Origin of the sequence: Chryseobacterium formosum (assembly GCF_026460885.1) — a bacterium.
In the GTDB taxonomy this organism is placed as follows: domain Bacteria; phylum Bacteroidota; class Bacteroidia; order Flavobacteriales; family Weeksellaceae; genus Chryseobacterium; species Chryseobacterium formosus.
The window spans coordinates 230,686-288,356 of the sequence record NZ_JAOVZW010000004.1 but is presented as its reverse complement, the minus strand read 5'-3'; the positions used below and the strand labels follow the sequence as shown (position 1 = coordinate 288,356).

The 57,671-nt window shown below is 33.2% G+C and carries 55 protein-coding genes (2 of these 55 only partly in view); 18 read left to right on the top strand and 37 right to left on the bottom strand.

The window, feature by feature from the left end; translation table 11 throughout:
* The 21 genes from OF897_RS05760 to OF897_RS05660 form a co-directional block, all read right to left on the bottom strand.
* Window positions 1-1,096: the beginning of a T9SS type A sorting domain-containing protein gene (locus tag OF897_RS05760; protein ID WP_267264733.1), read on the bottom strand. It extends 1,919 nt beyond the left edge of the window; only the first 1,096 of its 3,015 coding nucleotides appear in the window; its start codon is at window positions 1,094-1,096; the stop codon falls past the left edge of the window.
* Between the two features lie 7 nt (window positions 1,097-1,103).
* Window positions 1,104-1,886 (bottom strand): hypothetical protein, encoded by a 783-nt coding sequence (locus tag OF897_RS05755; protein ID WP_267264732.1) that lies wholly within the window; start codon window positions 1,884-1,886, stop codon window positions 1,104-1,106.
* A gap of 211 nt (window positions 1,887-2,097) precedes the next feature.
* Window positions 2,098-2,895: a hypothetical protein gene (locus OF897_RS05750; protein ID WP_267264731.1), complete on the bottom strand. Its 798-nt coding sequence runs from the start codon at window positions 2,893-2,895 to the stop codon at window positions 2,098-2,100.
* Between the two features lie 119 nt (window positions 2,896-3,014).
* On the bottom strand, window positions 3,015-3,968 hold the full coding sequence (locus tag OF897_RS05745) for a T9SS type A sorting domain-containing protein (RefSeq protein WP_267264730.1): 954 nt from the start codon (window positions 3,966-3,968) through the stop codon (window positions 3,015-3,017).
* Between the two features lie 213 nt (window positions 3,969-4,181).
* The gene (locus OF897_RS05740) at window positions 4,182-5,180 is read right to left on the bottom strand and encodes a T9SS type A sorting domain-containing protein (protein ID WP_267264729.1); all 999 of its coding nucleotides are present in this window, start codon (window positions 5,178-5,180) and stop codon (window positions 4,182-4,184) included.
* Between the two features lie 133 nt (window positions 5,181-5,313).
* The gene (locus OF897_RS05735; RefSeq protein ID WP_267264728.1) at window positions 5,314-6,693 is read right to left on the bottom strand and encodes a dipeptidase; all 1,380 of its coding nucleotides are present in this window, start codon (window positions 6,691-6,693) and stop codon (window positions 5,314-5,316) included.
* 139 nt (window positions 6,694-6,832) lie between these two features.
* Window positions 6,833-7,108 carry a hypothetical protein gene (locus OF897_RS05730; protein WP_267264727.1) on the bottom strand — a complete coding sequence of 92 codons (276 nt, stop codon included), beginning with the start codon at window positions 7,106-7,108 and terminating at the stop codon, window positions 6,833-6,835.
* 106 nt (window positions 7,109-7,214) lie between these two features.
* Window positions 7,215-8,363: a class I SAM-dependent methyltransferase gene (locus OF897_RS05725; RefSeq protein WP_267264726.1), complete on the bottom strand. Its 1,149-nt coding sequence runs from the start codon at window positions 8,361-8,363 to the stop codon at window positions 7,215-7,217.
* A 51-nt stretch (window positions 8,364-8,414) separates the two neighbouring features.
* A complete protein-coding gene (locus tag OF897_RS05720; protein ID WP_323809022.1) occupies window positions 8,415-8,750 on the bottom strand; it encodes a GxxExxY protein in 336 nt (111 codons plus the stop codon).
* A 128-nt stretch (window positions 8,751-8,878) separates the two neighbouring features.
* Window positions 8,879-10,042 carry a methylmalonyl-CoA mutase family protein gene (locus OF897_RS05715; protein WP_267264725.1) on the bottom strand — a complete coding sequence of 388 codons (1,164 nt, stop codon included), beginning with the start codon at window positions 10,040-10,042 and terminating at the stop codon, window positions 8,879-8,881.
* A gap of 143 nt (window positions 10,043-10,185) precedes the next feature.
* Window positions 10,186-10,542: an FtsB family cell division protein gene (locus OF897_RS05710; protein WP_267264724.1), complete on the bottom strand. Its 357-nt coding sequence runs from the start codon at window positions 10,540-10,542 to the stop codon at window positions 10,186-10,188.
* Window positions 10,543-10,545: 3 nt separating this feature from the next.
* Window positions 10,546-11,214 (bottom strand): uridine kinase, encoded by a 669-nt coding sequence (gene udk / locus OF897_RS05705; protein ID WP_323809023.1) that lies wholly within the window; start codon window positions 11,212-11,214, stop codon window positions 10,546-10,548.
* 66 nt (window positions 11,215-11,280) lie between these two features.
* Window positions 11,281-11,586 (bottom strand): ATP-dependent Clp protease adaptor ClpS, encoded by a 306-nt coding sequence (locus tag OF897_RS05700; RefSeq protein WP_267264722.1) that lies wholly within the window; start codon window positions 11,584-11,586, stop codon window positions 11,281-11,283.
* Window positions 11,587-11,598: 12 nt separating this feature from the next.
* Complete coding sequence (locus OF897_RS05695; protein WP_267264721.1) at window positions 11,599-12,960, bottom strand: hemolysin family protein; 1,362 nt, start codon at window positions 12,958-12,960, stop codon at window positions 11,599-11,601.
* A gap of 97 nt (window positions 12,961-13,057) precedes the next feature.
* Window positions 13,058-13,927 carry an ATP synthase F1 subunit gamma gene (gene atpG, locus OF897_RS05690; protein ID WP_267264720.1) on the bottom strand — a complete coding sequence of 290 codons (870 nt, stop codon included), beginning with the start codon at window positions 13,925-13,927 and terminating at the stop codon, window positions 13,058-13,060.
* An 85-nt stretch (window positions 13,928-14,012) separates the two neighbouring features.
* Complete coding sequence (atpA, locus tag OF897_RS05685) at window positions 14,013-15,590, bottom strand: F0F1 ATP synthase subunit alpha (RefSeq protein ID WP_267264719.1); 1,578 nt, start codon at window positions 15,588-15,590, stop codon at window positions 14,013-14,015.
* Window positions 15,591-15,608: 18 nt separating this feature from the next.
* On the bottom strand, window positions 15,609-16,148 hold the full coding sequence (atpH, locus tag OF897_RS05680; RefSeq protein ID WP_267264718.1) for an ATP synthase F1 subunit delta: 540 nt from the start codon (window positions 16,146-16,148) through the stop codon (window positions 15,609-15,611).
* 2 nt (window positions 16,149-16,150) lie between these two features.
* Window positions 16,151-16,645, bottom strand: a complete 495-nt coding sequence (locus tag OF897_RS05675) for a F0F1 ATP synthase subunit B (protein ID WP_267264717.1) — start codon at window positions 16,643-16,645, stop codon at window positions 16,151-16,153.
* A gap of 90 nt (window positions 16,646-16,735) precedes the next feature.
* Window positions 16,736-16,942, bottom strand: a complete 207-nt coding sequence (gene atpE, locus OF897_RS05670) for an ATP synthase F0 subunit C (protein ID WP_066676872.1) — start codon at window positions 16,940-16,942, stop codon at window positions 16,736-16,738.
* A 40-nt stretch (window positions 16,943-16,982) separates the two neighbouring features.
* Window positions 16,983-18,059: a F0F1 ATP synthase subunit A gene (gene atpB / locus OF897_RS05665; RefSeq protein ID WP_267264716.1), complete on the bottom strand. Its 1,077-nt coding sequence runs from the start codon at window positions 18,057-18,059 to the stop codon at window positions 16,983-16,985.
* An 86-nt stretch (window positions 18,060-18,145) separates the two neighbouring features.
* Window positions 18,146-18,514, bottom strand: a complete 369-nt coding sequence (locus tag OF897_RS05660) for a hypothetical protein (RefSeq protein WP_267264715.1) — start codon at window positions 18,512-18,514, stop codon at window positions 18,146-18,148.
* A gap of 211 nt (window positions 18,515-18,725) precedes the next feature.
* Here OF897_RS05660 and OF897_RS05655 point away from each other — a divergent pair, with 211 nt between their 5' ends.
* A complete protein-coding gene (locus tag OF897_RS05655; RefSeq protein ID WP_267264714.1) occupies window positions 18,726-19,559 on the top strand; it encodes a hypothetical protein in 834 nt (277 codons plus the stop codon).
* A gap of 122 nt (window positions 19,560-19,681) precedes the next feature.
* Window positions 19,682-21,043: a signal recognition particle protein gene (gene ffh, locus OF897_RS05650; protein ID WP_267264713.1), complete on the top strand. Its 1,362-nt coding sequence runs from the start codon at window positions 19,682-19,684 to the stop codon at window positions 21,041-21,043.
* A gap of 194 nt (window positions 21,044-21,237) precedes the next feature.
* Here the strand turns inward: ffh and OF897_RS05645 are convergent, their stop codons facing one another.
* Window positions 21,238-23,181 carry a KUP/HAK/KT family potassium transporter gene (locus OF897_RS05645; protein WP_267264712.1) on the bottom strand — a complete coding sequence of 648 codons (1,944 nt, stop codon included), beginning with the start codon at window positions 23,179-23,181 and terminating at the stop codon, window positions 21,238-21,240.
* A 190-nt stretch (window positions 23,182-23,371) separates the two neighbouring features.
* Between OF897_RS05645 and OF897_RS05640 the strand changes: the two genes are divergently transcribed.
* Complete coding sequence (locus OF897_RS05640) at window positions 23,372-24,811, top strand: caspase family protein (RefSeq protein WP_267264711.1); 1,440 nt, start codon at window positions 23,372-23,374, stop codon at window positions 24,809-24,811.
* A 15-nt stretch (window positions 24,812-24,826) separates the two neighbouring features.
* Here OF897_RS05640 and OF897_RS05635 read toward each other — a convergent pair whose 3' ends face one another.
* The 7 genes from OF897_RS05635 to OF897_RS05605 all read right to left on the bottom strand — a co-directional run bounded on the left by OF897_RS05635 (window position 24,827) and on the right by OF897_RS05605 (window position 30,621).
* The gene (locus tag OF897_RS05635; RefSeq protein ID WP_267264710.1) at window positions 24,827-25,507 is read right to left on the bottom strand and encodes a response regulator; all 681 of its coding nucleotides are present in this window, start codon (window positions 25,505-25,507) and stop codon (window positions 24,827-24,829) included.
* Window positions 25,500-26,570 carry a sensor histidine kinase gene (locus OF897_RS05630; RefSeq protein WP_267264709.1) on the bottom strand — a complete coding sequence of 357 codons (1,071 nt, stop codon included), beginning with the start codon at window positions 26,568-26,570 and terminating at the stop codon, window positions 25,500-25,502. The genes OF897_RS05635 and OF897_RS05630 overlap by 8 nt, the downstream gene beginning before the upstream one ends.
* A gap of 118 nt (window positions 26,571-26,688) precedes the next feature.
* The gene (locus OF897_RS05625; RefSeq protein WP_267264708.1) at window positions 26,689-27,324 is read right to left on the bottom strand and encodes an OmpW family outer membrane protein; all 636 of its coding nucleotides are present in this window, start codon (window positions 27,322-27,324) and stop codon (window positions 26,689-26,691) included.
* A gap of 83 nt (window positions 27,325-27,407) precedes the next feature.
* The gene (locus tag OF897_RS05620) at window positions 27,408-28,064 is read right to left on the bottom strand and encodes an outer membrane beta-barrel protein (RefSeq protein WP_267264707.1); all 657 of its coding nucleotides are present in this window, start codon (window positions 28,062-28,064) and stop codon (window positions 27,408-27,410) included.
* A gap of 207 nt (window positions 28,065-28,271) precedes the next feature.
* Complete coding sequence (locus tag OF897_RS05615) at window positions 28,272-28,778, bottom strand: hypothetical protein (RefSeq protein WP_267264706.1); 507 nt, start codon at window positions 28,776-28,778, stop codon at window positions 28,272-28,274.
* Between the two features lie 134 nt (window positions 28,779-28,912).
* Entirely contained in the window at window positions 28,913-29,569 is a 657-nt protein-coding gene (locus OF897_RS05610; protein ID WP_267264705.1) for a porin family protein, read from the bottom strand.
* 95 nt (window positions 29,570-29,664) lie between these two features.
* Window positions 29,665-30,621, bottom strand: coding sequence for a PhoH family protein (locus OF897_RS05605; protein ID WP_267264704.1), 957 nt, complete (start codon window positions 30,619-30,621; stop codon window positions 29,665-29,667).
* 126 nt (window positions 30,622-30,747) lie between these two features.
* On the opposite strand from OF897_RS05605, the gene OF897_RS05600 reads away from it, so the two are divergent.
* The 8 genes from OF897_RS05600 (at window position 30,748) to OF897_RS05565 (ending at window position 38,891) form a co-directional block, all read left to right on the top strand.
* Entirely contained in the window at window positions 30,748-31,575 is an 828-nt protein-coding gene (locus OF897_RS05600; RefSeq protein WP_267264703.1) for an SAM hydrolase/SAM-dependent halogenase family protein, read from the top strand.
* 63 nt (window positions 31,576-31,638) lie between these two features.
* Window positions 31,639-32,958, top strand: coding sequence for a dihydrolipoamide acetyltransferase family protein (locus OF897_RS05595; protein ID WP_267264702.1), 1,320 nt, complete (start codon window positions 31,639-31,641; stop codon window positions 32,956-32,958).
* A gap of 199 nt (window positions 32,959-33,157) precedes the next feature.
* Window positions 33,158-34,507 carry a chloride channel protein gene (locus tag OF897_RS05590; protein ID WP_267264701.1) on the top strand — a complete coding sequence of 450 codons (1,350 nt, stop codon included), beginning with the start codon at window positions 33,158-33,160 and terminating at the stop codon, window positions 34,505-34,507.
* A gap of 92 nt (window positions 34,508-34,599) precedes the next feature.
* Window positions 34,600-35,916 (top strand): T9SS-dependent choice-of-anchor J family protein, encoded by a 1,317-nt coding sequence (locus OF897_RS05585; RefSeq protein WP_267264700.1) that lies wholly within the window; start codon window positions 34,600-34,602, stop codon window positions 35,914-35,916.
* Between the two features lie 140 nt (window positions 35,917-36,056).
* Window positions 36,057-36,398, top strand: a complete 342-nt coding sequence (gene rpsF, locus OF897_RS05580; protein WP_267264699.1) for a 30S ribosomal protein S6 — start codon at window positions 36,057-36,059, stop codon at window positions 36,396-36,398.
* Window positions 36,399-36,432: 34 nt separating this feature from the next.
* Window positions 36,433-36,735, top strand: coding sequence for a 30S ribosomal protein S18 (rpsR, locus tag OF897_RS05575; protein ID WP_074229140.1), 303 nt, complete (start codon window positions 36,433-36,435; stop codon window positions 36,733-36,735).
* Window positions 36,736-36,899: 164 nt separating this feature from the next.
* Window positions 36,900-37,418 carry a 50S ribosomal protein L9 gene (rplI, locus tag OF897_RS05570; protein ID WP_267264698.1) on the top strand — a complete coding sequence of 173 codons (519 nt, stop codon included), beginning with the start codon at window positions 36,900-36,902 and terminating at the stop codon, window positions 37,416-37,418.
* A gap of 111 nt (window positions 37,419-37,529) precedes the next feature.
* Window positions 37,530-38,891, top strand: a complete 1,362-nt coding sequence (locus OF897_RS05565; RefSeq protein WP_267264697.1) for an aldehyde dehydrogenase — start codon at window positions 37,530-37,532, stop codon at window positions 38,889-38,891.
* A 37-nt stretch (window positions 38,892-38,928) separates the two neighbouring features.
* Here OF897_RS05565 and OF897_RS05560 read toward each other — a convergent pair whose 3' ends face one another.
* Window positions 38,929-39,501 carry a thioredoxin family protein gene (locus tag OF897_RS05560; protein ID WP_267264696.1) on the bottom strand — a complete coding sequence of 191 codons (573 nt, stop codon included), beginning with the start codon at window positions 39,499-39,501 and terminating at the stop codon, window positions 38,929-38,931.
* Window positions 39,502-39,580: 79 nt separating this feature from the next.
* Between OF897_RS05560 and OF897_RS05555 the strand changes: the two genes are divergently transcribed.
* The 3 genes from OF897_RS05555 to OF897_RS05545 are packed head-to-tail and all read left to right on the top strand — an operon-like array spanning window position 39,581 to window position 42,027.
* Window positions 39,581-40,459: a lysophospholipid acyltransferase family protein gene (locus OF897_RS05555; protein ID WP_267264695.1), complete on the top strand. Its 879-nt coding sequence runs from the start codon at window positions 39,581-39,583 to the stop codon at window positions 40,457-40,459.
* Window positions 40,460-41,446 (top strand): glycosyltransferase family 2 protein, encoded by a 987-nt coding sequence (locus OF897_RS05550; RefSeq protein ID WP_267264694.1) that lies wholly within the window; start codon window positions 40,460-40,462, stop codon window positions 41,444-41,446. It abuts the gene before it with no gap.
* 26 nt (window positions 41,447-41,472) lie between these two features.
* Window positions 41,473-42,027 carry a 3'-5' exonuclease gene (locus OF897_RS05545; RefSeq protein ID WP_267264693.1) on the top strand — a complete coding sequence of 185 codons (555 nt, stop codon included), beginning with the start codon at window positions 41,473-41,475 and terminating at the stop codon, window positions 42,025-42,027.
* 57 nt (window positions 42,028-42,084) lie between these two features.
* Here the strand turns inward: OF897_RS05545 and apaG are convergent, their stop codons facing one another.
* The 7 genes from apaG to glgB all read right to left on the bottom strand — a co-directional run bounded on the left by apaG (window position 42,085) and on the right by glgB (window position 52,654).
* Window positions 42,085-42,471: a Co2+/Mg2+ efflux protein ApaG gene (gene apaG, locus OF897_RS05540; RefSeq protein ID WP_267264692.1), complete on the bottom strand. Its 387-nt coding sequence runs from the start codon at window positions 42,469-42,471 to the stop codon at window positions 42,085-42,087.
* 83 nt (window positions 42,472-42,554) lie between these two features.
* Window positions 42,555-43,805, bottom strand: a complete 1,251-nt coding sequence (odhB, locus tag OF897_RS05535; protein ID WP_267264691.1) for a 2-oxoglutarate dehydrogenase complex dihydrolipoyllysine-residue succinyltransferase — start codon at window positions 43,803-43,805, stop codon at window positions 42,555-42,557.
* Window positions 43,806-43,926: 121 nt separating this feature from the next.
* The gene (locus OF897_RS05530) at window positions 43,927-46,740 is read right to left on the bottom strand and encodes a 2-oxoglutarate dehydrogenase E1 component (protein WP_267264690.1); all 2,814 of its coding nucleotides are present in this window, start codon (window positions 46,738-46,740) and stop codon (window positions 43,927-43,929) included.
* 123 nt (window positions 46,741-46,863) lie between these two features.
* A complete protein-coding gene (locus OF897_RS05525; RefSeq protein WP_267264689.1) occupies window positions 46,864-47,904 on the bottom strand; it encodes an SRPBCC family protein in 1,041 nt (346 codons plus the stop codon).
* A gap of 71 nt (window positions 47,905-47,975) precedes the next feature.
* Window positions 47,976-49,244, bottom strand: a complete 1,269-nt coding sequence (locus tag OF897_RS05520; protein WP_267264688.1) for a glucose-1-phosphate adenylyltransferase — start codon at window positions 49,242-49,244, stop codon at window positions 47,976-47,978.
* A gap of 57 nt (window positions 49,245-49,301) precedes the next feature.
* Entirely contained in the window at window positions 49,302-50,708 is a 1,407-nt protein-coding gene (locus tag OF897_RS05515; protein ID WP_267264687.1) for a glycogen synthase, read from the bottom strand.
* Window positions 50,705-52,654, bottom strand: coding sequence for a 1,4-alpha-glucan branching protein GlgB (gene glgB, locus OF897_RS05510; protein ID WP_267264754.1), 1,950 nt, complete (start codon window positions 52,652-52,654; stop codon window positions 50,705-50,707). The genes OF897_RS05515 and glgB overlap by 4 nt, the downstream gene beginning before the upstream one ends.
* Before the next feature lie 175 nt (window positions 52,655-52,829).
* Between glgB and OF897_RS05505 the strand changes: the two genes are divergently transcribed.
* From OF897_RS05505 to OF897_RS05490, 4 genes are all read left to right on the top strand, one after another.
* Window positions 52,830-53,951, top strand: coding sequence for an alpha/beta hydrolase (locus OF897_RS05505; protein WP_267264686.1), 1,122 nt, complete (start codon window positions 52,830-52,832; stop codon window positions 53,949-53,951).
* Window positions 53,952-53,963: 12 nt separating this feature from the next.
* Window positions 53,964-55,379, top strand: coding sequence for a M17 family metallopeptidase (locus tag OF897_RS05500; RefSeq protein WP_267264685.1), 1,416 nt, complete (start codon window positions 53,964-53,966; stop codon window positions 55,377-55,379).
* 140 nt (window positions 55,380-55,519) lie between these two features.
* Window positions 55,520-56,731 carry an ATP-grasp domain-containing protein gene (locus OF897_RS05495; RefSeq protein ID WP_267264684.1) on the top strand — a complete coding sequence of 404 codons (1,212 nt, stop codon included), beginning with the start codon at window positions 55,520-55,522 and terminating at the stop codon, window positions 56,729-56,731.
* A gap of 314 nt (window positions 56,732-57,045) precedes the next feature.
* Window positions 57,046-57,671 carry the 5' portion of an alpha/beta hydrolase-fold protein gene (locus OF897_RS05490; protein ID WP_267264683.1) on the top strand. 85 nt of this gene lie beyond the right edge of the window, so the window shows 626 of its 711 coding nt (coding positions 1-626); its start codon is at window positions 57,046-57,048; its stop codon lies beyond the right edge, outside the window.

The window sequence follows — 57,671 nt, the reverse complement described above, 5'->3', positions numbered from 1 at the left end:
CATAAGCACTTTCCGTAACAAAATTTGGATTAGGGGACACACAACTGCCATCAAAATGACTCAAACTGCTTGATTCTGTAAATCCTGGAGGAGTAAATACGGGAACATTTGAGAGTCCAACATATCTTATTTTACTACTGCATAGATTATTTGGAGGGCTTAATATACTATTGCTTAAAACATTATTAAACGAATAATTATACATTTCTCCGCAAGCTGAAGCAGCCTTCTTCAACAGAAACTCTGTAGAAGTACTATTCTTTAAAAACGCATCATATCGGGTAAAGTAATTAAATCCTGTTCCAAATTTAGAATTACCCGAAACATTGATTAAACTTGAAAATCCTACCGCATGGGTTATTTCATGCAAGACTACAGAATACAAGTCGTATAAACCAGGAAAAGATGCGACTGAAAGATCAGTATTCCAGTTTATTGAAGAATCTGAAAAATTGAAGGCCATCATCCCATGGTAAAACAAGCCGGAAACTCCTGAACTCGATCCGTTTGAGTTTACCGGTGAAAAAACACCGTCATATGAATCGGTACCCAAATGAATTGTTTTCCATATTTCATTATCTGAAATACCACCAAATCCTGCTGTAGCATTATAAGGCATACTGTAGAAAGAGCTTGCAAGACCTAAAACTCCACTTGGAGTATTTGGAGCAGGTATTGCATTATTGATGTTTCTTACCCATATATTTACCTTATTATTAAATCCGTTTGTTTTTAACGGAGAATTGATAAAGTCTGAAAGATCATTAAAAACACGGCATACTACATTTCTTCTTGCCATATGTACCGGATTTGATGCGTCTTCCATTCCTGATCCCGTTTCAAAGTATAAATTGAAAAAGCCACAAGACATGGGTGCCGGATTTGTAGATTTGTTTGCCGTTCCGCTCAAACTCTTTCTCTCGTTACCAATGAGAATATCAGAAGGATCATATTTGTTGCCATAATGATCGAATATGTTATCTAATGTACCACCCGGGCTCATATAGATTTTATCATTTTTAGCTTGTCCTTTTGTTTGACATAAAATATTCGTCAGACAAACCATAAAAATGAAAAATATTGTATGTTTTCTCATATTTTCATTATTTATTATTAGACAAATTATTTTGATTGTTAAGCAAAGAATTAAGCTTTTTTTTCATATCGTCGATTTCTCTTCGATTTGATTCTAATTCTGTTTTTTGATTTTGATTGATTTTGTTCTGATCGATCAAATACAACGTTAATTCCTCTACTTTTTTAAGCAAAAGAATATTCATTTCTTTAAGCTCAATACCATTAGCAATCGCTTCTTCTGTGGTAGGAACTTCTGGTAAATGTCCTTTATCAGAAATATAAGCTTGCAAATCATTTAATGGCATAAGCTTATAGTCTTTATTGAAAACATAATCTGCCCAACCGTTATTGGCAGCGATTTCTACTTTTATTCTTTCGGTTTTAATGCCATCTTTTACGAAAAGATGATATTCTTGGCAGCTTGAACAGTCTACCTCATATGTTCCCATACCAATTTTTGAGGAATTTGAAATATAAAATGTTGGTGGTGCAATATTGTTATCTAATTGCAAATAAAGAGGATAAATATGCAGACCTTTTGCAAGCTTCGTAATATAAAAATCGATTTCTTCTTGTCGACCATTTCCAAAGATTAAGCTATTTCTTACATTAGGAGCTATCCTGCTATCATACAATATCCTAATATTTCCTGCACCAACATTTAGTTTATCAATGTTGGTACCAGTTCCAATACTTACATTTCCCCTTCTGTAAATATGATCTGAAGTAGTTTGCGGTCCATCCCATTGCTGAGCGAATAAAGCATTTGAAAATAAGGCACACGCTGCTAATAGAAAGATTTTTTTCATGGTATAAATTTTTATGATTTAGTTATTATTTTAATATTGAGTTTTACAAATGTTCACAGCGAAATCAATAATTCTTTAAGACAGATTAATAAATTATTTTAATCCACATGAGCACTGTATCAAAGAATAATGACAACTACACTGACATTTATTACTCAAAATGACAGAAATTAATTGGAAAGTTTTTTTAATTAATTGATTAACTACTGAATTAATTAGATGTATTTATTTTCTTCTCAAGCATTTCAATACGAGTATTCTGGTCGTCAATATTTTTTTGCTGCTGTAATGTATATAAAGTCAGCTCTTCTATTTTTTTCAATAAAAGAATATTCATCTCTTTAAGTTCAATACCATTCGCAATAGCTTCTTCAGTAGTTGGAACTTCAGGTAAATGACCCTTTTCATTAATGTAAGATTGCAAGTCATTTAAAGACATAAGTTTATAATCTTTTTTGAAGACATAATCTGCCCAACCGTTATTGGCTGCAATTTCTACTTTTACTTTCTCTGTTTTGATGCCGTCTTTTACAAAAAGACGATAACCGTCTCCATTTGACTGGTTTATTGAATTAGTACCCATCCCAAGTTTTCCATTTAGATAGGAGACATAAAATATTTTATGTCCATCTTCAATTGTACCTGCAAGACTCGTATTTTCAAATGATGGAAAAATATACAATCCCGGATTGGTACTTATTGTCATTCCATTTTGATCATCATTTAAATATTGCATAGTGAAAAATGAATCCAGAGATAAATTACCTCTTGGTTCTTTATATCCAAAATATAAACGTGGACTATCATTACCCAAAAATAAGTTTTCTTGAGAATTTGCTAGTCTTAAGTGACCTCCAATATTAACTAAAGAATTACCTATAGTAGGACCAATATTAACTTTTCCATTTCTGGAAATAGGGTCCGTGAAATTTTGAGGTCCATCCCACTGTTGTGAAAATAAAGAATTTGAAAACAAGGCACAGATAGCCAGTAATGTGAGTTTTTTCATGGTTAATATTTTGATGTTATTTAGTTTTTAAATATACAAAAAAATATTATTCACAATACATTGAAACAAAAAAAATCGTTCTTTTTAGAACGATTTTTTTTAATGAATTTAATCAGCTACTATTTTTTAATGAATTTTTTGGTTAATAAACCATTTTCAGTTTTTAAACCCAACATATAAACTCCACTTGGTAATTTTCTTACATCTACTTTACTATCTGCAAAGTTGGCATCAGATCTTACACCCGTCATATCATAAATATATGCATTTAGGATTTTTGCTTTTGATTCGACATTAATAAAGTCAGTTGCCGGGCTTGGAAAAATAGATACAGACTGTTCTTTTAATACGACATCACTTGTAGCTAAATTTAAACTCTCTGTTGCTACTGCTCTTGCAATCATGTTGTCAAATAAATGAATAGAAGCAACTGTATTTGTAGCTAAAGGATAAGCAGCATAATCAATTTCCGCAGGTGTTGTAATTAATGTACCAGTAATAACTTTTGAAAACCCAGGACCTTTAAATGTTACCGTACCATTTGTCGTATTATAAGCAAATCCAAGTCTCACCCATGTATTTGCAGGTAATGTTACAGCTGCTGGAGTTGTACCAGTACCTACATCTGTACTAGAATTTGTACCAGTAGCTGTAGTATAAACTCCAAGAACAGTTTTAGTAGCTTGGTGAACAGTTAGTCCACAAAAAACTTTTCCAGCAGGATCATCAATAACTTCTATCCCACCACCATTATTACTTGTAGAAGTTGATCCAGTAAAATAATCATATTCAACTTGAAAAACATTGTTCCCTGCAGTTCTTGCAGTCCATGCAGCTGCTAAACCATTTTTCCACATATAACGTTCTGCAATTGCTGGAGTTATTACAGTACCAGGAGCAGAAATCTGTAAAGCTTTACCTGTTCCAGATGTTACAACGGAGTAATCTGAATTAGCACCACCAAGAAAAGCATATACAGGAGATGATTGTCCTATTGCAGTAGCAGTAGTAAGTGCATCAAAATTTTCTTGCTGAAGAATTTGTGCTGTTCCGTAAATTGATCCTAACAGCATTAAAGAAAGTAATGTTCTTTTCATAATATTTTAAATTTTTGATAAAGTTAATATTTTTTTCTCTATCCTTAAACAATAATCTATTAATTCTCTTATGTTAGAATTTATATTTAAAAATATCACAAATTTGATGAATTTCAACAAGCGAAATTCATTATGTAAAAAAAAGCACTCCAATTGGAATGCTTTATATACTGAATTTTTTATCAAATATTATTTTTTAATAAATTTCTCAGTAGAAATACCATCTTTAGTTCCAACATTAATTAAATAAGTTCCTGCAGGAAGACTTCTTACATCTACTTGAGTACCTTCTAATCTCACATTTGCTTTTTTTCCTGTCAAGTCAACCACAGAAACTGATATAACTTTAGAATCTGAATTAATATTCAAAATATCTGAAGTTGGATTTGGATATATTGCTATGCCAACTTTTCCAACAGTTTTAACATCTGTAATACCTAATGTTGATGTATTTGTATACTGTAAACTAAAATTATCAAGCGAAGCTGTATTTGCAACCGTATTTCCTGTCAATGTTGAAGAAATAAAATCATATTCAGTAGGATCTAATCCTGGACTTAAGCTATAAAGACTATTTGTGAAAGTAAATGTTCCTTCAGGAGTTATCCATGTATATGCACCTGTTGTTTTATTATACGTAAAAGTTACTGAAACCCAAGTATTTGCAGGATACGTATTCGTTTGAGTCAAATTAATAGAATAATATGCAGTTGCTCCAGTTGATATTAATGTCAATCTAGCTTTCCCAACAATTTTCTTTGTTGCATAATCATAACCTATTCCTACAATCCCACTTGTTGCATCATATAAATCTGCTGTTATTCTTCCAGCACCAGTCGCTGGTCCTGTGTAAATATCAATAGATCCTTTTAATATATTATTACCAGTGGTAGCAGTAACAGGTGTTATACCTTTAAATGCAAATCGATTATACGTATTTGCTGTTGAACTAAAGTTATCACCACTTATTATCTGTAAAGAGTTGCCATGTGAAGCATCTACAGTAGTAACTTGATAGTCGGTAACCGCACCACCAAAAATTTTATATCCACCTTGACCAGCTGTAGTACCTGTAAGATCTGTAGCTAAATTACCCGCTGTTAATGAACTAAAATTTTCAGTAACAATTGTTTGTGCTGATAAACTTAAGCATATCATTGATGACACAAAAAATAAAACTTTTTTCATAAAACTTAATTTTTAATTATTTTAACGTAAATATAAAAAAACTTTAAATATCTCAACATAAAAAAATGTTAAAATAAAAAAATCCTCAAGAAAAATTTCTCAAGGACTAATATTTAACAAATTAATTCACTTTTCACTTAGAATAATTCTCAAAAAACATTGGAATACTTTCAATTCCTTTATAGAAATTAAACAAACCGTAATGTTCGTTGGGAGAGTGTATCGCATCAGAATCCAAACCAAATCCCATCAATACAGATTTAGCTCCCAAAACTTGCTCAAACATTGATGTAATAGGAATACTTCCACCACCTCTGTAAGGAAGAACCTCTTTTCCAAAAGCAGTTTGCATTGCATTTTTAGCCGCTAAATATTCTTTAGTATCTGTTGGCAAAACATATGGCGTCCCACCGTGATGCGGAGTTACTTTCACCCTTACGTTTGTAGGAGCAATTTTTTCAAAATATCTAGTAAATTTTTCAGTAATTTCTTCAGGAGTCTGATAAGGAACCAAACGCATCGAAATTTTAGCAGAAGCTTTAGATGGAATCACCGTTTTCGCACCTTCACCTGTATAACCGCCCCAAATTCCGTTGCAGTCTAATGTTGGGCGAATAGAAGTTCTCTCCAAGGTTGTATATCCTTTTTCTCCTTCAACATCATTTAAACCAATTGATTTTTTAAATTCTGCAGGATTATCTTTTAACTTATTCATTTCTGCTCTTTCTTCATCAGAAACAGCTTCTACATTTTCATAAAAACCATCGATTAAGATACGCCCATCATCATCAATCAATTTAGCAATCATTCGTGATAAAACATGAATAGGATTTGGAACTGCTCCGCCATAAAGTCCGGAATGCAAGTCTCTGTTTGGCCCTTCAACTTCAACTTCCACATAGCTTAACCCTCTCAAACCTGTAGTAACAGTCGGTTGCTCGTTGCTGTAAATATGCGTATCAGAAATCAAAATACAGTCACAAGAAAGCTTTTCTTTGTTTTCATTTACCCAACTTCCTAAACTTACAGAGCCAACTTCTTCCTCACCTTCCAAGATAAATTTCACATTACAAGGTAGAGAATTCGTTTTCATCATCGCCTCAAAGGCTTTGATCTGCATAAAAAACTGTCCTTTATCATCCGCAGAACCTCTTGCGAAAATTGCTCCTTCAGGGTGAAGTTCAGTTTTTTCAATATAAGGCTCAAAAGGTGGTTTTTTCCACAATTCTAACGGATCTGCAGGTTGTACATCATAATGACCATAAACCAAAACTGTAGGAAGTTTTTCGTCGATCAGTTTTTCACCAAAAACAATTGGATAACCTTTGGTAGTACAAACTTCAACGTTATCTGCACCTGCACTTTTAAGGTGTTCTGCACAAACTTCAGCACATTTTAAAACGTCATTGCTATATACCGGATCAGCAGAAATAGAAGGAATTCTAAGTAACTCAAACAATTCATCAACAAAACGCTGTTTGTTTTCGTTGATGTAATTTAATGTTTCTTGCATTGTAAATTAAATTTTGTTAAAATTAGAAAAATTGTCCATCACCACAAACAAAAAGGTTTAATTTAATTGAGAGTGATTTAAATTTTATTCAACAAAAAATCCCGCAAAAAGCAGGATTTTTATATTATTTTCAGAAAAATTAGTGTTCTGACTTTGCTGTTTCCTTGTGCTTTACAGCAGCTGTAGAATCGGTTTTTGGAGCTTCAGTTTCGTGAGCGCCGTGAGCTGGCTCTGCATGAGCAGGAGTTGCAGCTTCGTGTGCATTTCCATGAGATTCTGCACCACCTTGATGATCATCAGAATATCTTTCTGTACCTTCTTCCAATTTGATAACATTTTTATTTCCTCCAGCCTGAATTTTTTTACAGCTTATCGCTACAGTTGCAAGAGCTAAACATATAACTAATTTTTTCATATGCAGATTTTTATTTTTAAGATCTTAAGGAATTGTGTTAAATGATTCAATCCCTGAATTTTTAATTGCTCAAAAGTAAGAAATATTGCATTTTTCGGCAACATTTTTAGACTGATTTTAATATTATTTTACCTTTTTTGGATTGTGTAAAAATAAGATAGTCTTCTCCCCCATCTTTTAGCTGATATTTTTTCTTGATTTCTTCAGGTTTTAAGGGATAGTTTTTTGAAATTAAATTAAACTGCTCTTTCTTTTTAATTTGTTTTGAATCAATCACTTCCATCTCCAAAATTCTTCCCGGAAAATGATCAATTTTAATTTCAGAAGTGTATAAATGAGTATTTGGATGGAGTTTTTTAATTTTAAATTCCTTTGAAATCAAATTAAAAATTCCGGCTTTGAGAATTGTATTATTTGGAATATAAATAAATCTTTCAGGTTCAGAATATTCTGCTTCGGCATTTTTCTCCTCATTAATTCCAAAACTGAATTCTTTTTCTTCACTTTCAAGATTAATGCAATTGCAATTTATTTCTCCTGAATAATTTGTAGTAAGAGAAACAACAATCTCTTTAACATCGTTTCGAACGGCAATAATTTCTATTTTTGAAACATTTTTTAAAACCGAAATCAGATATTTAAGATCAATTAAAGGAGACAATTTTATAATCACTTCTTCAGAAATTGAAAGTAATTGCTCCTGAATTTCCAAAATATTTGGCGAAAGATCTTCTAAAAGAAATACTTTGTTTTTATTCTGATCTCTTCTAGCCGGATCGAGATAAATTACATCAAATTTCTCTTTATTTTCGATTAAAAAATCTTCTAATTTTTGATTGATAAACTTTGCTTTTTTATCTAAAATATTCCAATTATGTTCTACAATTTCTAAAAGTTCTGTATTTTGTTCAACTACAGTTATTTCGTCAAAGTTTTTAGACAAATAGAAAGCATCAATCCCAAAACCGCTTGTTAAATCAATAAATTTCTTTCCTTTTAATATTTCTGATTTATATTCAGCCGTTTTTTCTGATGAAGATTGTTCTAAACTTAATTGTGTTGGAAAAATAATTCCGTCCTGTGATAAAAAAGGAAATTTCTTTTGAGCAACTTGTTTCCCTTTAATTTGTTGAACAATTTCCTGCATTGAAACTTCAGGAAACGGGGACTTTTTCAACAACAAAGAATGCAAATCTGCGTTTAGATTTGCATTGATGTATTTTTGAATATCTGAATTTAATATATTAATTCCCACAGATTTCACAGATTTTCACAGATGATTATGTACATAATTTTAGTAACGATATTAATCTAAATTTCCATTTATTTTCCGAAAAATATTTTTAGCAATATAATCGGTATTGAAATTGACAAGTATTCCTAATTTCAGATCTGACAATCTAAGGTAAGTTAATAACTGTTTATGATGAACTTCACTAATTTCTTGTATAGATTTAATTTCCAAAATTACTTTGTCTTCAACAATAATATTTGCAATAAAACTCGAATCAATAATTGTATCTTTAAACTTTATAGACATTGGAACTTGGTTTTGAACCTTTAGTCCATGATTCTTCAACTCATGCATTAAAACTTTTTCATAAACTTTCTCCAATAAACCTGAACCTAATTCATTATACACAGAAATATTGCTTTTCTGACATAAAAGCTTATCTCATTTTCTTTCATTGCATTTGTGTGTTTTATTTTTAAAATCTGCACAATAATATTCACAATCATCTGTGAAAATCCGTGCAATCTGTGGGAGAATTACTCAAACATTTCAGCCCAACGAACAGCTTTTATTTCACTCTGATTATATAATTCCTCAATCGATTTTTTAACTTCTAATTTTGGATATAAATTCACACCAATCAGCTTGATTTTACCTTCTTCAACCCATTTTTGCTCTTCAACAGCCTGATCGTAAATCTTTTTTTGGATAATCCCTTGTTTTAAAAGTTCAAGATAGCCACCGTTTTCTTCAATTTCAACAAATAATTTCCAAGACTTGTCTGCGATTTGATTGGTAATATCTTCGATGTAATAACTTCCGTTTGAAGCATCTTCAAAGACATTAATGATGCTTTCGTAAGCTAAAACAATTTGTTGTTTAAAAGAAATTTCTTCCGAATTATCGGTGCTTTTTTCAACCAAATAATTAGTGCTGTATACTGCATCTGCTCCAGCAATCATTGCTGAAGCCAATTCTAAAGTCGAGCGAATAAGATTATTTTCATTATCTGAAATTGCTTTATTTCTCAATGAAGTTTCAGCAAAAATATATGGAATTTCGTCTAAATTATATTCTTTCGAAAGTTGATTAAAAACCAATTTAAAAGCACGAATTTTAGCCATTTCAAAGAAATAATTTCCTCCGACAGCGATTCTGAAAATCAGTTTATTGATGATTTCAGCTCCGTAAATTTCAATTAATTCTTTCGTTTTTGCTAAAGCAAATCCCAATTGTTGATAGATTGCGGCTCCTGAATTTTGATGAAGCGAAATATCTACACAAATATTTCTTTTAAAATCTTTTGCTAAAAGTTCTTTTACCAACTGATCATTAATCACCGCATTTTTTTCATCAAAAACATCAATCAACGAAAAATATTGATCTTCATCTTGCGGACTGATGTGTTCTGCTAAATCTTTGTTATTAACAAAAACCGTTTTCCCTACCAGATTTTCAACATTTTCATTTAAAAGAAATGCGAAAACGTCATCTTCAAGACTCTCGTGGTACGTTGCGACCAAGTGGGTACTTTCTTCCACTTTTGGAAGATTTAGCATCGGTTTTTCCACAGAATTATAAAAAGGTTTTACATCAATTCCTTCTAAATTTTCTTTGTTCAGAATGGTGTAAATATCTTCTGTTTTAAGCTGTTTTTTAACAAGATTTTCCCAGTTCGAGGAGGTTTCAGAGTTTGACATGGAATATGGATATTTATGAATTGTCAATCGTCAATTTTATTTCACAAGTGAATTTTGAATCGACGAAAATTTGACAACTATATTTACATTTAAATTAAAAATTGACAGCGAAGCTAATTGACTATTGACAATTCACCTTAATATCATTTTTTGGCAATTTTTGCACTGTCTACAACAAGAATGAAAATTTCTTCGTTCGGTTTTTTCATGAAGTAATTTTCTCTGGCGTATTTTTCTTTTTCAGATTTATTATTCATCAGTTTTTTATAGAATTTATCATTCTTTTCATATTCTGATTTATAATATTCAAGTTGTTCTTCATATTTGTTGATTTCACCATTCAACTCATTGATTACTAAGAATGAAGTTTTATCAAAGAAAATCATCCAAACCAAAAAAAGACAAATCGCAATCACATATTTATTCAAAATATATTCCTGAATAAATTTAAAGATTTCCGATTTAGGTTTTATGTCTTTAATAAGTTCTTTCTCAGCCATTTTTTAGTGTTTTCTTAATGAGTTTTTAATAACGGTGGTTAAAAAATCAATCGCAACAGAATTTTGTCTCATGTTCGGAATAATCAAATCAGCTTCGTTTTTTGAAGGCTCAATAAATTCCTGATGCATTGGCTTTAACGTTGTCTGATAACGGTGTAAAACTTCGTTCAGATCTCTTCCCCTTTCCTGTGTATCTCTTCTTATCCTTCTAATCAGTCTTTCATCTGAATCAGCATGAACAAATACTTTTAAATCAAATTCTTTCAATAATTCTTTATTCGTCAAAACGAGAATTCCTTCTACTACAAGAACATTTTTGGGTTCTACTGTAATGTGATCTCCGGTTCTTCCGTGCGTTACAAAGCTGTAAATAGGCTGTTCAATCGATTCGTTATTTTTTAAAGCTTTTACATGTTGCAGCAATAAATCAAAATCGATAGATTTTGGATGATCATAGTTTAATGCTTCTCTTTCTGTAAGCGTAAGATTATGATTATCATTATAATAATTATCCTGAGAAAGAATATTCATTCCCTCAATATCAAGCTGCTGAATAATCTTATCAACAACGGTAGTTTTGCCAGAACCAGTACCTCCGGCAATTCCTATTACAAGCATTCTATTTATTTCTTTAGAGTTTTTACAAAGATAGTATTTTAGATGAAATGAGATGTGAGAAATTAGAGTTTAGATCTTAGTTTAGATTAAAAAAAACTCCGACGATTGCCGGAGTTTATATTATACAATTTCGCTTGTTAAGCTTCTTGAAATTAATTTTTCGTGCATAGGTTTCAAAAGATCCATAGAACCTGTTTTCACCGTGCATTTCCCTTTATAATGTACCAACATTGTGCATTGTTCTGCCTGAATCGGATCATGCTTACAAATCTGAATCAAGGCTTCGATTACATCATCAAACGTGTGAATATCGTCGTTATGCAAAATTAATTTGTAAACTTCGTCTATTTCATCCAAAACAAGAACGTCTTCTTCATACTTACGTTTCGGATCTTCGTAATCTTTTATGCTACTATAAAAAATCATGTTTAAAAAATTTTAATCTTCTCCTAATTTGTCTAAAATATCGTCTACAATATTATTTGGCTCATTATAAACCAATTCCACCATCTCAACACTTTTATTATTCATTTTTAAAATCTTGAAATGATAATTTTCCAAATCAAATTCCTGGTTTTCTTCCGGAATATCTTCTAGAGCATGTAATATAAATCCAGCCAAAGTATTGTACTCACTTTCCTCTGAAACAGTCAGTTTTTTAGGTAAAGATTCGTTGATTTCGTCTAAAGGTTGTGTCGCTTTTACCCAATATGTATTTTCTCCTACTTTATCAACCAGTTTCTCTTCATCATCTTCTTCATCCTGAATTTCACCCACCAATTCTTCCAAAATATCTTCTAAAGTGATAATTCCTTCTGTTCCGCCAAATTCGTCAATTACAATGGCTAAATGTTGTTTTTTCTGTTGGAAAATCTTCAATAAATCTGAAATTTTCTTACTTCCAACCACAAAAAATGAATCACGCATCAATTCTCTAAGATCATCGTGACTCAATTCTCCTTTCCTTTTAACAAATTCTCTGATGATTTCTTTGGTGTAAAAAACTCCAATCACATTATCAATCGAGTTTTCATAAACAGGAATTCTGGAATATCCGCTTTCCATGATTTTATTGATAATTTCATTTAAATCATCAGCAAAATCAATAGATGTTATATTTTGTCTCGGAACCATGATTTGTTTCGCCGAATGATCGGTAAAATCAAATGCATTTTTTATGATTTCGTAATTTTCTTCTTCAATTTCTCCACTGTCTGCAGATTGTTTTACCAAAAGCTGAAGTTCTTCTGTAGAGTGAATTTCCTGCTCGGAAGCCGGATGAATTTTTATTAATCTTAAAAATCCATTTGACATTAAATTCATTAACCAAATAAATGGTTTGAAAACCGTATAAAAAACTCTCAAAGGAACTGCAGTTGCCATTGTCGTAGCTTCTGCTTTTCTGATGGCGATAGATTTCGGGATTAATTCTCCAAAAACAATATGCATTACTGTGATAATCAGAAAACTACAAACTAAAGAAATAGTCGTAACTGTTGACTCGCTAAAATTAATATTTAAAGAATGAAATAAATTATCAATAACATGATGCATTGCACTTTCACCTACCCAACCTAATGCAAGAGATGCTAAAGTGATACCAAGTTGAGTTGCAGAAAGATATTCATCAAGATGTTTGATAATATGTTCTGCCTGTTTTGCCATAGAGTCACCTTCGGCAGCTTTGAGTTGGATTTGTGAATAACGAACTTTAACAATTGAAAATTCTGCGGCTACGAAAAAGCCATTTAATAATACAAGAAACAAGGCTAGCAAAAGCCTGACTATGTCCGAATCCATTTAGAAAATTATAATTTATTTTACAAAGATATACAAAATAATAATAACAAAAAAAGCACCGAGGATATCGATGCTTTCATATTTTTTGAATATTTTATTACGAGTTTTTCAAAGCTTCTGCTCCTGAAACGATCTCTAAGATTTCGTTTGTAATTGCAGCCTGTCTTGCTTTGTTGTAGAAAATAACCAAGTCGTTTTTCAGATCCTGAGCATTGTCGGTTGCTTTGTGCATTGCCGTCATTCTCGCACCGTGTTCTGCAGCTACAGAATCTAAAACTGCTTTGAAAACCTGAGTTTTAATAGATTTCGGAATTAAATTATCTAAAATTTCGTTTCTATTTGGTTCAAAGATATAATCAGTTTCAGTTTGACCTTCTTCTTTTTCGGTTTCAACCATTGAAATTGGAAGAAGTTGTTCTGTAATGACTTGCTGAGTTGCAGCGTTAATAAATTTATTATAAATTAAATAAACTTCATCAAATTTACCTTCTACAAAACTCGCCATTACACCTTCTGTAATGTTGGCAACTTTATCAAAATTAAGATTATCAAAAATTGCACTTTCATTTGAAAACACTGCACGGTTTTTTCTTACAGCATCATAAACTTTTTTACCAATAGTAAGAATTTCAACTTCGTACTGAGCATTATTCTGAAACTGGTGATTCAACTCTTTTACAACAGATGAGTTAAAAGCACCTGCTAAACCTCTGTTTGAAGTTACAGCAATAAATAGTACTCTTTTTACTTCTCTTGGTTGAGCGTAAACAGAAACTTGGTCAGGATCTGAACTAGAATTTACATTCTGGATAATTTCCTGAAGTTTTTCAGAATAAGGTCTTAACATTACGATGGCATCTTGTGCTTTCTTTAGCTTCGCTGCCGAAACCATTTTCATAGCACGTGTAATTTGCATCGTAGATGAAATTGAACTGATTCTTCCTCGTATTTCTTTTAAGTTTGCCATATTTGGTTAGTTGTTGGTTGTCGGCTGTTGGTTGCTAGTTTTAGAAAATTCTGTCAACTATCAACCAACAATCATCAACTAATTTTTAGTTATATTTTGAAGCTAAATCTGTAGCAACTTGCTTAAGAACACCTGTAATATCATTATCGATTTTTCCAGCTTTAAGAGCAGCCATAGTTTCTGGGTGCTTAGATCTTAGGAAAGCGATATATTCAATTTGGAATTCTTTAACTTTCTTGATAGGAACGTTTCTCATTAAGTTCTCAGTACCTGCATAAATCATAGCAACTTGGCTATCAACAGGAAGTGGAGAATTTACTGGCTGCTTCAACAATTCAACGTTTCTTTCTCCCTTTGAGATAACTGCTAAAGTAGACGCATCAAGGTCTGAACCGAATTTAGCAAACGCTTCCAATTCTTTATATTGAGCCTGGTCTAATTTAAGAGTACCAGAAACTTTTTTCATTGATTTAATCTGAGCATTACCTCCAACACGAGATACAGAAATACCTACGTTGATTGCCGGACGAACTCCTGAGTTGAATAAATCAGACTCCAAGAAAATCTGTCCGTCAGTAATAGAGATTACGTTCGTTGGAATATATGCAGAAACGTCACCTGCCTGAGTTTCGATAATCGGAAGTGCAGTTAATGAACCACCACCTTTTACAAGAGGTCTTAGTGACTCTGGTAAATCATTCATCTGACTAGCAATTTTGTCATCTGCAATTACTTTTGCAGCTCTTTCCAATAATCTTGAGTGAAGATAGAAAACGTCTCCAGGATAAGCTTCACGGCCCGGTGGTCTTCTCAATAGTAGAGAAAGCTCACGGTAAGCTACCGCTTGTTTAGATAAATCATCATAAATGATCAATGCTGGTCTACCAGTGTCTCTGAAGAACTCACCGATAGATGCACCTGCCATTGCAGAATATACCTGCATTGGAACCGGATCTGACGCGTTAGCTGCAACGATTACAGTATATGCTAAAGCTCCTTTATCAGAAAGAGTTTTAACAATTTGTGCTACTGTAGAAGCTTTCTGACCGATCGCAACATATATACAATATACAGGATTTCCTGCATCAAAAAATTCTTTTTGGTTGATAATTGTATCAATAGCAACAGTAGTTTTACCTGTCTGTCTGTCACCAATAATAAGCTCTCTTTGACCTCTTCCTACAGGAATCATAGAGTCAATCGCAACGATACCAGTTTGTAAAGGCTCAGTTACAGGTTGTCTGTAGATAACACCCGGAGCTTTTCTTTCCAATGGCATTTCGTATAAATCTCCTGTGATAGGACCTTTACCATCGATTGGATTACCAAGAGTATCAACTACTCTACCTAACATTCCTTCTCCTACTTTAATAGAAGAAATTCTGTTTGTTCTTTTTACTGTATCTCCTTCTCTTACTAATTTACTTTCACCCAAAAGAGCAACACCTACGTTGTCTTCTTCTAAGTTTAGTACGATACCTTCTACATCGCTAGCAAATTTCACCAACTCGCCGTATTGTACATTTTCTAACCCGTATACACGAGCAATACCATCACCGATGGTAAGAACTGTACCTACTTCCTCAACATTTGATTGAGTATCGAAGTTGGCCAATTGCTGTTTTAAGATCGCAGATACTTCTGCTGGATTTATTTCTGCCATTGTATGGTTGTTTTTTTCTTAATTTAACTGAAAGTCTTTTTTAATCTTATCTAATTTTGCTTTTACAGAAGCGTCAACTTGTTGATCACCTACTCTCAAAATATATCCACCTAAAATTTCAGGTTTTACATTTACTTCAAGGTCAAAAGTTGCGCTTGAATTCACAAGATTAGTAGATCTTAGAATTTGCTCGATATTTTCATTGGAAAGTTGCGTTGCAGTCGTTAAAGTGATTCTTTGAACACCATTGATGTCTTCCACTTTATTGATGAATTGCTGTGCAACGTTTTTAAGCTGGCTTTCTCTTCCGTTTTTGATGATTAATCTAATTAAATTCTGAGCAACAGGCGAAAAGTTTTTAAAAATTTCGTTTGCAATTTCAGTCTTTTTGTTAGCATCAACATAAGGTGTCAGGAAAAATTTGTTCAAATCTGCAGATTCAGACATAATCTTTACAACATCTTTCATTTCAGAAAAAACCGCTTCAGTTTGCCCGGATTCGGTTGTGAATTCCAGTAAACCTTGTGCGTATCTTTTAGCTACTTTAGATGTAAGCATTCTTAGTTAAGATTTGATTTGTTTAAATAATTCTGAACCAATTCGTTCTGAGCTTCAGTATTTTCAAGCTTTTGCTTTAGGATAGATTCTGCGATATTTACAGACAAAATTCCAATCTGAGATTTAATTTCTGACATTGCAGCATTTTTCTCAGCGTTGATAGTTTGTTTTGCAGCTTCTATTAATTTGTCTCCTTCAGACTTAGCTGCATCTTTAGCTTCAGCTACGATTCTTTCTTTAATTTCTCTAGCTTCTTTTAAGATAGCATCTCTTTCGATTTTAGCCTCACGCATAATTCTGTCGTTATCCGCTTTAAGAGTTTCCATCTCTTTTTTAGCCAATTTAGCCTGATTAAGAGCATCCTGAATATTGTCTTCTCTTTCTTTTACAGCACTAAGAATAGGCTTCCAAGCAAATGCTTTAAGAAGAACTACTAATAATAAAAATACTATTGCTGTCCAGAATATGTTACCAATTGAAGGAGTTAATAATTCCATTTTATATCAATTATTTTTTTAATTTGTTTTAACTTTTTTAAAAGAATTCTACAAACCAACCGTTTGTAGAATTCTGTTTGTTTACTATTCTTATTTACCTAGTAATGCTACTACGATACCGAATAGACCAGCACCCTCGATAAGAGCCGCTGCGATAATCATTGCAGTTTGGATTTTTCCTGATTGTTCTGGTTGTCTTGCAATACCTTCCATTGCGCTTCCACCAATTTTACCAATACCTAATCCAACTCCGATTACTGCTAAACCAGCTCCGATTGCTGCGATACTACCTGTCATAATATTATATTTAAAAAGTTATTTTTTTATTTTAATTTGATTAATGATCGTGATGAGGCTCTTCTACAGCCGACCCGATAAATAATGCTGTCAACATCGTAAAGATATAAGCCTGTAAAGCTGCTACCAATACTTCCAGTACATAAATGAATAATGCTAAACCTAATGATACCGGAGTAATTAAGTAAGTTTTCATGATAAAAATCAAAGAAATCAAACTCATAATAATAATATGTCCTGCTGTCATGTTAGCAAAAAGACGAATCATCAATGCAAAAGGTTTAGTGATAATTCCTAATAATTCTACTGGAATAAGAATAATATAGATTAAAATCTTTCCACCGAATGGCATGTTTTTCCCCAAAGGATCCAACATGTGCATCCAATATGTTTTTCTACCGCTTAAGTTTACAATTAGTAAAGTAAATACTGCAAGAACCATTGTAAATGCAATGTTACCTGTTGTATTTGCAGACCCCGGAAGTAATCCTAAAATATTCAATAGCCAAATAAATAAGAATAAAGTAACCAAATAAGGTACATATTTTCTATATCTAACTGAACCGATATTTTGTAAAGCAATATCATCTCTTACGAAAACAATAAGGGGCTCCATAAATTTAGCAATCCCTGTAGGAACCTGAGATTTTTTATAACTTGCTGCTGAAGCAAAACCAATGATTAATAAAATCACAGCAGCTAATAGCATTTGAGCAACTACTTTAGTGATTGAGAAATCTAAAGGCTCATTATTCGTTGGATGACCGTCGTGCATTTCTAAATCACCTGCAGCATTCGTAGAATAAATTTTATTGTGGTGAACTTTGTAGAAATTACCATCTACTTCAGCTACTTTTTCCTCTTCATGTCCGAATTTCTCAGAGCTAAAAACTTTCAAACCGTTATCCCAAAGAATTACAGGTAAAGAAATCCCTACAGAATTGTGACCTTCACCCCAAAGATGCCAATTGTGTGCATCAGCAATATGGTGCATAATAAATGGAACCGGATTGTACACTTCATCCTTTGCAGCTTCCGCAGTACCTTCATGTGTTTCTGCAAAAGAGAAGCAGAAGACAAAAAGATAAAGGGCGATTAACAGTTTTTTAAAACTCATGACTAGACTTTTATTTCTAAAATTTTTGCAAAAATATAAATTTTTATTCGATTTTTAATGATTCTTCAATTTTATATTACATGATATTAGTCTTGTTTTTTAACTAATTTTAAAATGAAAATTACTTCAATTAAAAGGTAAATCCAATACAGAATAAAGTATGGCACCACATTTAGCTTAAAATCTTCCTGAAATAGAGCAATATATCCTATTGCAAACATTTTAAAAACGACAAATCCAAGAAAAATAAATCCTATGATATTCTTTTTTTCAAGGGCAAAAACAATTAAAATCGTCAATAAACTAATTAGCGTGATAAAAAATATCAGAAAATGGATTTTATAATTGAGCACCACAACATTTTTTTCTGCCAATTGCCACTGTGCAATAAATAATACAGCAGACATCAGCAAAAAAATTCCTAATCCTTTTAAAACAACAATCAATTTTTTCATTGGCTGCAAAACTACCAAAATTTATCAATATCAGTTAATGACATTTTGAAATTTTAAAATATACATTTCTTTACAAAATAAATTTCCGCATTTAAACGGAAAAGTAATTTCGACAATAATTTTGATTTACTAAATTTTATATATTTGATAAAGGCAAAAAATGAAATTAGAGAATATCTGAAATAATCATTCAAACCCCAAACCTCACAAAATGATGAAACTCCTCCACTTTCCCTTATTATTTTTGAGTTTACTATTTCTGGCTTGCAGTAATGAGAGACAGACTAAGAAAACATTAACTTTAAAAAATAAATCTGCAGAAAAGAAAGATATTCCTTTTAATTCTGAAACTAAAACGATCCATATTTTTGTTGCGTTATGTGATAATAAATATCAAGGAATAGTTCCCGTCCCAGAAAAAATTGGAAACGGACAAGATCCTGATAATAATTTGTATTGGGGTTGCGCTTTTGGAGTACGTTCTTATTTTAAAAAGAGTAAAGAATGGAAATTTATAGAAAGTAGAAAATTAAAATCTGAAAAATTAGAAAGAATTATTTTCAAACACGTCACAAAAAACTTCTATTTGGTTGCCGATGCCTATAATGGGAAATTTATCAAAGAATCTACCGTTGATTTTCTAAACAGCATTAGCGGTAAAAATAAAGATACTTTAAAAGTTGGAAAAACAACAAGCGGAATCGGTGGAAATTCAAAATTACTGGCTTACATTGGTCATGATGGTTTAATGGATTTCCAACTCAATGAAACTTTCGAAAACACAGATAAAGAAAAACGTGATGTCATTATTTTGGCGTGTTACAGTAAGAAATATTTTTCACCACATTTAGCAAAAGCCAACATCAATCCTTTGGTTTGGTCAACAGGTTTGATGAGTCCGGAAGCTTACACTTTACATGACGCCATTTCAGGATATTTATTGAATGAATCTAATGAACAAATCAGAACGAGAGCTGCAAAAGCCTATTCAAAATATCAAAAATGCAGTGAAAAAGCAGCAAGAAATCTTTTGGTAACAAATTAAAATTGAATGAAAAAATAATGTTCTGCAAATCATTCTAAGACATTGCAAACCAAAAACATTCAATACCGCTTTTATAGCTGAATGAAATTCCCTATTTTTGCACACTATAATTTACAATTAATATGTTTAATAGTTTACAGGATAAATTAGACAAAGCCCTTCATAATATTTCCGGACGTGGAAAAATTACCGAAATCAACGTTGCGGAAACCGTAAAAGAGATTCGTAGAGCATTGGTAGATGCCGATGTTAACTATAAAGTTGCTAAAGATCTTACCAAAAGAGTTCAGGATAAAGCTTTGGGACAAAACGTTCTTACTTCGCTTACTCCGGGACAGTTGATGACAAAAATTGTTCATGATGAATTGGTAGATTTAATGGGTGGTTCTCAGGAAGGAATTAATCTTTCAGGAAAACCTTCTGTTATTTTGATTGCCGGTCTTCAAGGTTCGGGTAAAACAACTTTCTCTGGAAAGCTTGCTAATTATTTAAAAACTAAAAGAACAAAAAAACCTTTATTGGTAGCTTGTGACGTTTATCGTCCTGCTGCAATTGATCAGTTGAAAGTTCTTGGTGGACAAATCGGAGTTCCGGTTTTCACGGAAGAAGGTTCTGTAGATCCTGCAAGTATTGCTAAAAATGCGATTGCTTTTGCGAAATCAAACGGTCACGATGTTGTAATCGTCGATACAGCAGGTCGTTTGGCGATTGATGAGCAGATGATGAACGAGATTAAAGTTGTTCACACTACTATTCAGCCGAACGAAACTCTTTTCGTAGTAGATTCAATGACAGGTCAGGATGCCGTGAATACTGCAAAAGCCTTCAACGATACTTTAAATTTTGACGGAGTTGTTTTAACGAAGTTAGACGGTGATACTCGTGGTGGAGCTGCTTTAACGATTCGTTCGGTTGTTGAAAAGCCAATTAAATTCATTTCTACAGGTGAGAAAATGGAAGCTTTAGATCTTTTCTATCCGGAAAGGATGGCTGACAGAATTCTTGGAATGGGAGACGTTGTTTCCTTAGTAGAAAGAGCTCAGGAGCAATTTGACGAAGAGGAAGCAAAAAAACTTCACAAAAAAATCGCTAAAAACGAATTTGGTTTTGATGATTTCTTAAAGCAAATCAATCAGATCAAAAAAATGGGTAACATGAAAGACTTGATGGGGATGATTCCGGGAGTTGGAAAAGCCATTAAAGATGTTGAAATTAGTGATGATGCATTCAAACATATCGAAGCGATCATTCATTCTATGACGCCGGATGAGAGAAGAAGACCTTCTATTATCAATACTCAGAGAAAAAACAGAATAGCTAAAGGAGCAGGAAGAAAAATTGAAGACGTAAATGCTTTAATGAAACAGTTTGACCAAATGGGAAAAATGATGAAGATGATGCAGGGACCTCAAGGAAAACAGATGATGCAGATGATGAGCAAAATGCCAAATATGCCGGGAATGGGCGGAATGTTTGGGAAATAATTGAACGAATTTCTATAAAATATAAACTCTCAGATTTTTCTGAGAGTTTTTTGTTTGAAATTTAAACCATTAAGAATTATTAAGTTGTTAAGGCTAATTAATAAAAATCAATAATTTTTGAGAAGATTGAACTTAAAGCGAAGCTCAACTTAATAATTTTCAACTTCTTAAATCTACTTAATGATTCAAAAAATTTAAGCTTTCCTTTCTAAATTTAAAACCTGTACCGGTTGATAAACCAAAGGAATATGTTCCACCAAAACATCATTTCTATCCAACCCGAAAGCATCTTCATCTTTCTGCCCGAAACGTTTTAGGAAGAAATAAGAATTAAGAATAATTCCTTCTTTTAGGGCAAATTCGTTTTCTACAGAAAGGAATTTTTCCAGCAAAATAAATTTAAAATCGATGGTAGGATTATATTTTGTAGTTCCGTTATTTCTGAGGTGAAGGTTGAGCTCTTTATTGGCAATTAAATCATCAATAATTTTCTCGAAATACAGCTCGGTTCTTGGCTGAATTCTGAAACCAATATTCAATACAATTTTAATAACTTTATCATCAACCAATTCAGAAACTTCGTAATCCAACGTATACGGATGATTGGTTCTATTGATATGAAAAAACCAGTATACATCGGCTCTTTTGGGCTTTTTATCGAAAATAGAGTTGATGATTTTCTCTTCAATCTGATCTCTTCTATCCGCTTTAGTAAGGTAAATAAGATGCGTTGTAAATTTTGGAATTTCGGTATCATGACTTAATTCGACAATCTGATTGGCAAATTTTCCAAGATCGGTAAATTTCGTGTATCGGTTGTTGATTTTTCGACCAAAATAACTGACATACATAACCATAAAGAAAATTCCTCCGACAAAAACTGTAATATAACCGCCTTCCTGAAATTTAACCAAGTTGGCTATAAAAAATGAAATTTCAATAATCGCAAAAACCAGAAGCAGTGAAAAGACAAAAATTTTATTCCATTTTAATTTATAAACTAAGAAATAAGAAAGTAAAAACGTTGTCATCATCATCGCTAAAGTAATTGCTAAACCGTACGCAGCCTCCATTCTTGAAGACGTTTGAAAGTACAAAACAACCAGGACGCAACCAATCCACAACAAATTATTTACACTTGGAATATAAATTTGTCCTTTCGTTTCGGTAGGTTGTTTGATTGCTACTCTTTGCCAGAAATTTAAGTTGATTGCTTCATTGATTAAAGTAAAAGAACCACTTATCAAAGCCTGAGAAGCTACAATCGCCGCCAAAGTAGAAATAATTACTCCAGGAATTAAAAACCACGCAGGCATCATTTCAAAAAACGGATTTCTACCTTCTAGTAAAGGACTTCCCTGATGAAGAAGCCACGAAGCCTGTCCGAGATAATTGACAATCAGGCAAACTTTTACAAATCCCCACGTAATCCTGATGTTTTCTCTTCCGCAATGTCCCAAATCAGAGTACAAAGCTTCCGCTCCGGTGGTACATAAAAATACCGCTCCCAAGAGCCAGAAACCTTTCGGATATTGTGATAAAAGTTCGTAGGCATAATATGGATTTAAAGCCTTAATCACCGATGGATAATGCACAATCTGGCTTACTCCCAAAACCAACAAAACTGTAAACCAAATCATCATAATTGGCCCAAAAGCCCGACCCACATTATGAGTACCGAAACGCTGCAAAAAGAAAATGAGAGAAATAACCGCAATCACAATCGGAACGACGGGAACGTGCTCCACTCCTTTGATAATTCCTAAACCTTCAATTGCCGAAGTCACCGAAACGGCGGGTGTGATAATTCCGTCAGCTAACAATGCTGCTGCACCAATCATCGTAGGAATCACCATTTTTTTGCCATATCTTCTGACTAAAGAATAAAGTGAGAAAATTCCGCCTTCGCCTTGGTTATCGGCTTTTAAAGTTAGCCACACGTATTTTACGGATGTTTGCAAAACCAAAGTCCAAAAGATGCAGGAAACTCCCCCTAAAACCAATATTTCACTGATGTTTCTTTCGCCAATAATCGCTTTAAAAGTATACAACGGACTTGTACCGATGTCGCCATAAATAATTCCCAAAGCTACCACCAATGAAGCGAGCGTAACTTTTTGTTTGATGTCTGTTTTCACAAATTTTACATTTAATTTTCAGGTACAAAATTGCGCTGAAAACTGTTGGTAAAATGTAAAGTTTTGGTGGGGTTGTGTAAAGATTTTATAAAGATGAAAAAAGATTAAAATACTTATTTTCTCTACTTAAAATTATTATCTTTAACACATACAAATTTGAAGAAACACAAATAAAAATATATAGTAAGTAATGAAAAATAATGTTATAGCAATAGCAATTGATAAATATCAAAATGTTACTAGATTGAACAACTGTACAAGTGACCTAAATAAGATTTTAGACATTCTTATTACAAAATATGATTTTGAAGAGGAAAATATTGTTAAGTTATACGATGAAAATGCTACTACCGAAAATATTTTTGATGCTTTAGAAGACTCTTTTGCCAAACAAAATAGTGGTGAAAACTTAGTTATATTCTTCTCAGGTCATGGAGATTTTGATGACAAATTAGATCTAGGTTATTTTATACCATTTGAAGCAGAGCTTTATAAAAAAAATACTTATATACCAAATACTAGTGTACTTAATTATATAAAAGCTTTTGAATACAGGCATGTAGTTTTAATCTCTGATAGCTGTTTTTCTGGAAGTATTTTTAGCTATTCAAGAAAAACTAGAAATTCACATGAGAGACTGTATGAAATTCCCTCAAAATGGGCAGTAAGTTCTGGAAGAATTGAGGAGGTTGATGATGGCATACCTGGTGAAAACAGTCCTTTTACACAATCATTAATAGCAATACTTTCTTCAGGTACTCATAATATTAGTATTTCCGAGCTAACAAATCAAGTTGTAAAAGATGTTGCAGATAAATACGAACAAATTCCAAGAGGTGCAGCACTACAAAATTTAGGTGACAAAGGTGGTGAATTTTTCTTTAAAATTAAGACAAAAAAAATAACTAAAGTTCAAGATAAGGACTTTGATTCAAAATTACCCTCTACTTTAAATGAAATTATTTTAGAGTATTTTAATTTTCAAGAAAAACTTGAAATTGCTGAAAATAATAATAATTCTGCAACATCAAGAAGATTAATTGAAGAATTAAAATATATAAAAAAATCTCTTGACAGGGATATGATTAGATATTTTGAGTTGGAAAAGTCCGATTCAAAATTCTTAGATGAAATTAATTCAACTTTAGGAGTAAATATCAAAAATGATTTGAATGAATTAAAAAGTTATCGAATAAAAAAACAGGAAAAAGTTAGAGTACAAGACTATTTAGAAGCTCGAAGACTAAAAGATGTTGAAGAATCAATACAGGAAAAACTAACAAAACTGTTTAATAAAAAGAAAACAAATTTTATCCATAAATTAGGTAATTCGGAAGAAAATATTGTGTCAGATTATGCACTAGTTTCATTACTAAAAGATATATTTTCAACTGGACTCTCTTATTCAAAAAATATTGTTATTGAAGATATTTTTAAAGATATATTCTTTTATAAACTCGCAAAGGATTTAGGCAAAATAACTAAATATCGATTCGAAGAACATTTTGAGGAATATAGTAGAAATATTAAGAACATTTTTGACAAAGAAATTGCAATTGAAAACAATAATGAAAATATTATGTATGAAGAATTTGCAAGAAATTACGTGTCAGAATTTAGAAAAAAGTAATATAATACTCACGTCTCACTTCCCAAATCTATATCCCACTCCACTTTCCGTCACAATATATTTCGGCTGATTGGGGTTGTCTTCAATTTTCTTGCGCAAAGTTCCCACAAAGACTCGCAAATATTGAGTTTCAGTTTGAAAACCAACGCCCCAAATTTCCTTTAAAATAAACTGATGCGTTAAAACTCTGCCTTCATTTCGGGCAAAAAGAGAAAGCAGATTAAACTCTGTGGAAGTCAGTTTCAGGACTTCATTATTCTTCTTTGCGGTCCGGGAAATAATATCGATTTCCAGTTCACCGATTTTGATATTAGATTCGTCGTTTTCTATGCTGTTTCTTCTGATCGCAGAACGAATTCTCGCCATGAGTTCAGCAGTGCGAAAAGGCTTCGTTAAATAATCCGTAGCACCGTTATCCAAAGCCGAAACAATATCTTCCTCGTTATCGATTACCGAAAGAATAATAATCGATTTATTGTACCATTCCCTAAGTTCTTTCAGCACGATATGTCCGCTTTTATCGGGTAAACCGAGGTCTAGAATAATCAATTCGGGAGGATGATTGGCTGCCGAAATCTGAGCTTCTTTTCCTGTAGTTGCGAGACGAACTTTGTAATCGTTGCTTTCTAAAGTAATCTGAAGCAGTTTTCTGATCTGTGCTTCGTCATCGACGACTAAAATTTCGTGCTTATTCATTTTTCAGATGGTTTATGTATGAGGTTTCTGCAGGAATTTCAATCGTAAAAACGGTTCCGTTCGGAATATTATGCTGTAAAGAAATCGTTCCGTTTTGAGCTTCTGTAAAGCCTTTTACGATGGATAATCCTAATCCGCTTCCGCCGGTTTTGCTGTCGGGAAGTCTTCGGAATTTATCAAAGATCAATTGATGTTCGTTTTCGGGAATTCCTTTTCCATTGTCTGAAATAATGATTTTACAGTTTTCAGATTCATGGGAAATTTTAATTTCAATAATAGAATTTGACGGTGTATATTGAACGGCATTATGCAAAAGATTCAACAAAATCTGTTCGGTAAAACCAATATCTAGTTTAAAAAGTGGAAGATTTTCATCAACATTATAATTTAATTGATGACCATCACAATTTTCTATTTTTTGAATAACAGAATTTGTCAGTTCATTCATATCGCACCAATCTGATTTTGGTTTTAAAATTCCGCTTTCAATACGGCTCATGTTGAGAATATTTTCAACTTGTCGGTTGAGACGGACGGTTGCAATATCAATATCATTTAATAAATCCAATCGTTGTGTAGGATTTAGTTTTTCATTGGAATCTTTTAATGTATCAACAGTTCCTAAAATTGTGGCAATTGGGGTTCTTAATTCGTGAGAAAGTGAGTTTAAAAGGGTATTGTACAATTTTATAGTTTGTTCTTTTTCTTCTTTATCTCTTGCTTTTCGTTCGGCCTGTCTTATTTTAAAGGTTAAAACAGCGTTTAATAAAGCAACAAAAAAGTAAGAAAGAAACATTAAAAGATCTTCTGTACTGCGAATTTCCAGAGTAAATTGAGGTTCAATAAAAAGAAAATTCCAGATCAGTGCGCTTAAAAAAGCCGCTAAAAGTACCGGAAAAATATCAAACAGCATCGCAATGACTGAAACTGTCAATAAAAGTATCAGTGCAGAAACTCTGTAATTGATTTCGTTTCTTATCAAAAAACAAAGCACAGAAACAGTGAGTACAGAAAATGCACTTAGCAGATATTGTCGGTATTTTGTCGTGTTAGAGGCTTTCAAGTTTTGCTGAAAAAGAAAATCAAAATTAGTTATTTAGATATAAAGATTTCATAAAACTTTTAAACAAAAAAAATCCCAAGAAATAATCTCAGGATTGATCTTTAATTAAAATCAAATATTATTTATCTGATTTTTGACTTTTAGACTTGATGAAATAAGAGAAACCAATGTTTGCTCCAAAAGTTTTCACATTCGTTTTAACTTCTGTTCCGAAATAAGTCTCTTTGTTTGAAAACTGATCGTAAGAAACTCCTAAATTGATACCCAATGACTGAGTTGCCATATAAGTAATTCCTCCTTTTACTTTCCAAGCTAAACCATCAGTTGTCATTTCTTCAGATTCTGTTACGCCCATAAAATCTACAGACCCTTTGTTTTTTACAGACGCATAACCTGCTCCTGCTCCTAGGAAAGGAACAAATTTAGAATCGTTTGTGAAATAATACGTTGCAGTAGGCATTACCGTTAAGCTAGAAACTGTTGATTTTAAACCTTCATATTTCGTTGTAGCTGTTGTAAAACCAAGGTCGATTCCTACAGCTAATTTGTCGATAACAAAATATCCTACAGATGGAGTTACAGAAAATGTACTTACTTTAGGACCGTCTTCAGTTTGTCCATCTGCTTTGTAAGTTGTATTCACGTTATTAAAACCCATTCCTGTGTTTCCGCTGATTACCCAGTCTCCTTTAGTCATTTGAGCATTTGAAAGCCCGAAAAGTGCAATTGCACCCACTAATAATGATTTTTTCATAGTTATTGATATTTGAGTCGGCAAAAATACAAAAAAAATCCTGAGAAATAATCTCAGGATTTATATCAATATATGTTTACTAATTATTTAGCAAAAACATATTTAACACCGATACCTACGTTAGCTAGGTTTAAACCGAAGCTATAGTTGTTTGTAGCTTCACCGTCTTTTGGTTTGAAGTTGTTGTAACCGAATTCTCCGATTGTAGCTTCAATAGTCCAGTTTTTGTTTAAGAAATAATCTAAACCTGGCTTTACAGTTACTCCAATTGAAGTGTATTTAGCTTCAGTAGAAATAGAAGAACTAGATGTAGTACTTCCAGCTGTAGTTACAGAAGAAACTTCAGATTCAGCTTTTCCAAATTCCATTGGTACAGCTAATTGACCGAAGAAATACAATTTATCAGACAAAGTCCAGTATTTTCTAGCGAAAGGAGCTACAACAAATGCAGGATATTTTTCTTCAGCAGTGTTTACTGTTGTAGATAATGGAGTTGTTGTAGTAGAAATTGTAGTGTTTTTTACAGTTTGGTAACCTACTCCTAAACCTACTGCGAAGTTTGGTGCTACGAAAAATCCTGCTGTAGGAACAATATTTAATTCTTCACTTTTCAAGTTTCCGTTGTTAGTCTCTACTTGAGAATAACCTGCAGTACCTGATAAATAAATAGTTCCTTTAGCGATTTGTGCATTAGATAAACCGAAAAGTGCAACAGCACTAGCTACTAATAATTTTTTCATTTTATAATAATTTTATACTTTCTTGGGTGCAAATTTATAAGGGTAATTTTCAATATTAAAATTTCTTAATGTGATTAATATCACTCATGAATATTATGTTTTATCATATAGAAATCGCATATAAGAGATATAAATGTTATTTTTTCAAAAATTAACATAAAAAAACTCTGATTTTTCAATCAGAGTCCATTATTGTTGTTTAACTATTTATTTCAAAAAGAAATTCACACCTAAATTAATAGCACCAAAATTAGAATCAACTCTTCTGTCTCTTCTTTCCCAATCTCCTCTCTCACTTCCGATATTTTGGTAACCTAAGTACAATTCTGCTTTCGGTAATTGAAATCCTACTTTTGGATATACATAAATACCGCTGTCAATACCATCTTTAGTGGAAATAGCTCCTCCCAAATCCAAGCCTACGAAAAGCGGAAGACCATTAAATCTGTATTTTCCAGAAGCCGCCAAAGGAATAAATCCAAAATCTTCCCATCTGTCTTTACCGAAAAAATGCGAATATCCTGAAGCGATACCAACGTCTAAACCTTTCATTACGTTCCACATATATGCTGCATCAACACCTAAAGTAAATGACGAAACACTTGAAGCATCACCTACAGGAGCACCAATATGACCACCTAACTTAAATCCTGACTGAGCTTGCGCAACTCCACCAAACAATGCAAAAGCACCTAGTAATAGTAATTTTTTCATTTTAATAATTTAAAATTTGTTATTAACTCAATTATTTTCTTGTATAGCAAACACAATGCCGCAGGAATTTTGATTACACAAAAAAAGCAAGACAAAAAATTGCCTTGCTCTATAATCGTTTGATCAATAATTTCTTAGTTTCCTCCGAATTTGAAACCTACACCAACTTGTAAAAAGCTATTTGTAACCTTTCCATCACTTTTAGATAAATCAGAAATACCATAATTGTATCTTGCATCAAAGAACAATCCGTTTTCTAACATATATTCTGCACCTAAGAATGGAGCAATATTTAGAGTGTTAACATCATTTTTAATATCTACATCATCATCACCTTCGATATCTAAACCTGGAAGCCCAAGACCTGCATCAATAACAGTTTTTTGTTTTGCAGATAAAATAACACCGAAACTAGCTCCTAATGACACCGACATATTTTCAGTGATAAAATATTTTGCAGAAACAGGTATTAATAAAGTACCAAAAGTAAGCTTAGATTTTTCTCTGAAATAAAGTTGACCTTCACTCACATTATAATCTTCTTTTCCTCCAAGTGGAGAATATAAAACTTCTCCCTGAACACCAAATTTATCTCCAAATTTATGCTCTACAAGACCTCCGATATAGAATGTATGAGAAGGATCTGTACTTCTAGCTTCTAAATCATCCTGAGCTTCATCCACTTTTATTGTAGATAATGAATAACCAGCTTTTACACCAAATCTTGTTTCCTGTGCATTAACAGTAATTCCCGCCACAGCAATAGAAGCAATAAGTAATAATTTTTTCATAATTTAAAGTTTTTTAACAAATTTTAAGAGTTCAAATATATCACTTTTTACAGAACTACAAAATGTTTTTAAAATTTCTTTAAACTTTTTTGAAATTATTCTTTATTACGCTTGTCTTCTTCGTTGTAGGCTAAGATAATTTTCTTCACAACAGGGTGTCTTACAACATCTTCTTCATTTAAATATACAAATCCAATTTCTTTTACGTCTTTCAATATTCTCATCGCTTCCTTCAAGCCAGAATGTTGTTTTGGAGGTAAATCAATCTGAGTAGGATCTCCCGTAATGATAAATTTAGCATTCATTCCCATTCTCGTTAAAAACATTTTCATTTGAGCGTGGGTTGTATTTTGAGCTTCATCCAAAATTACAAAAGCATCATCTAGAGTTCTACCTCTCATAAAAGCTAAAGGCGCCACTTCAATTACTTTTTTCTCCATAAAACCTTCCAGTTTCTCATGAGGAATCATATCACGAAGTGCATCGTATAAAGGCTGTAAATAAGGATCAAGCTTTTCTTTAAGATCTCCCGGTAAAAAACCAAGACTTTCTCCGGCTTCAACGGCAGGTCTTGTTAAAACAATTCTTTTAACTTCCTTATCTCTCAAAGCTCGAGCTGCCAAAGCAACACTTGTGTACGTTTTTCCCGTTCCGGCTGGTCCGATTGCAAAAACCATATCTTTTTTCTCACTTTCTTTTACGAGTTTTTTAAGATTGGTTGTTTTAGCTTTAATAATTTTTCCGTTAACACCTTTTACGATGATGTCCTGATCAAAAACCAAATGTTTTTCATTCTCATCCTTAAGATTGAGGAAGTTTTCAACATCTTTTAATCCTATCGAATTATTCTTGGAAATAAACGAAACGATATCGTCCAGCTTTTGTTTAAATATATCTAAAGCCTCCTGATTTCCCATCGCAAAGACAAAATGATCACGGCCCGTGATTTTAAGTGTCGGAAAGCTTGATTTTATTAAATTGAAATATTGGTTATTAACTCCGTAGAAGTTTTTTGCATCAATACCTTCTAATTCATACGTTAATTCAAACATGCAAATATTTTTATTTTAGATTTTAAATTTAGAAGTTTTTTTTTAATTTTAAATCAAATTCTTTTCCACAATAGCCGTTTCTTTCCTTTTATTTTAGATAAATTTGCAATTCTATCTCTTTTATTCATGTCAATTATTACCCTCACTTCAGATTTCGGAAGATTAGATTACAGAGTTTCGGCTATGAAAGGAAAAATTCTGTCTTTAAATCCTGAAGTTAACAGCGTTGATATTACCCATGATATTCAGGCATATAACCTGATTCAGACGTCTTATATTGTAAGAAATGCTTATCAATATTTCCCGAAAGGAACCATTCATATTGTTTCTGTAGATAGTTTTTTTCATAAATCAAGAAAAAATATTCTTTATAAAGCAGACGGACATTACTTTTTGGCAGCCGACAACGGAATTTTAAGTTTAATTTTTTTTGATATTAAACCTGAAGCTATTTACGAAATCACTTTAAACAACCGTTTTGATGATATTGTAAACTTCACTTCTACTGATGTTTTTGTTCCTGTTGCTGTTCATTTGGCAAATGGCGGACTTCCTGAAGTTATCGGGCGAAAAATAGATTCTGTAAAACAGCTTTTATTTCCGAAACCGGTTTATAATGAGTCTGAAAAGATGATTATCGGTGAAGTAATGTACATTGATAATTTCGGAAACATAATTTCGAATATCAATAAAGATTCTTTTGAGACTTTAGCGAAAGGTTTTGAGAGTTTTACCATCAAATTCAGGAATTTAAGTCTGTCAAAAATCTATTCAAGTCACACCGAAGTTGTAGCCGATTGGGAAAGAGAAACCGAATATCACGGGCAATCTGCGGCTATCTTCAACGACAGCGATCAATTGGAATTAACCATCTACAAAGGCAGCAAAAAGAATGGTGCCAAAACCCTTTTCGGACTGAATGTGGGAGAAAATATTTACATCGAATTTTTCTAAAATTATCTATTTCATAAAAAAACCGATTTTTTTTATATATTTGTCAAAATCTAAAATTTAAAAATGGCAGAATACAAATTATTGCTTCCTTCGATGGGTGAAGGCGTGATGGAAGCTACAGTTATCACTTGGTTATTCAACGAAGGCGACCAGGTAAAGGAAGATGATTCGGTAGTAGAAATTGCGACGGATAAAGTAGATTCAGACGTTCCGACACCAGTTTCGGGGAAAATCGTAAAAATCCTTAAACAGAAAGACGAAGTTGCAAAAGTAGGTGAAGCCATCGCTATTTTAGAAATTGAAGGAGAAGGCGGAAGTACATCTTCAGAAGAGATAAAAACTGAAACTTCAGCTCCTGATGCAGAAACAATCAAGGCAATTGAAGAGCCTTTAAACCCAACTGCAACCTCTCACGTAGAATTTTCGGGAGATTTATACCTTTCTCCACTTGTAAAATCTATCGCTCAACAGGAAAACATTTCTGAATCTGAACTAAAAACGATTAAAGGAAACGGTTTAGAAGGAAGAATTACAAAAGAAGATATTTTAGCTCACGTTGCCAACAGAGGAAATCAGCCAGTTTCACAAGCTGTACCAGTACAACAAGCGGCTTCAACTCCAGCTCCAAAAGCGGTGGCAATTTCAACTCCGGCAACTACAATTTCTACTTCTGCAGGTGATGAAATCATTCCTATGGACAGAATGAGAAAGATCATCGCTGAAAACATGGTGAAAGCAAAACAAATTGCTCCTCACGTAACCTCTTTCATTGAAACTGACGTAACCAACGTAGTAAAATGGAGATCGAAAAACAAAGATATGTTCGAAAAACGTGAAGGTGAAAAACTGACTTTCATGCCAATTTTCGTAAAAGCGATTGTAAAAGCTATTCAGGATTTCCCAATGATCAATGTTTCGATCAACGGTGAAAATATCATCAAGAAGAAAAATATCAACATAGGTATGGCAACAGCTTTACCAGACGGAAATCTTATTGTTCCTGTAATCAAAAATGCAGATCAATTGTCACTTTCAGGATTGGCAAAAGCGATCAACGATTTGGCTTACAGAGCAAGAAATAAGAAATTAAGACCTGAAGATACTCAAGGTGCAACATATACAATTTCTAACGTTGGAAGTTTTGGAAACTTAATGGGAACTCCTATTATTCCTCAACCACAAGTTGCAATTATGGCAATCGGAGCTATCGTTAAAAAACCTGCAGTTCTTGAAACGAAAGATGGTGATGTAATCGCAATCCGTCAGTTAATGTTTATGTCTCACTCTTACGATCACAGAGTTGTAGATGGTTCTCTAGGTGGAATGATGTTGAAACACGTTCACGATTACCTGCAGAATTGGGATATGAACACTGAAATATAAGCAATGAGTAATTGGCAATGAGTAATTTTCTTACTGCTAATTTTAATATACAAAAACCTTCGAATTTTTTCGAAGGTTTTTTTATGGAATTTTGTTTTCTTAAATTTAAAAAATAGATTTCATTATGAAATTCAAAATTTAGAACTTAAAATTACATTTGAGATTTTCATATTCATAAAAAATAATTTAGATTTGAAGAATGCGTAGGATATTAATCTACATTCGAAAAGGCTTAAAAAAATCCTTTGATAACATCCGAAACGAACAACTGAAACACAATTTGCTTCAGGCGGTTCCGTTTTGGATAGGCTCAATAATTACAGGTTTTTTTGCCGTGATGTATGCGAAAATATTTTCGTGGGGCGAAAGTCTGCTTCATTTTATTTTAAATTGGCACGATTGGATGATTTTCATTATTGCTCCCATTGGTTTCGTATTATCTTGGTGGTTGGTAAAAGAATTTGCTCCAAACGCAAAAGGAAGCGGAATTCCGCAGGTTATGGCAGCTGTAGAATTAGCAAATCCTAAAGAGCACAAAAAAATCAGAAGTCTTTTAAGCATAAAAATTATTGTATTTAAAATACTTTCTTCAGTTATTTTAGTCATTGGTGGTGGAGCTGTCGGACGAGAAGGCCCCACAATTCAGATTGCAGGTTCGGTTTTCAGAAAAGTAAATGAATATCTTCCACAATGGTGGCCGAAAATCTCCAAGAAAAACATGATTATGACCGGAGCTGCAGCAGGACTTGCAGCGGCATTCAATACCCCTTTAGGAGGAATTGTATTTGCGGTTGAAGAACTTTCAAAGACGCACATTAATTATTTTAAAACAGCTCTTTTTACTGCGGTTATTATTGCAGGTTTAACGGCTCAAACCTTAGCCGGATCTTATTTATATTTAGCCTATCCTAAAACTAATGATGTTTCATTAATGGTGATGTTTCCAATTATTTTAGTTGCGGGGATTGCCGGAATTTTAGCCAGTCAGCTTTCAGTAATTATGCTTAAAATGAACAACTGGAAGAAAAGAAACTTAAAAACAGACAGAGCGAATGTTTTCTTTTTGGTTGGCTGTGCATTAATTATAGCTTGCGTTTCATTTTTCATAAGCCGGGAAATCTTAGGTTCAGGAAAAGAAATCATCGAACGTGTACTTTTCACACAAGATAAACATGAAGATTGGTATGTACCCATCTTAAGAATGTTGGGTCCTGCTCTATCATTTACTTCCGGTGGCGCCGGAGGAATTTTCGCACCAGCATTAACAGCCGGAGCAAGTATTGGTTCAGTCATTTCAGGAATTATACATTTAACTCCGAATGAAACAAACGTTGTTATTTTAGGAGGAATGGTTGCCTTTTTAACAGGAATTACAAGAGCTCCATTTACATCAGCCATCATTGTTTTAGAAATGACAGATAGGCACTCATTAATTTTTCATCTCATGCTTGCGGGAATGATTTCTTCCATTGCATCGATTTTAGTGAGTAGACATTCTTTATATGATGTACTGAAAATGAATTTCTTAACAGAAATTAGAAAAGATTAAAATTTACTTAAAAACACAAAAAATATCACTTAAAGTAGAATTGTTGATTATTTTTTATTAACTTGCTCAGAGAATACAAAAAAATAATTATTATGAAAAGACAATTACTCAATGTATTACTTTTAGGAATTCCTGTATTTGGTTTTAGTCAGATATTTCAGGAGAATTTTGATGGAAGTGGTCAGGGAATCTCAGCATGGACTGTAATTGACGCAGACGGATTGACACCTGCAGCAAGTGTGAATTTTATCACCAATGGCTGGAATCGAATTAATAGATTAGGAACGGAAGGTAATTTTGGCGGTCCTGCCGGAAATTATGCAGCAATGAGTACCTCTTGGTATAGTCCAGCCGGAACTTCAAATGATTGGTTAATTTCTCCAACAGTTCCTATTTCAGGAGCTTCACCTACTTTATATTGGGATGCAAAATCTCAAGACACCACTTATCTTGATGGTTACAAGGTAATGCTTTCACCAAACGGAGGTAATACAATAGCAGATTTTACAGTAGAACTTTACAGCAATACTGGAGAAAATTCTACATGGACGAGCAGAGCTGCAAATCTTACTCCTTACATCGGGCAAAATGTACGATTTGCTTTTGTGAATAACAGTAATGATAAATTTATGCTGTTGGTTGATAACATTAAAGTAGATTACACTTATGTTGCTCCACCACCAAGTTACTGTGGTCCTTTAGCTTTTGAAAATTTATTCGGAGAGGGAGATGAACCAATTACTTTAGTAAATTTTGCCGGAATTAATAATGTCTCTGATGACGAAGAATACCTAGGAAACTCTCATGAATATTTCTTAAGCCAAATCGGAACTGTTACTCAAGGGCAATCTTACAACATCACACTAAAAGGAAACACTGCAGGAAATTATACAAGCCATTTCGCAGTTTTTGTTGATTGGAATCAAAACGGAGTACTTAATGACCCAGGAGAAGTTTATGAAGTGACTCAAACAATTACAGGTTCTACAGGACTGGATGCAATGCAAGCTGTACATTCAATCGCAGTACCTGCAACCGCACTTCCTGGAAATACAAGAATGAGAGTAAAAAAAGTTTTTGATGATACCAATTTGCTTAATCCTTGCTTAGGTGATGATTACGGCCAAGCTGAAGATTACACTCTGAACGTTTTGGATGCTCAACTAGCAGTAAATGAAGCTACAAAGAAAAATTCAGGTTTAAAAGTTTATCCTAATCCGGTATCTGATATTTTAAATATCAATTCAGATTCAAAAATTAAATCGGTAAAGATTTATGATTTGAGCGGTAAAAATGTTTTAGAAACTGAAAAATCCAGCATTAACGTTTCAGGATTAACATCAGGAACATATATCGTTACTGCACAAACCGAAAACGGAATTCAATCTTCTAAAATTATAAAAAAATAGTAGTTTTTTATTTTAAGTTTTATCTAAAGGCCTGTTTTGACAGGTCTTTTTTATTTCAAAATAATCTATAAAACATTGTGTATTATAAATATAATTCATAATTTTGCACCTCGAAATAATTAATAAATTCATTTAACATTATGAACAATTACGAAACTGTTTTCATTTTAACTCCCGTTCTATCTGAGGCTCAGGTGGAGGAAGCAGTGACCAAGTATGTAGATCTTTTGAAAGAAAAGAACTGTGAAATTGTCACTAGAGAAAATTGGGGATTAAAAAAATTAGCTTATCCTATTCAACTTAAAAAGAACGGATTCTACACTTTAATCGAGTTTAAAGGTGAAGGTACTGTAGTTGCTGATTTAGAATTGGCATTCAAACGTGACGAAAGAGTAATTCGTTACCTTACTACAAAACTAGACAAGCATGCTGTAGAGTACGCTGTAACTAGAAGAACTAAAATCAAGGCTTCAAGAGCTTAATTATTTATTAACCCAAAATTAAAAAAGACAAGACATGGCAATAGATGATATGGCTAAACAAGCCTCAGCTGGAGGAGAATCTGAAGTAAAATTCCTTACACCACTTGATATCAACACAAAAACTGATAAAAAGTACTGTAGATTCAAAAAATTCGGAATTAAGCACGTTGATTACAAAGATGCTGATTTCTTATTACAATTCGTAAACGAGCAAGGTAAAATTTTACCTAGAAGATATACTGGGACTTCTTTGAAATATCAAAGAAAAGTTTCTTCTGCGATCAAAAGAGCTAGACACTTAGCTTTGATGCCTTACGTAGCTGACTTATTAAAATAAGACAAAATAAATAAAAGAAGAGAGCAATCTCTTCTTTTGTTGCTGAATACATATTAATTCTAACTTGATTTTAGATTTCAGATAACAGATTCAGATAGCAGACAATGTCTAACATCTAACTTCTAACATCTAATCTCTAAACATCTAAAAAAAGGACAACAACAATGAACATTATTCTTAAAAAAGACGTAGAAAACTTAGGTCTTGAATTCGACACAGTAAATGTAAAGCCAGGTTATGCAAGAAACTTCTTGTTACCCCAAGGTTATGCTCTTTTAGCTACTCCTAAAAACATTGCAGCTCTTGAAGCTACTTTGGAAGCTAGAAAAGAAGAAGAAGCTAAATTAATCGCTACAGCAAACGGTGTAGTAGATCAGTTGAAGAAAACTTCTATCACTATTCCTGCAAAAGTAGGTTCTGGTGACAAATTATTCGGATCTATCAACAATTCAGATCTTTCTGCTGCTCTTGCTAAAGCTGGAGTTACTGTTGACAAGAAATATATCAAAATCCCAGGAAACACTATTAAGAGAACTGGTAAAGTAACTGCAAACATCAGATTACATAGAAATGTTGAGTACAACTTCGAATTCGACATCGTATCTGACGCACCTCCTGTAGTTGCAGCTCCTAAACCAGCTCCAAAAGCTAAAGTAGAAGAAACTCCTTCTGAAGAAGCTTAAGACTTATAGAGATTTTCTCTAAAATACAGACCACTTCAATTTGAAGTGGTTTTTTGTTTTATAAACCTTATTTAGGCAAAAGAATTGCTATAAACTCTTCAAATTTTATTTATGGAAATTCAGGAAATCGTATCAAAACAGAAAGAGTTTTTTAAAACACAACAAACGAAGAATATCAGATTCAGGAAAATGTATCTTGAAAAACTTCAGGATTTGATTGTAGAAAACGAAAACCTTTTGTACGAAGCGATTGACAAAGATTTCGGAAAGTCTAAATTTGATACATTTACCACAGAAATTTCCTTTATTTTAAATGATATTAAATATTATCTGAAAAATTTAAACTCATTTTCAAAACCTAAAAAAGTAAGTACCAATCTTGTCAATCAATTTGGTGAAAGCAGAATTCATTCTGAGCCATTAGGAAATATTTTGGTCATCGGAGCTTGGAATTATCCTTATCAACTCTCCCTCTCTCCTATTGTTGCAGCTTTGGCAGCCGGAAACTGTTGTGTCTTAAAACCAAGTGAAATTGCTGAAAATACAATGAAAATAATGGTAAAAATCATCAATGAAAATTTCCCGCCGGAATATTTGTATGCTTATGAAGGTGGAATTGATGAAACGACAGAACTTTTAAAACTAAAATTTGATAAAATATTTTTCACTGGAAGCACTAAAGTTGGGAAAATTGTTTACAAGGCTGCTGCAGAGAATCTAACTCCGGTTACTTTAGAATTAGGAGGAAAATCTCCCGCAATTATTACAAAAGATGCCAATCTTGAAGTTGCTGCTAAAAGAATTGTTTGGGGAAAATTTATAAATGCCGGACAAACCTGTGTTGCGCCCGATTATTTATTAGTCGAAGAATCCATTCAGGAACAATTTCTGGAAATGCTTAGAAAGTATATTCAAGAATTTAAATATGAACCTAATTCTGATCATTATACGAGAATTATCAATCAAAAGAATTTTGAACGACTCATTAAATTAATCAATAAGGATAAAATTTACTTCGGAGGTGATTTTAATGCTGAAAATCTTTACATACAGCCCACAATTTTAACAAATATCAATTGGAATGATGAAGTGATGCAGGAGGAGATTTTCGGACCGATTTTGCCCGTTATATCATTTACTAATTTTAATATTACTTTAAACAAAATTTTAGAACACGAAAAACCTTTAGCAGCCTATTTATTCACCAATAATTCTGAAGAAAAAGAAAATTTTACTCAAAAATTATCTTTTGGAGGAGGTTGTATTAATGATGTGATGATGCATTTAGGAAACGAAAATCTGCCATTCGGAGGCGTCGGAAATTCCGGAATCGGAAATTATCATGGTAGATTTGGTTTTGAAACTTTCTCACATCAAAAAGCTGTTTTAGAAAGAGCAACTTGGGGTGAACCGAATATAAAATACCCTCCTTATTCAGAGAAAAAATTAAGCTGGATAAAAAGATTTATGTAAAATAAAAAAACCGAGAAGACTTTCTCGGTTTGCATTTTTAAGATTTTGATGGAGACCATTTTTCGAAAAACTCTTTCGTTTTGTCTAAACTGTAGCCTTTTCCTTCCTCCAAAACATCACTTTGCTGTACATGAATCATTTTTCCGCTTCCATCCAAAACAATGAAAACAGGATAACCAAATTTTTCGCCCGGATTTCCATATTGAGAAAAAACTTTTTCATTTTTATTATCCGGAGAATAATTTAAATGATAGTAAACAAAATTTTTATCAACGATTTTCTTCAATTCTGGAGTAGTTTGTACATATTGATTAAATCTCAAACACCAAATACACCAATTTCCTCCCGCTTGAATCATTACATTTTTGCCTTCTTTTCTTGCATTTGCAATTAACTGTTGAATATCTTCCTCGGCATTAGCTTTAGGATCGTAAGGTTTGGGTAATTTCGCTTTCTCTTCTGCTGCTTTTTTCTTCGCATCTAGTTCTGCATGGTCTGTTTTTACCAGCAAAGTTTTATCTTTATCTCTCACATTAGGCTCTACTTTCAAATCTTGAGAAAATCCCAAGAAACTCAATCCAAGAAAAGCCGTTAACATCAATTTTTTCATAATATAAAAATAAAAAAATAATAGTATTTGCAAGCAAAAATAGAACCATAATTTTATTATCCGTAAATTTGCCTGTTTTATGAACTTCCTGATTAAAATATTATACCTGATTTCAAAAATTCCTCTGAAAATATTATATATATTTTCAGACATTATTTTCTTCCTGAATTACTACATCGTAGGATACAGAAAAAAAGTAATTACCCAAAATTTGAAAAATTCTTTTCCTGAAAAATCTGATGAAGAAATTGCTGAAATCAGAAAAAAGTTCTATCTAAATTTCTCAGATTATTTGGCTGAAACTATAAAATCTTTCAGTATTTCAGAAACTGAAACGCGTGTAAGAATACAGTATATTAATCAGCATCTCTTTCATGAAGCTAAAGCTGAAGGGAAAAATATAATTCTCATGGCAGGTCACGTTTTCAATTGGGAATGGATGAATGCTTTTGCACCGGTAACTCCCCAAAAACATTCACACCCTGTTTATAGAAAGGTGAACAGTAGCTTTTGGGAAGATCAGATGAAAAAGGTTAGAAGTAAATTTGGAAATGAACCTTTAGAAGCAAATGAGGTAATTCTCAATATTTTCAGGAATAAAAATGATGGTGACACTATTTATCTTTTTGTTGCAGATCAAACGCCACACGTTGCTCACGTAAATTACGGATTAGAATTTTTAAACCAAAGAACTCCTGCTTTCATTGGCTATGATAAATTGGCAACAAGAATGGATCTTATATTCATTTATTGTGATATGAAGAAAGTGAAAAGAGGTTTTTACCAAGTGAATTATCATAGAATTTATCCGGATGGAGAAAAGTTTGTAAAAAATGAAGTGGTAAGAAAATTTCATCATTTGCTTGAAAATACAATCAAAAAAAATCCTGACAATTATCTTTGGTCACACAGAAAATGGAAGTATCAGGATTCTATAAAAACTTATGACGGCGAATAAATGACAGAAAATTCTAAAAATCTTGCGGTTGTTATCTTAAACTGGAACGGAAAAAACTGGCTTCAAAAGTTTCTTCCAAACGTTATACAATTTTCTGAAGAATATGAAATTTACGTTATTGATAATAACTCTACAGATAACTCGGTTGAAATTTTACAAAGAGAATTTCCGACTGTAAAAATCATTATCAATGATAAAAATTATGGTTTTGCAGGTGGTTATAATGAAGGTTTAAAAAAAATAAATGCAGAATACTACTGCCTCCTTAATTCTGATGTTGAAGTTACCGAAAACTGGATTAAGCCTGTTTTAACTTTATTTGAAAGAGATTCCTCAATTACTGCAATTCAGCCTAAAATTTTATCATTTACTAATAAAGATTATTTTGAATTTGCCGGAGCTGGAGGTGGCTTAATTGATAATTTAGGTTATCCGTATTGCAGAGGAAGAGTTTTCGATGATGTGGAAAAAGATAACGGACAATACAACGACGAAACTGAGATTTTCTGGGCTTCAGGATGTTGTTTTTTTATTCGTTTTAAAGATTTTTGGGAGCAGAAAGGTTTTGACGAAAGATTTTTTGCGCATCAGGAAGAAATAGATCTTTGTTGGAGATTAATTAATTCAGGAAAGAAAATATTTTACACCGGAAAATCGAAAGTTTATCACGTTGGTGGTGGAACTTTAAATAAACAAAGTGCGCAGAAAACATATTTAAACATCAGAAATAATCTTTCGATGATGTTGAAAAATTTACCTTTTCCAAGACTGATTTGGCTAATCTTTTTCAGATTATGTTTAGATGGAATTGCTTCATTCTATTTTGCTTATAAGAATGGATTTTCACATCTTTGGGCGGTTGCGAGAGGTCATTTCGGATTCTATACACAACTTCCTGAAACTTTAAAACGTCGCCAAAAACATCAAAAATCAGAATACTACCAAACCAAATGGCTTATCTTCAAGCATTTTTTAGGAGGAAAATAATTTAATTCAAAACTTATCACTCAAAAATGGACTTCTGCGCATTAGATTTTGAAACCGCTACTCACGAGAGAAACTCTGCGTGCGAATTGGGAATTTGTATTGTTCAGGATTCAAAAATTGTTGAGACTAAAACCTGGTTGATAAAACCACCAAGTTTCCCTTATTTTCATCCTAGAAACATTGATGTACACGGAATTTTACCGAGTGATGTAAAAGACGCTCCAACCTTTGCAGATATTTGGTACGAAGTACAAGAAATGATGTATGGAACTTTAATGATTGCTCACAACGCCAGTTTTGATGCAGGAGTTTTGAGAGGATGTCTTGATTATTACGGAATGTTTACGCCAAAATTGAATTATCTATGTAGTATTCAGTTAGCAAAAAAATCTTGGAATTATCTTCCGAAATATGGTTTAAAACATTTGGCTGAATATCATGATATTAAGTTTAAACATCACAGAGCCGGAGATGATGCTGAAGTTTGTGCAAAAATATCGTTATTAGCTTTTGAAAAATTGATTCTTACGAGCAATGATGAAGTTTCTGATTATATGAAGCAGAAGATTAAAATTTTATAATTTTCCGCATTGAAGCATTTGATTAAAGATTAGTTCTTAATTAAAATTCTTTTTGATTTAGTTACTTAAAACTTCAGATAGTAGATGGAATTTTGGAATGTCGATTTCGAATTGTTCTTTTGTCTTTGAGTTTTCAACCAAATATTTTCCGCTCATATTTCCTACTCCTGAGTGAAGCATTACATTCGAAAAATAGGCAAAATTATCACCAGACTCTACTTCAGGAGTCAATCCAATAATACCATCGCCAACAACTTCTGTAAACCCGAATCCTACATCGAAAATAAGCCACTTTCTCTTAAGAATTTTTATAGGGAAATCACCATCGTTTTCTATGACAATATTGTATTTAAAAACGTGTCGGTTTTCTGAAGGATAACTGTTCTTGCTATCATATTCAGGAATAACCGAAACTTTGATATTAGAAGTAATTTTAGAAAACATTTCATTCAATTTAAAACATTCAATACAAAAATCTCGCCTTTTTTAGGAGGCGAGATTCTATGTGATATTATAAAAAATTATTATTATAATCCAAGACCTTTTCTTTCGTCTCCACCCAATAGAATTTCTACAGGATTGTCGATACCTTCTTTTACCGCAACAAGGAATCCTACAGACTCTTTACCGTCGATAATTCTGTGGTCATAAGACATTGCAACATACATCATTGGACGAATAACAACCTGTCCGTCAACCGCAACTGGTCTTTGGATGATATTGTGCATTCCCAAGATTGCAGATTGAGGTGGGTTAATAATCGGCGTTGATAACATTGAACCAAAAGTACCGCCGTTTGTAATCGTGAACGTACCACCAGTCATTTCATCAACAGTAATTTTACCGTCTCTTACTTTGATTGCTAAATCTTTAATGTTTCCTTCAACGTTTGCGAAAGACATATTTTCAGCGTTTCTCAATACAGGAACCATCAAGCCTTTAGGACCTGAAACTGCAATTGAAATATCACAGAAATCGTAGTTAATTTTGAAGTCTCCGTCGATAGATGCATTAACATCAGGATATAATTGTAACGCTCTTGTAACCGCTTTTGTGAAGAAAGACATGAAACCAAGTCCTACTCCATGCTTCTGAGCAAATTCTTCTTTATATAATTTTCTTAGTCTAAAGATTTCAGACATATCAACTTCGTTGAAAGTCGTCAACATTGCAGTTTCGTTCTTTACAGAAACTAATCTTTGAGCGATTTTTCTTCTAAGAACTGAAAGTTTAGTCGTTGTAGTAGATCTTGCACCTGTAGCCGTTACAGAACTTCCACCCATTGCAGGTTTAGCAGCTAATTCAGCGTCAGATTTAGAGATTCTTCCGTCTCTTCCTGAACCTGAAACCTGAGAAGCATCAATTCCTTTTTCGTCAAGAATTTTCTTTGCAGCAGGAGAGGGAGTTCCAGTAGCATAAGATTGAGCGGCAATAGGAGCTGGTTTTGGAGCTTCTACTTTTGCAGGTTCAGCAGCTTTTGGAGCTTCTTCCTGTTTTGGCGTTTCAGCAGCAGGAGCAGCATTACCTTCAGGTTTTGCAGCATCCATATCAATTAAACAAACAACCTGACCTACCTGTACTACATCACCTTCTTCCGCTTTTAAAGTGATAACACCACTTTCTTCAGCAGGTAATTCTAATGTTGCCTTGTCTGAATCTACTTCAGCGATTGGTTGATCTTTTTGTACATAATCACCATCTTTTACAAGCCAAGTTGCAATTTCAACTTCTGTAATTGATTCTCCCGGTGAAGGAACTTTCATTTCTAAAATTGACATATCGTATTTTTTATTTTTTTAATTGGATATTTATTAAGATTTTGATAAAATAGATAAAAGATGAAAGACTAATTTCTAACCTCTAATTTCTAACCTCTAATTTCTAACTTCTATTTTTTTATTAAGCGGTTACAGGTCTTTTAGCAGGAGCATCGTCTCTGTCAAAAACTCTGTTAATTACAGCATTCTGGTTTTTCTCAAACATTTTGTGACTTCCCGGAGCCGGAGCACCGCTTTGTACCGGCGAAACTACCTGAATTCCTGTATCTCTAAAATTTCTTAAGATATAAGACCAAGCTCCCATATTTTCCGGTTCTTCCTGAGCCCAAACCAATGAAGTTCTGTTTGAATATTTAGCAAAAACAGCTTCGATAGCATCATTTTGAAGTGGATATAACTGTTCGAATCTTACCAAAGCAACATTTTCACAATTTAACTCTTCTTTTTTAGCCAATAGTTCGAAGTACAATTTACCTGAACACAATACTAATTTTTCAACTTTCGCTGGATCTGCAGTTGGATCATCTAAGATTGGCTGGAATCCTTTATTTGAGAAATCTTCAAGCGGAGAAACCACTTTTGGATGTCTTAACAATGATTTTGGACTCATTACAATTAATGGCTTTCTGAATGACCATTTTAATTGTCTTCTCAACAAGTGGAAATAGTTTGCAGGAGAAGTGATATTCGCCACAACCATATTTTCATTTGCGCAAAGTGTTAAGAATCTTTCCAATCTAGCTGAAGAGTGTTCTGCACCTTGACCTTCAGAACCGTGAGGCAACAACATCACCAAACCATCCTGAATCTTCCATTTTTCCTCTGCTGCAGCTAAATATTGGTCAACAATAATCTGAGCTCCGTTTACGAAATCTCCGAACTGAGCTTCCCAGATTGTTAAAGTATTTGGAGATGCCATTGCATATCCGTAATCAAAACCTAAAACTCCATATTCAGAAAGGTGAGAGTTGAAAACATCAAATCTGCTGTCTGAAACTTCTTTTAAAGGAACATATTCTTCTTCAGTATCTTCAGTTTTTACAACAGCATGTCTGTGAGAGAAAGTCCCTCTTTCCACATCTTCACCAGAAATTCTTACGTTGTGACCTTCAACAAGAAGTGTTGCATAAGCCAACCATTCTCCAAGAGCCCAATCTAAATTGTTCCCTTCAATAGCTTTGATTCTATTTTCGAAAAGTCTTGTAATTTTATTTAAGAACTTTTTATCAGCCGGAAGTGTTGACATTTTAATTGCCAATTCTTTCAACTTAGCTAAGTCATATTTTGTATCTACAGCATCTTGTACAGCACCTCTTTTTGCAATTGGATAATTTGTCCAGTCTTCTGACATGAAAACATCCATCACGTTTTTCTCAATTTCTTTAGAAGCATCAAAGTCTTTATCTAAAAGTGCTTTGAATTCCGTTTCCATTTTAGCGATAACATCGTTTGATGTAACATGATCTTTAAGTAATTTCTCTTTATAAATTTCTCTTGGATTCGGATGTTTAGAAATTGTTTTGTATAAATTAGGCTGTGTAAATCTTGGTTCATCACCTTCGTTATGACCATATTTTCTGTATCCTAATAAATCGATATAAACATCTTTCCCAAATTTAGCTCTGAAATCAGCAGCAAAGTGAATGGCATGAACCACAGCTTCTGCATCATCTGCATTGACGTGCATTACAGGAGATTCAGTAACTTTTGCAACATCTGTACAATAAGTAGAAGATCTTGCATCCATATAATTAGTTGTAAACGAAACCTGGTTATTTACAACAATATGAACGGTTCCACCCGTTTTGTAACCTTCCAAAGTCATCATCTGAGCAACTTCGTAAGCAATACCTTGCCCAGCTAAAGCTCCATCTCCATGAATAATGATTGGTAAAACTTTAGAATAATCTTTATACTTATCGTCAACTTTTGCACGACAAATACCCTCAACTAAAGCGGCAACGGTTTCTAAGTGAGAAGGATTTGGAGTCAAGTTGATGGCAACTTCTTCTCCTGAAGCAGTTTTAACAATTTTTGATGAACCTAAGTGATATTTAACGTCACCTGAAAATACATCTTCCTCAAATTCTTTTCCTTCAAATTCTGAGAAAATCTGTTTGTAAGATTTACCGAAAATATTAGTTAAAACATTCAATCTACCTCTGTGAGCCATTCCTAAAACAACCTCATCAACACCAAGTTGAGAAGATCTTGAAATCAACTGATCCAAAGCTGGAATCAACGTTTCACCACCTTCCAATGAGAATCTTTTCTGACCAACAAATTTTGTGTGAAGATAATTTTCAAAAGCAACTGCCTGATTTAATTTAAGTAAAATCTCAGTTTTTTCGTTTGCATTAAGACTTGGATGGTTTTCGTTAACCTGAATCCACTGTTTAATGAAATCTTTTTCCTGAACATTGTTGATGTGCATGTATTCCACACCGATAGAATCACAGTAGATATTTTCTAAGTGAGTAATCAATTCCTGTAAAGTTGCAGGACCTTTCATTCCTGTTTCAACGGCACAGTTGAATTTTGTATTTAAATCTGATTTATCAAGACCGAAATTTTCGATATCTAAAGTCGGAGTGTAATGTCTTCTTTCACGAACAGGATTTGTTTTTGTGAAAAGATGACCTCTCGTTCTGTACGCCTCAATAAGATTTACCACCTTAAATTCCTTCTTGATGTGCTCCGGAACCTCTCCGTTCGAAGCAGCCTGCGAAATCTGCTGAACTGCAGGTGCAGAATTCCCCGAATTTTTGATGTACTGGATGTCTTCTTCATCAGAATAGTTCTCCAATGCAAAATCAAAGCCTTGAAAAAAGGCCTTCCATGATGGTTCTAAAGAGTCCGGGAATTTTAGGTATTGTTGGTATAAATCCTCAATTAACTGAGAATGAGCTGCGTTTAGGAATGAAAATCTGTCCATTATTACAGTTTATCTATTATTAAATTTTGTTTAACGAATTAATCCTCAAATTTAATAAAAAAAAACGGGTTAGGATAGTCTCAAACCTTTAAAAAAATTATAAAATCAATAATTGGGAATAAATCATCTATATACCGAAAGTGAAATTTTCATATTCACATCTTGACCTTCCGCAGGTGACTCTATAAACATCTGATAAACATCACCATATCGCATTTCATCTTTCTTAGCTTTCTGCATCAGCTGTTGAATCGCTTTTACTCTTCCCGCATAAGAGCCTTTGTAGTAGATGACATAATTTTCTGTCGGACTCACCGATCTGAAACTGAAATTATTATCTGAGATTCCTATTTTTTTAGATAATGGAATTCCGAAAAAGTAAGAAACTTCGTTGTCTTTGAAATTGTCGGCATCGGTAATCAAGACAGGATATCCTACCTCATCATTTTTTTTACCTAAATCCATTGACACAAAATTGTTTACTTTATTGTAATTCATCACGATATTTTTATACAAAGCGTCTTTTTTATTGGAAGCACTTACGTTGACTCCCAAAATCATCTTTTCCTCTTCTTTTTCAACCATCAAACTGTCGTACTTTATCGCAGCTAATTGATTGTCTTTTTCAACTTTATTGCCTAAAACATTTTTAAGATTCAGCATACTTTTGTCAATGTTTTCAGCAAATTTATCTTCCGTCCAGAAATTCTGAGCTCTTGATAAAAGCGACAATTTCGGAGTATGTACAAACCATTTTATTTTTGTTTTTTCAGCAGAAACAACAGTAAATTTAACATCAATTAAAGTCGGATTTTCATCTTCGTCTTCAAAAAGCTGATATCTTAAAGTTTTGTTTGGATTTTCATAACGAATAAACATTTCTCCGCCATCTTCACTTTTCGGATCATTGTAACTGATTGCGCTTCCCTGCCCTTCGTAAGGCGAATAATAATCAATCGTAATGGTTTTTGAACTTGAGAAAAAATTATTCCAACGTGTGAAATTCTGTAGATTATTAAACTGATTAAAAACTTTTTCAATAGGATAATTTACTTCTTTTTCAATCGTAAACTCTTTACTTTCATCCACAAAATAGTACATGGAAGCCGCATAAGCTCCTATTAAAAGTACTACAATAACCGCTATGATTTTGAAAAAACGCATCGCACAAAAGTAAGACAAATAAAAAAAGTGACCAATATATTGATCACTCTTGTTTTTATCTTTTTCAGAATTTATCCTATGTGAGTTCCCGGTTTTAAAACTGCACCTTTTTTCACAACAACAATTCCGTCTTGAACTGAATGAGTTCCGTAATCCCCATCTTGAAGATGTTTTCCACCGATGATTCTTACGTTGTCACCGATGTAACAGTTTTTATCTAAAATTGCTCTTTCGATGTAACAGTATTTTCCGATTCCCATATTTGGCAAACCTTTTCTGTCATTATTTACAATTTCAGTTGTATTTTGGTAAAAATCAGCTCCCATAATATAAGAATTGACAATTGTACTTCCTTTATCAATTCTTGTACGGTTTCCAATCACTGAATTTTCGATTTTATCTGCCATGATGATACATCCGTCTCCAAAAACCGCCTTACTTACATAAGAACCGTTCACTTTTGATGGAGGAAGCATTCTTGCACGTGTAAAAATTGGTGCTGATGAAAACAGATTAAACTGTGGAAAATCGTGACAAAGATCTAAGTTTGCTTCGTAGAAAGATTCAATGGTTCCAATATCTGTCCAATACCCTTCGTATTGATAACTTAAAGTGGTATATTTTCCGATAGAATTTGGAATAATATCTTTCCCGAAATCGTCTCCTGCTCCTTCATCAAACATTTTTTTCAAAATACTTTTAGAGAAAATATAAATTCCCATTGAGGCTAAATACTCCTTTCCTTTCATTTTATTCTCTTCCGAAACTTCAGACTCAAGACCGTTAAGTTCATCAAATCCGGGTTTTTCAACAAAAGAAGTAATATTTCCTTCATCATCTGATTTTAAAATTCCAAAACCTGTCGCATCTTTAGAATTTACAGGAATTGTAGCAATCGTTACATCTCCACCTTTTTCAAGATGAAAATCTAGCATTTCATTAAAATCCATTTGATATAGCTGATCTCCGGAAAGAATCAAAATATATTCGTAGTCGTATTTCTCCAAATGCTTCATCGACTGACGAACAGCATCTGCAGTTCCCTGAAACCAACTGTCGCTGTCAACATTCTGTTCAGCAGCTAAAATATCTACGAAACCTTTACTAAAAATATCAAAATGGTAAGAATTTTTGATATGTGAGTTTAGTGAGGCTGAATTAAACTGCGTTAAAACCAAGATTTTATTTAAACCTGAATTAAGACAATTAGAAATAGGAATATCTACCAATCTGTATTTTCCTGCGATAGGAACAGCCGGTTTTGATCTTGAATACGTTAACGGAAAAAGCCTTGTCCCTCTTCCACCTCCCAAAACAATGGAAATGACGTTGTGTTTCATAAATATCTGCGTTTTTATTATTTATATAGTTTGTTTGTTTTTGACAGAATATTAAAATTACTGATTATATAAAGCTATGTATTTTTCTGCTGATTTTTCCCATGCAAAATCAAATTTCATATTAGATAAAACCAATTCATCCATTTTAGCTTTGTCTTTATACACATTTAAACCTCGACTGATTGCGTGAATGATGTCATCAACTCCCGGATAAGTAAAATTCAAGCCAGAACCTCCTGTTGTAATATCTTTTACGGTATCTCTCAATCCGCCTGTATAACTAACAATCGGAACCGTTCCGTATCGCATTGCATACATTTGATTAAGTCCACAAGGTTCAACCCTTGAAGGCATTAACAAGAAGTCTGCCGAAGCGTAGATTTTATGGGATAAATGTTCTTTATATCCAATATCTGTCGCAAAATTCGAGTAAACCGAATCCATTTCTTTCAATTGTTGTTCTATGTAAGCATTTCCGGAGCCGAGAACAATTATATTTAAACCTCCAAAACTTTGCTTAATACTTCTCCAAATCAAATCCGGAAGTAAATCAGCCCCTTTTTCCGTCGCAAATCTTCCGATAAAAGCAAATAATGGAAGCTCTGGATTTAAGCCATATTCTTTACACAATTTAATCTTGTTCTTCTTCTTAGTTTTTAAAGCGTTTTTAATATTAAAATTAAAATCAATCATCGGATCGGTTTGTGGATTCCAAACATCGGTATCAATGCCGTTAATAATTCCGTATGCTTTTGAAAATTCTTCTCTCACCAAACTTTCAAGACCTCTGAAACTCACAAATAATTCTTCCAAATAACCTTCGGAAACCGTTGTAAATGCATCTGCACATTTAATCATACAAGCCAAAGGATTAATAAGTCCGTTCCAATCGAGCAATCCCCATTTGTAATGATCGAAAGCGGGCATATAACTCACCATATCCCAACTCATCATGCCTTGATATTCTCCGTTATGAATCGTTCCGATGGTTTTTACACCTTTCAAAAATTCAAATTCATAACAGTTTTCCACCATAAACGGAACCAAACCGGTGTGATAATCATGACAATGCAATACATCTGGACGAATTTTCATCGCAGACAACCAATGTAAAACTCCATGCTGAAAAGCCAAAAACTGAAAACTTTCATCCTGATATCCGTAAGGATTTTCACGATCAAGTAATCCCGGAATTTTCACCATAAACAATTCGAATCCCAAAACATCAGTCGTCTCCTTTAAAACCTGGACCTGAAGCATATTTGAACCTTGGTGAATAAAGCCGTCAAAAACCACTTCAAAATCATAATCGTATACAAAATGTTTATTGTACCAAGGCATCACCACTTTTGCGTTAATGTCTTTTATTTTGTTCTGATATTTCGGCAGCGCACCGACTACATCTGCCAATCCGCCAACTTTTGCTACGGGATAACATTCTGTACTGAGGTGAAATATTGTCATTTTTTGTGTTGTTTAATCCTATTTAATTTATACTTTTTATCTTTTCTCTGTCTTAAAACAATTCCTGAAAGAGCAGGAAGATTTAAACTGATTGATCTTGGTCGATTCATCCAGTCATCATGATCCTCTCGGAAAATATTGGCTTCCACTCCGCTTCCGCTATATTTTTCGTCATCGGAATTGAGAACAACTTCCCAATGCGTTCCCGAATTCACTCCAACTTTATAATCCAAAACCTGAGGAGTAAGATTTAAAATAACCATAAAAACATCATCCCTTCTCTTTCCTTTTCTTAAATAAATATAGACAGAATTATCGGTATCATTAGCTTCAACCCATTCAAAACCATTGGGGTTAAATTGATTTTCGTAGAGAGAGCTTTCATTTTTATACAAATGATTTAAATCTTTCACCAAATTCTGTAAACCTTTATGAACCGGATATTCCAGCAAATGCCAATCTAAACTTTGTTTAAAATTCCATTCATTGGTTTGTCCGAATTCATCTCCCATAAACAGTAATTTCGCTCCGGGATGCGTAAACATATAGACGTATAAAGCTCTGAGATTGGCAAATTTCTGCCATTCGTCACCTTTCATTTTATAAATCAGACTTGCTTTTCCGTGCACAACCTCGTCATGAGACAAGGGCATCATATAATTTTCGTTATACATATACATCGACGCAAAAGTAAGCTTGTGATGATGATGCTTTCTGGCAATCGGATCTTCTTTAAAATAAAATAAAGTATCATGCATCCAACCCATCATCCATTTCATTCCGAAACCTACACCTCCATCATGAACAGGTTTTGTCAACATTGGAAAATCTGAACTTTCCTCAGCAATTGTCATGACATTATCTCCAAATTCTTTATAAACAGCTGTATTAAATTCCTGAAGAAAAACTTTCGCTTCAAGATTTACATTTTCGCCATAAATATTCGGTTCCCATTCCCCTTCATTTCTTGAATAATCTAAATGAAGCATCGACGTGACTGCATCAACACGTAAACCATCTGCATGATAACGGTCAAGCCAGAATACAGCATTTGAAATTAAGAAAGATTTAACTTCATTTCTTCCATAATTGAAAATATATGATTTCCAGTCGGGGTGAAAACCTTTTCGAGGATCTTCATGTTCATACAAATAAGAACCGTCGAAACGGTGCAATCCATTAGCATCACCAGGAAAATGCGAAGGAACCCAATCTAAAATTACACCAATATCATTTTTGTGAAGTTCATTAATCAAAAACATTAAATCTTGGGGCGAACCGAAACGAGAAGTTGCCGCAAAAAAGCCGGTAATTTGATAACCCCAACTTGGATCATACGGAAATTCCATAATGGGCATAAATTCCACATGTGTGAAACCCATTTCCTTTAAATAAGGAACCAATTTTGAAGCAATATCTCTGTAGTTAAGAAACTTTTCAGGATTATCTGAATTTCGCATCCACGAACCTAAATGAATTTCATAAACAGAAATCGGAGATTCCAGACTGTTTTTTTGCCAACGTTTTTCAAGCCATTCATGATCTTCCCATTCATACCAATTGGTGGAAACCATCGATGCCGCCTGAAGATTTTGCTCCCAACTTAATGCAAAAGGATCACTTTTTTCTAAGATTTTTCCTTGAACAGTTTCAATCGCATATTTATAAAGCGTACCCCAGGAAAGCGCAGGAATAAAGCCTTCCCAAATACCCGATTGATCCCATCTTGGAAACAGAATATGTTCCCGATGATTCCAATTGTTAAAGTTCCCGATAACAGAAACTGTTTTGGCATTCGGAGCCCAAACCGAAAAATAAACCCCTTTTACTCCATCTTTCTCAACCGAATGAGCACCAAACTTTTCGTAGAGTCTGTAATGTTTACCTTCCTTAAAAAGATACACATCATGTTCTGTAAAAAGTGTGTAGGTCTTCACAAAATTCATCATATAGGTTTTTATTCTAAATCAATCGTAAAGTATATATTATTCATTAAATAACGATGACTATCAAATATATAAATTTTTCCTTTGGCAAAAGCTATTTTTAATCAATTTTAATATGATTTCTTAAATATATTTTTTATAAATTTATAAGTTTTAAAACCGTTTAAAACACACAATGAAATTTACGCTCAACACGGCAGAAAAAGACACAAGACCAATTTTCATCACCGGAAATTTCAACAAATGGAATCCGAAAGATTATAATTTTCAGCTTCAGCAGTCTGATGAAAACACCTACAACATCAATATAGATGACGAAATTCTTGCAGATATTGTAGAATATAAATTCACAAAAGGAGGCTGGGAAAATGTAGAATTAGACAAATTCGGAAGCATTACTCCCAACAGAAAAGTTGAAAAAACATCTACTCCAAGTTCTGATTTTGTCGAAAAATGGAGGTTTAATTGGGGACCTTTTAAAAAAGAGTTTTTTCCGATTGTGGAAGTAATTTCGGAAGAATTTTATATTCCACAACTTGACCGTTACCGAAAAGTTTGGGCACTTTTACCTCACGATTATTACATTTCAGAAGAAAAATATCCTGTTCTTTATCTTCAGGATGCTCAAAATTTATTTAATGAAGGTAGTCCTTACGGAAATTGGGAAATAGACAAAAAACTTTCAATTCTTGCAGAATACGGTCGTGGCGACATGATTGTAATCGCTGTAGAACACGGAAGTGAAGATCGAATTAAAGAATACATTTTTGATAATGACAATGTTGCAAACGGTTCGGAAGGAAAAAAATACATCCGATTTGTAACAGACACTTTGAAACCTTTCATCGATGAACATTATCGTACCAAAAAAGACAGAGAAAATACCGGAATTGGTGGAAGTTCTTTAGGCGCTTTAATCAGCATCTACAGTGGATTTTTATATCCTGAAGTATACTCTAAATTATTAATTTTCTCTCCTTCACTTTGGATTGAACCCAACAACAATTTTCCGATGATGAGTTTCAGAGTTCCTTTTAAGACTAAAATTTATCTTTATGGCGGTGAACAGGAAGGTTCAAAAATGGTCAAAAGAATTCAAGTTTTTGAAAATTATCTGAAACGTTGGGAAAAGAAAAACCTTTTTGATTTTGAATTTAAAACAAGCATCAATCCCGACGGAGCGCACAGCGAATTTTATTGGTCGCAAGAATTTCCGAGAGCAATTGAATGGCTTTTCTACAATAACACCGAAAATCCTGTTGAGGTGAAGCCGCATCAGGAAAATATTAAAAATTAATACAAACAAAAAATGAAACTATTCAACAAAAAAAATAAACAGTACTCTCAGATTTTCAGACTTTTCACAGAAGAATCTTGGAATTTAAACGCAAAAGGATTCAACAAAAATATTAGCCTGTTATTCGCTGGAAAAAAACATGAAGTTTTCATTGAAACCAGCGAAGAAACTATTACTTATTATATCGGTTTAGGAAAAGAAACGCTTCAGAATTTTGAATTTCAACAAATCGGAGTGAAATTTTCTCAGACTCAGAAAAAAAATATTCAGACAGTTCCGACTTTATTTATTGCTGATTTTATTAATGAAAAACAGTTTGAAGAATTCACAAAAGGTCTTTTCTTAGGGACTTACAATTATCCATTTAGCAAAACTCATGCTTTGTGGAATGAATCTTTCGAACTTCACTTTGGAAATTTAAGCCAGAAAAAACTGGATGCACTTTCAGAAAGAATTGATGCAATTTACGAAGGACAAACTGCTTGTCAGGATTGGCTTAATAAACCAGCGAATTTAAAAAGACCAGAAGCTCTAAATACTTATTTGAAAAATTTAGCTAAAAAAAATCAGTTAAAATATACAGTATTCAACAGAAAAAAATGTGAGGAGCTTGGTTTGGGAGCTTTTCTTTCCGTTAATCAAGGTAGTGCTTACGATGCAGCTTTCACCATTTTGGAGTATAAAACCTCAGTAAAAAATGCAAAAACATTCGGACTTGTCGGAAAATGTGTTTTGTTTGATACAGGTGGAATTTCCATTAAAGCTGCAGACAATATGCACTACATGAAATCTGATATGGGAGGCGCAACTGCCGTTCTTGGAGCACTTATTTACGCATCGCAAATGAAACTTCCCGTTAACATTACAGCGATTTTGCCGATTACCGACAATGCAATTTCTGAAAATGCCTATTTACCAAGCGACGTAATCACAGCTTACAACGGAAAAACAATTGAAGTTCTCAATACCGACGCAGAAGGTAGGATGACTCTTGCAGACGGATTATCTTATCTTTCAAAAAACTATAAAACCGATATTTTAATTGATCTTGCAACGCTTACAGGAAGCTCTGTGAGAATGTTCGGAGATACTTGTGGAGCGATGTTTTCTAACAATGAAGAGCTTAAAAATTTATTAATTAAAACTGGTGACAAAACCAATCAGAGACTATGGAATTTGCCATTGTGGGATGTTTGGTTGGATGATTTTAAATCTGATGTTGCCGACTTTAAAAATATCTCAATGAAACCTTTAGGAGATTGCATTATTGCTGCAAAATTTTTGGAACAATTTATAGAAAACCATCCAAATTGGGCACACCTTGATATTGCGGGAGTTGCGTTTGGAAATGTGGGATATGCAAAAGAAAAAGCCGCAACCGGATTTGGTGTACAATTATTAGCCGATTTAATCGAAAATTATCATTAAAAATTAGTTTTTTAGAGATTTTCTTCTTATACTTGATTAGTAATTTTCAAAAGCACATCGATTATCTATTTTTAGTATTAAATAATCAATAATCATAAGCTTTTATTTTTTATAATTTAATAAAAATTAAAAATCATTATATGAAGGAGAAAACCATCGTATGTATTTCGTGCTATTATAAAGGTTACGATTTTATGGACGAGATGAAAAAGCTCGGTAATAAAATCATCCTCGTAACATCGGAAAATTTAAAAGAAAAAAACTGGCCATGGCACGCTGTCGACGAAGTTTTCTATATGCCGGAAATTAAACCTTCGGTATGGAATCTTGATCATCTTATTCAGGGATTTTCTCACTTAATGAAAACCCGAAAAGTAGATGCCGTAATCGCTTTGGATGATTATGATGTTGAAAAAGCTGCACTGATTCGTGAAACATTCCGTATTCCGGGAATGGGACAAACGACGCACCGTTATTTCAGAGACAAACTTGCAATGCGTCAAAAAGCAAAAGATTCAGGAATTAACGTTCCTGAGTTTACCGCCGTGTTTAATGATCAGGAAGTAAAAGATTTTACCGAAAAAGTTTCTCCGCCATGGGTTTTAAAGCCACGTTCGGAAGCTTCTGCATCGGGAATCAAAAAATTAAAAACTCAGGAAGAACTTTGGGCAGCGCTTGAAAATTTAGGCGAAGAAAGACATTTATTTCTTTTAGAAAGTTTTAAACCTGGAGACGTTTATCATGTTGATAGTTTGACTTTTAATAAAGAAATTGTTTTCACATCTGCTTCAAAATACTTAGCTCCACCAATGCAGGTCTCTCATGAAGGTGGTGTTTTCCGTACCAAAACTTTAGGCAGATATTCTGATGAATTTAAAGCCTTAGAAGAAGCCAATGCGAAAGTTTTATCAAATTTTGGTCTAATGAACGGTGCCACTCATACAGAATTTATCCGTGGAAAAGAAGACGGAAAATGGTACTTTTTGGAAACTTCTTCAAGAGTTGGAGGTGCACATATTCCAGATTTAGTGGAAGCTTCAAGCAACATCAATATTTGGCGTGAATGGGCAAAAATCGAAGACGCACTTTTAAGAGGTAACCATTATGAAATCTCAAAACCTACCGGATATTACTCAGGATTAATTGTTGCGCTGATTAAAGATTTAGCTCCAGATTATAAAGATTTTGAATGCGCAGAAGTTGTAAAATTTCTCCCAATCGATTATCACGTAGGAATTGTTTACAAATCAAGTGATTCTGTAATTGTTCAAGAAAGATTGGATTTTGCCGCAGAAAAAATTCATGCTGAAATGCTCAATGTACTTCCTCCAAAAGATAAGCCAAGTTTTTAATTCCAATGAATAGAGATGTTGATATTCAATAAATTATAAATTTCATCAAAATTAACTTGCCAAAAGAATCTCAGTTAAATATTAATTTAACTACACTCGAAATTGGAGAATGGAAAAACAAAGCTTATTACAAATTTGTTGATTCTACAAATCCCAATAAACAAGGATCAAATGGCAATTTAAGGATAATATTATTTTAGAACATCCAAAATACGGAACAATTATTTTAGACATACTTAAAGATGATCAACTCGGTGGAATTGAATTTTTTAAGTTCATATAATTAACACAAATAAAAACTCAAATTAGAAAATATGCCACATATAGAGCACACAGACTATTATTCTCATATCTTAGGAACAAGCCTGAAAGTGGAAGTTACAGGACATTTTGGTTATCCTATTATCATGTTTCCAACTTCACAGGGCTTATATACTCAAAATCATGATTTTCATCTTAACAGCAGCATCAATTATTTTGTTGAGCAGGGAAAAGTGAAATTATACAACATTCAAACTATTGATGCTTGGAGTTTTTATGACGAAAAAATCTCTCCACAACAACGCATAAGAAATTATGAAAAATATGTACAATTTCTGATTCAGGAATTTGTTCCTTATATCCAAAAAATCCATCAAACGCATCGTGTTGCGATTGCAGGTGCAAGTTTCGGAGGTTATCATGCTGCGAATTTTGCGTTCAGATTTCCTGATGTGATTTCCCATTTATTCTGTCTTTCTGGAGCTTTTAGCATTAGAAATTTCATGGATGGTTATGATGGAGAACTCGTTTATTTTAACTGCCCTAGAGAATTTGTAAAAAATGACGAGGCTTGGAAATACAAACATATGCATATTGTTTTAAGCACTTCCGATGAAGACATTTGTAAAGACAAAAATGTGGAAATGGCAGAAATTTTAGCCTCAAAAGGAATTGATTT

Coding starts and splice junctions, on each gene's coding strand:
- ffh (WP_267264713.1), top strand. CDS start 19,682: ATGTTTAATAGTTTACAGGATAAATTAGACAAAGCCCTTCATAATATT.
- atpB (WP_267264716.1), bottom strand. CDS start 18,059: ATGAGTTTTAAAAAACTGTTAATCGCCCTTTATCTTTTTGTCTTCTGC.
- OF897_RS05530 (WP_267264690.1), bottom strand. CDS start 46,740: ATGGACAGATTTTCATTCCTAAACGCAGCTCATTCTCAGTTAATTGAG.
- OF897_RS05520 (WP_267264688.1), bottom strand. CDS start 49,244: ATGAAACACAACGTCATTTCCATTGTTTTGGGAGGTGGAAGAGGGACA.
- OF897_RS05635 (WP_267264710.1), bottom strand. CDS start 25,507: ATGAATAAGCACGAAATTTTAGTCGTCGATGACGAAGCACAGATCAGA.
- atpE (WP_066676872.1), bottom strand. CDS start 16,942: ATGACAGGTAGTATCGCAGCAATCGGAGCTGGTTTAGCAGTAATCGGA.
- rpsF (WP_267264699.1), top strand. CDS start 36,057: ATGAACAATTACGAAACTGTTTTCATTTTAACTCCCGTTCTATCTGAG.
- OF897_RS05500 (WP_267264685.1), top strand. CDS start 53,964: ATGAAACTATTCAACAAAAAAAATAAACAGTACTCTCAGATTTTCAGA.
- OF897_RS05755 (WP_267264732.1), bottom strand. CDS start 1,886: ATGAAAAAAATCTTTCTATTAGCAGCGTGTGCCTTATTTTCAAATGCT.
- apaG (WP_267264692.1), bottom strand. CDS start 42,471: ATGTTTTCTAAAATTACTTCTAATATCAAAGTTTCGGTTATTCCTGAA.
- OF897_RS05605 (WP_267264704.1), bottom strand. CDS start 30,621: ATGTTTGAATTAACGTATGAATTAGAAGGTATTGATGCAAAAAACTTC.
- OF897_RS05660 (WP_267264715.1), bottom strand. CDS start 18,514: ATGAAAAAATTGATTGTTGTTTTAAAAGGATTAGGAATTTTTTTGCTG.
- OF897_RS05505 (WP_267264686.1), top strand. CDS start 52,830: ATGAAATTTACGCTCAACACGGCAGAAAAAGACACAAGACCAATTTTC.
- OF897_RS05655 (WP_267264714.1), top strand. CDS start 18,726: ATGATGAAACTCCTCCACTTTCCCTTATTATTTTTGAGTTTACTATTT.
- OF897_RS05615 (WP_267264706.1), bottom strand. CDS start 28,778: ATGAAAAAATTACTATTACTAGGTGCTTTTGCATTGTTTGGTGGAGTT.
- OF897_RS05560 (WP_267264696.1), bottom strand. CDS start 39,501: ATGAAAAAATTGATGTTAACGGCTTTTCTTGGATTGAGTTTCTTGGGA.
- OF897_RS05525 (WP_267264689.1), bottom strand. CDS start 47,904: ATGCGTTTTTTCAAAATCATAGCGGTTATTGTAGTACTTTTAATAGGA.
- glgB (WP_267264754.1), bottom strand. CDS start 52,654: ATGAATTTTGTGAAGACCTACACACTTTTTACAGAACATGATGTGTAT.
- OF897_RS05590 (WP_267264701.1), top strand. CDS start 33,158: ATGCGTAGGATATTAATCTACATTCGAAAAGGCTTAAAAAAATCCTTT.
- rplI (WP_267264698.1), top strand. CDS start 36,900: ATGAACATTATTCTTAAAAAAGACGTAGAAAACTTAGGTCTTGAATTC.
- OF897_RS05515 (WP_267264687.1), bottom strand. CDS start 50,708: ATGACAATATTTCACCTCAGTACAGAATGTTATCCCGTAGCAAAAGTT.
- OF897_RS05695 (WP_267264721.1), bottom strand. CDS start 12,960: ATGGATTCGGACATAGTCAGGCTTTTGCTAGCCTTGTTTCTTGTATTA.
- atpA (WP_267264719.1), bottom strand. CDS start 15,590: ATGGCAGAAATAAATCCAGCAGAAGTATCTGCGATCTTAAAACAGCAA.
- OF897_RS05545 (WP_267264693.1), top strand. CDS start 41,473: ATGGACTTCTGCGCATTAGATTTTGAAACCGCTACTCACGAGAGAAAC.
- atpG (WP_267264720.1), bottom strand. CDS start 13,927: ATGGCAAACTTAAAAGAAATACGAGGAAGAATCAGTTCAATTTCATCT.
- OF897_RS05600 (WP_267264703.1), top strand. CDS start 30,748: ATGTCAATTATTACCCTCACTTCAGATTTCGGAAGATTAGATTACAGA.
- OF897_RS05730 (WP_267264727.1), bottom strand. CDS start 7,108: ATGAAAAAATTAGTTATATGTTTAGCTCTTGCAACTGTAGCGATAAGC.
- odhB (WP_267264691.1), bottom strand. CDS start 43,805: ATGTCAATTTTAGAAATGAAAGTTCCTTCACCGGGAGAATCAATTACA.
- OF897_RS05625 (WP_267264708.1), bottom strand. CDS start 27,324: ATGAAAAAATCATTATTAGTGGGTGCAATTGCACTTTTCGGGCTTTCA.
- OF897_RS05555 (WP_267264695.1), top strand. CDS start 39,581: ATGAACTTCCTGATTAAAATATTATACCTGATTTCAAAAATTCCTCTG.
- OF897_RS05710 (WP_267264724.1), bottom strand. CDS start 10,542: ATGGCTGAGAAAGAACTTATTAAAGACATAAAACCTAAATCGGAAATC.
- OF897_RS05610 (WP_267264705.1), bottom strand. CDS start 29,569: ATGAAAAAATTATTACTTATTGCTTCTATTGCTGTGGCGGGAATTACT.
- OF897_RS05715 (WP_267264725.1), bottom strand. CDS start 10,042: ATGTCAAACTCTGAAACCTCCTCGAACTGGGAAAATCTTGTTAAAAAA.
- OF897_RS05700 (WP_267264722.1), bottom strand. CDS start 11,586: ATGATTTTTTATAGTAGCATAAAAGATTACGAAGATCCGAAACGTAAG.
- OF897_RS05735 (WP_267264728.1), bottom strand. CDS start 6,693: ATGCAAGAAACATTAAATTACATCAACGAAAACAAACAGCGTTTTGTT.
- atpH (WP_267264718.1), bottom strand. CDS start 16,148: ATGCTTACATCTAAAGTAGCTAAAAGATACGCACAAGGTTTACTGGAA.
- OF897_RS05750 (WP_267264731.1), bottom strand. CDS start 2,895: ATGAAAAAACTCACATTACTGGCTATCTGTGCCTTGTTTTCAAATTCT.
- OF897_RS05745 (WP_267264730.1), bottom strand. CDS start 3,968: ATGCTGTTAGGATCAATTTACGGAACAGCACAAATTCTTCAGCAAGAA.
- OF897_RS05675 (WP_267264717.1), bottom strand. CDS start 16,645: ATGGAATTATTAACTCCTTCAATTGGTAACATATTCTGGACAGCAATA.
- OF897_RS05550 (WP_267264694.1), top strand. CDS start 40,460: ATGACAGAAAATTCTAAAAATCTTGCGGTTGTTATCTTAAACTGGAAC.
- rpsR (WP_074229140.1), top strand. CDS start 36,433: ATGGCAATAGATGATATGGCTAAACAAGCCTCAGCTGGAGGAGAATCT.
- OF897_RS05640 (WP_267264711.1), top strand. CDS start 23,372: ATGAAAAATAATGTTATAGCAATAGCAATTGATAAATATCAAAATGTT.
- OF897_RS05740 (WP_267264729.1), bottom strand. CDS start 5,180: ATGAAAAAAGTTTTATTTTTTGTGTCATCAATGATATGCTTAAGTTTA.
- OF897_RS05565 (WP_267264697.1), top strand. CDS start 37,530: ATGGAAATTCAGGAAATCGTATCAAAACAGAAAGAGTTTTTTAAAACA.
- OF897_RS05620 (WP_267264707.1), bottom strand. CDS start 28,064: ATGAAAAAATTATTAGTAGCTAGTGCTGTTGCACTTTTCGGTTTATCT.
- OF897_RS05595 (WP_267264702.1), top strand. CDS start 31,639: ATGGCAGAATACAAATTATTGCTTCCTTCGATGGGTGAAGGCGTGATG.
- OF897_RS05585 (WP_267264700.1), top strand. CDS start 34,600: ATGAAAAGACAATTACTCAATGTATTACTTTTAGGAATTCCTGTATTT.
- OF897_RS05495 (WP_267264684.1), top strand. CDS start 55,520: ATGAAGGAGAAAACCATCGTATGTATTTCGTGCTATTATAAAGGTTAC.